The organism is Kribbella sp. CA-294648, from assembly GCF_050943845.1.
In the GTDB taxonomy this organism is placed as follows: Bacteria; Actinomycetota; Actinomycetes; order Propionibacteriales; family Kribbellaceae; genus Kribbella.
Genome location: NZ_CP191981.1, coordinates 6,114,578 through 6,169,851, shown reverse-complemented (window position 1 = coordinate 6,169,851; position 55,274 = coordinate 6,114,578). Strand labels below are relative to the sequence as shown.

55 protein-coding genes and 2 tRNA genes (2 of these 57 running past the window's edge) are annotated in these 55,274 nt (G+C 67.9%); 29 read left to right on the top strand and 28 right to left on the bottom strand.

Annotated features, from left to right (window positions below):
- The 3 genes in view from ACQPYM_RS29150 to ACQPYM_RS29140 are tightly spaced (each overlapping or abutting the next) and all read right to left on the bottom strand, a layout consistent with a single transcriptional unit that may run on beyond the window.
- Window positions 1-447, bottom strand: partial view of an MGH1-like glycoside hydrolase domain-containing protein gene (locus ACQPYM_RS29150; RefSeq protein ID WP_433006726.1) — the beginning only. It extends 804 nt beyond the left edge of the window; the window shows 447 of its 1,251 coding nt (coding positions 1-447); its start codon is at window positions 445-447; the stop codon falls past the left edge of the window.
- Complete coding sequence (locus ACQPYM_RS29145) at window positions 444-1,247, bottom strand: sugar phosphate isomerase/epimerase family protein (protein ID WP_433006723.1); 804 nt, start codon at window positions 1,245-1,247, stop codon at window positions 444-446. Before ACQPYM_RS29145 ends, ACQPYM_RS29150 begins: the two co-directional genes overlap by 4 nt.
- On the bottom strand, window positions 1,247-2,299 hold the full coding sequence (locus tag ACQPYM_RS29140; protein ID WP_433006720.1) for a zinc-dependent alcohol dehydrogenase: 1,053 nt from the start codon (window positions 2,297-2,299) through the stop codon (window positions 1,247-1,249). The genes ACQPYM_RS29145 and ACQPYM_RS29140 overlap by 1 nt, the downstream gene beginning before the upstream one ends.
- 86 nt (window positions 2,300-2,385) lie before the next feature.
- On the opposite strand from ACQPYM_RS29140, the gene ACQPYM_RS29135 reads away from it, so the two are divergent.
- The 4 genes from ACQPYM_RS29135 to ACQPYM_RS29120 are packed head-to-tail and all read left to right on the top strand — an operon-like array spanning window position 2,386 to window position 6,784.
- Window positions 2,386-3,777 carry an ABC transporter substrate-binding protein gene (locus ACQPYM_RS29135; RefSeq protein WP_433006717.1) on the top strand — a complete coding sequence of 464 codons (1,392 nt, stop codon included), beginning with the start codon at window positions 2,386-2,388 and terminating at the stop codon, window positions 3,775-3,777.
- A gap of 7 nt (window positions 3,778-3,784) precedes the next feature.
- Window positions 3,785-4,777 carry a carbohydrate ABC transporter permease gene (locus ACQPYM_RS29130; protein WP_433006714.1) on the top strand — a complete coding sequence of 331 codons (993 nt, stop codon included), beginning with the start codon at window positions 3,785-3,787 and terminating at the stop codon, window positions 4,775-4,777.
- On the top strand, window positions 4,774-5,640 hold the full coding sequence (locus ACQPYM_RS29125; RefSeq protein WP_433006711.1) for a carbohydrate ABC transporter permease: 867 nt from the start codon (window positions 4,774-4,776) through the stop codon (window positions 5,638-5,640). The genes ACQPYM_RS29130 and ACQPYM_RS29125 overlap by 4 nt, the downstream gene beginning before the upstream one ends.
- Window positions 5,621-6,784: an ROK family protein gene (locus ACQPYM_RS29120; protein ID WP_433006709.1), complete on the top strand. Its 1,164-nt coding sequence runs from the start codon at window positions 5,621-5,623 to the stop codon at window positions 6,782-6,784. Before ACQPYM_RS29125 ends, ACQPYM_RS29120 begins: the two co-directional genes overlap by 20 nt.
- Here ACQPYM_RS29120 and ACQPYM_RS29115 read toward each other — a convergent pair.
- The 4 genes from ACQPYM_RS29115 to ACQPYM_RS29100 all read right to left on the bottom strand — a co-directional run bounded on the left by ACQPYM_RS29115 (window position 6,781) and on the right by ACQPYM_RS29100 (window position 13,434).
- Window positions 6,781-7,866, bottom strand: a complete 1,086-nt coding sequence (locus ACQPYM_RS29115; protein ID WP_433006706.1) for an epoxide hydrolase family protein — start codon at window positions 7,864-7,866, stop codon at window positions 6,781-6,783. The genes ACQPYM_RS29120 and ACQPYM_RS29115 overlap by 4 nt on opposite strands.
- A gap of 187 nt (window positions 7,867-8,053) precedes the next feature.
- Window positions 8,054-9,433 carry a hypothetical protein gene (locus tag ACQPYM_RS29110; protein ID WP_433006703.1) on the bottom strand — a complete coding sequence of 460 codons (1,380 nt, stop codon included), beginning with the start codon at window positions 9,431-9,433 and terminating at the stop codon, window positions 8,054-8,056.
- A 93-nt stretch (window positions 9,434-9,526) separates the two neighbouring features.
- Window positions 9,527-10,582, bottom strand: a complete 1,056-nt coding sequence (locus ACQPYM_RS29105; protein ID WP_433006700.1) for a ribonucleotide-diphosphate reductase subunit beta — start codon at window positions 10,580-10,582, stop codon at window positions 9,527-9,529.
- On the bottom strand, window positions 10,579-13,434 hold the full coding sequence (locus tag ACQPYM_RS29100) for a ribonucleoside-diphosphate reductase subunit alpha (RefSeq protein WP_433006698.1): 2,856 nt from the start codon (window positions 13,432-13,434) through the stop codon (window positions 10,579-10,581). The genes ACQPYM_RS29105 and ACQPYM_RS29100 overlap by 4 nt, the downstream gene beginning before the upstream one ends.
- Window positions 13,435-13,547: 113 nt before the next feature.
- Between ACQPYM_RS29100 and ACQPYM_RS29095 the strand changes: the two genes are divergently transcribed.
- Entirely contained in the window at window positions 13,548-14,435 is an 888-nt protein-coding gene (locus ACQPYM_RS29095; RefSeq protein ID WP_433006695.1) for a DUF899 family protein, read from the top strand.
- Between the two features lie 38 nt (window positions 14,436-14,473).
- Window positions 14,474-14,968, top strand: a complete 495-nt coding sequence (locus ACQPYM_RS29090; protein WP_433006692.1) for a multidrug transporter — start codon at window positions 14,474-14,476, stop codon at window positions 14,966-14,968.
- A 158-nt stretch (window positions 14,969-15,126) separates the two neighbouring features.
- On the opposite strand, the gene ACQPYM_RS29085 is transcribed toward ACQPYM_RS29090, so the two are convergent.
- From ACQPYM_RS29085 to ACQPYM_RS29045, 9 genes are all read right to left on the bottom strand, one after another.
- A complete protein-coding gene (locus ACQPYM_RS29085) occupies window positions 15,127-15,708 on the bottom strand; it encodes a DinB family protein (protein WP_433006689.1) in 582 nt (193 codons plus the stop codon).
- 86 nt (window positions 15,709-15,794) lie between these two features.
- Window positions 15,795-17,066 (bottom strand): Fic family protein, encoded by a 1,272-nt coding sequence (locus ACQPYM_RS29080; protein ID WP_433006686.1) that lies wholly within the window; start codon window positions 17,064-17,066, stop codon window positions 15,795-15,797.
- 58 nt (window positions 17,067-17,124) lie between these two features.
- Entirely contained in the window at window positions 17,125-18,270 is a 1,146-nt protein-coding gene (locus ACQPYM_RS29075; RefSeq protein ID WP_433006683.1) for a Wadjet anti-phage system protein JetD domain-containing protein, read from the bottom strand.
- On the bottom strand, window positions 18,267-21,038 hold the full coding sequence (locus ACQPYM_RS29070) for an ATP-binding protein (protein WP_433006680.1): 2,772 nt from the start codon (window positions 21,036-21,038) through the stop codon (window positions 18,267-18,269). The genes ACQPYM_RS29075 and ACQPYM_RS29070 overlap by 4 nt, the downstream gene beginning before the upstream one ends.
- On the bottom strand, window positions 21,008-21,664 hold the full coding sequence (locus ACQPYM_RS29065; RefSeq protein ID WP_433006677.1) for an ATP-binding protein: 657 nt from the start codon (window positions 21,662-21,664) through the stop codon (window positions 21,008-21,010). The genes ACQPYM_RS29070 and ACQPYM_RS29065 overlap by 31 nt, the downstream gene beginning before the upstream one ends.
- Window positions 21,657-22,247: a DUF4194 domain-containing protein gene (locus ACQPYM_RS29060; protein WP_433006674.1), complete on the bottom strand. Its 591-nt coding sequence runs from the start codon at window positions 22,245-22,247 to the stop codon at window positions 21,657-21,659. The genes ACQPYM_RS29065 and ACQPYM_RS29060 overlap by 8 nt, the downstream gene beginning before the upstream one ends.
- On the bottom strand, window positions 22,244-23,671 hold the full coding sequence (locus ACQPYM_RS29055) for a DUF3375 domain-containing protein (protein WP_433006671.1): 1,428 nt from the start codon (window positions 23,669-23,671) through the stop codon (window positions 22,244-22,246). Before ACQPYM_RS29055 ends, ACQPYM_RS29060 begins: the two co-directional genes overlap by 4 nt.
- Window positions 23,672-23,734: 63 nt before the next feature.
- Window positions 23,735-24,598: a 3-methyladenine DNA glycosylase gene (locus tag ACQPYM_RS29050; RefSeq protein ID WP_433006668.1), complete on the bottom strand. Its 864-nt coding sequence runs from the start codon at window positions 24,596-24,598 to the stop codon at window positions 23,735-23,737.
- Entirely contained in the window at window positions 24,595-25,083 is a 489-nt protein-coding gene (locus ACQPYM_RS29045; protein WP_433006665.1) for a GNAT family N-acetyltransferase, read from the bottom strand. Before ACQPYM_RS29045 ends, ACQPYM_RS29050 begins: the two co-directional genes overlap by 4 nt.
- A gap of 117 nt (window positions 25,084-25,200) precedes the next feature.
- Between ACQPYM_RS29045 and ACQPYM_RS29040 the strand changes: the two genes are divergently transcribed.
- From ACQPYM_RS29040 to ACQPYM_RS29020, 5 genes are all read left to right on the top strand, one after another.
- Window positions 25,201-25,989, top strand: coding sequence for a fumarylacetoacetate hydrolase family protein (locus ACQPYM_RS29040; RefSeq protein WP_360286815.1), 789 nt, complete (start codon window positions 25,201-25,203; stop codon window positions 25,987-25,989).
- Window positions 25,982-27,520 carry a glutamate--tRNA ligase gene (gltX, locus tag ACQPYM_RS29035; RefSeq protein ID WP_433006662.1) on the top strand — a complete coding sequence of 513 codons (1,539 nt, stop codon included), beginning with the start codon at window positions 25,982-25,984 and terminating at the stop codon, window positions 27,518-27,520. The genes ACQPYM_RS29040 and gltX overlap by 8 nt, the downstream gene beginning before the upstream one ends.
- The gene (locus tag ACQPYM_RS29030; protein ID WP_433006659.1) at window positions 27,520-28,479 is read left to right on the top strand and encodes a lysostaphin resistance A-like protein; all 960 of its coding nucleotides are present in this window, start codon (window positions 27,520-27,522) and stop codon (window positions 28,477-28,479) included. The genes gltX and ACQPYM_RS29030 overlap by 1 nt, the downstream gene beginning before the upstream one ends.
- A 116-nt stretch (window positions 28,480-28,595) precedes the next feature.
- A tRNA-Gln gene (locus tag ACQPYM_RS29025) sits at window positions 28,596-28,667 on the top strand.
- Window positions 28,668-28,748: 81 nt separating this feature from the next.
- Window positions 28,749-28,824 (top strand) — tRNA-Glu (locus ACQPYM_RS29020).
- A 127-nt stretch (window positions 28,825-28,951) separates the two neighbouring features.
- Here the strand turns inward: ACQPYM_RS29020 and ACQPYM_RS29015 are convergent.
- A complete protein-coding gene (locus tag ACQPYM_RS29015; RefSeq protein WP_360286824.1) occupies window positions 28,952-29,671 on the bottom strand; it encodes an IclR family transcriptional regulator in 720 nt (239 codons plus the stop codon).
- A 132-nt stretch (window positions 29,672-29,803) separates the two neighbouring features.
- On the opposite strand from ACQPYM_RS29015, the gene leuC reads away from it, so the two are divergent.
- The 5 genes from leuC (at window position 29,804) to ACQPYM_RS28990 (ending at window position 34,391) form a co-directional block, all read left to right on the top strand.
- Window positions 29,804-31,234 carry a 3-isopropylmalate dehydratase large subunit gene (leuC, locus tag ACQPYM_RS29010; protein WP_433006655.1) on the top strand — a complete coding sequence of 477 codons (1,431 nt, stop codon included), beginning with the start codon at window positions 29,804-29,806 and terminating at the stop codon, window positions 31,232-31,234.
- Between the two features lie 13 nt (window positions 31,235-31,247).
- Window positions 31,248-31,847, top strand: coding sequence for a 3-isopropylmalate dehydratase small subunit (gene leuD / locus ACQPYM_RS29005; RefSeq protein ID WP_433006652.1), 600 nt, complete (start codon window positions 31,248-31,250; stop codon window positions 31,845-31,847).
- Window positions 31,848-32,118: 271 nt separating this feature from the next.
- Window positions 32,119-33,285, top strand: a complete 1,167-nt coding sequence (gene corA / locus ACQPYM_RS29000; protein WP_433006649.1) for a magnesium/cobalt transporter CorA — start codon at window positions 32,119-32,121, stop codon at window positions 33,283-33,285.
- Window positions 33,286-33,365: 80 nt separating this feature from the next.
- Window positions 33,366-33,551, top strand: coding sequence for a hypothetical protein (locus ACQPYM_RS28995; RefSeq protein WP_433006646.1), 186 nt, complete (start codon window positions 33,366-33,368; stop codon window positions 33,549-33,551).
- A 258-nt stretch (window positions 33,552-33,809) separates the two neighbouring features.
- On the top strand, window positions 33,810-34,391 hold the full coding sequence (locus ACQPYM_RS28990) for an HU family DNA-binding protein (protein WP_433006643.1): 582 nt from the start codon (window positions 33,810-33,812) through the stop codon (window positions 34,389-34,391).
- 117 nt (window positions 34,392-34,508) lie between these two features.
- Here ACQPYM_RS28990 and ACQPYM_RS28985 read toward each other — a convergent pair whose 3' ends face one another.
- Both ACQPYM_RS28985 and cofC read right to left on the bottom strand, forming a co-directional pair.
- Window positions 34,509-34,715 carry a hypothetical protein gene (locus tag ACQPYM_RS28985; RefSeq protein ID WP_433006640.1) on the bottom strand — a complete coding sequence of 69 codons (207 nt, stop codon included), beginning with the start codon at window positions 34,713-34,715 and terminating at the stop codon, window positions 34,509-34,511.
- Between the two features lie 20 nt (window positions 34,716-34,735).
- The gene (gene cofC, locus ACQPYM_RS28980; RefSeq protein ID WP_433006637.1) at window positions 34,736-35,407 is read right to left on the bottom strand and encodes a 2-phospho-L-lactate guanylyltransferase; all 672 of its coding nucleotides are present in this window, start codon (window positions 35,405-35,407) and stop codon (window positions 34,736-34,738) included.
- Window positions 35,408-35,423: 16 nt separating this feature from the next.
- Here cofC and ACQPYM_RS28975 point away from each other — a divergent pair, with 16 nt between their 5' ends.
- Together ACQPYM_RS28975 and ACQPYM_RS28970 are read left to right on the top strand one after the other, a co-directional pair.
- A complete protein-coding gene (locus tag ACQPYM_RS28975; protein ID WP_433006634.1) occupies window positions 35,424-36,230 on the top strand; it encodes a lysophospholipid acyltransferase family protein in 807 nt (268 codons plus the stop codon).
- Window positions 36,227-37,231 carry an NAD(P)H-dependent glycerol-3-phosphate dehydrogenase gene (locus ACQPYM_RS28970; RefSeq protein ID WP_433006631.1) on the top strand — a complete coding sequence of 335 codons (1,005 nt, stop codon included), beginning with the start codon at window positions 36,227-36,229 and terminating at the stop codon, window positions 37,229-37,231. Before ACQPYM_RS28975 ends, ACQPYM_RS28970 begins: the two co-directional genes overlap by 4 nt.
- On the opposite strand, the gene ACQPYM_RS28965 is transcribed toward ACQPYM_RS28970, so the two are convergent.
- Complete coding sequence (locus ACQPYM_RS28965) at window positions 37,232-38,365, bottom strand: ROK family protein (protein ID WP_433006628.1); 1,134 nt, start codon at window positions 38,363-38,365, stop codon at window positions 37,232-37,234. It abuts the gene before it with no gap.
- 73 nt (window positions 38,366-38,438) lie between these two features.
- Between ACQPYM_RS28965 and ACQPYM_RS28960 the strand changes: the two genes are divergently transcribed.
- On the top strand, window positions 38,439-39,533 hold the full coding sequence (locus ACQPYM_RS28960; protein WP_433006625.1) for a Gfo/Idh/MocA family protein: 1,095 nt from the start codon (window positions 38,439-38,441) through the stop codon (window positions 39,531-39,533).
- 11 nt (window positions 39,534-39,544) lie between these two features.
- Window positions 39,545-40,552 (top strand): sugar phosphate isomerase/epimerase family protein, encoded by a 1,008-nt coding sequence (locus tag ACQPYM_RS28955; protein WP_433006622.1) that lies wholly within the window; start codon window positions 39,545-39,547, stop codon window positions 40,550-40,552.
- Between the two features lie 62 nt (window positions 40,553-40,614).
- Here the strand turns inward: ACQPYM_RS28955 and ACQPYM_RS28950 are convergent, their stop codons facing one another.
- A complete protein-coding gene (locus tag ACQPYM_RS28950) occupies window positions 40,615-41,412 on the bottom strand; it encodes a MerR family transcriptional regulator (RefSeq protein WP_433006619.1) in 798 nt (265 codons plus the stop codon).
- Window positions 41,413-41,516: 104 nt separating this feature from the next.
- Here ACQPYM_RS28950 and ACQPYM_RS28945 point away from each other — a divergent pair, with 104 nt between their 5' ends.
- Window positions 41,517-42,317: a class I SAM-dependent methyltransferase gene (locus tag ACQPYM_RS28945; protein WP_433006616.1), complete on the top strand. Its 801-nt coding sequence runs from the start codon at window positions 41,517-41,519 to the stop codon at window positions 42,315-42,317.
- A gap of 3 nt (window positions 42,318-42,320) precedes the next feature.
- On the opposite strand, the gene ACQPYM_RS28940 is transcribed toward ACQPYM_RS28945, so the two are convergent.
- Entirely contained in the window at window positions 42,321-43,466 is a 1,146-nt protein-coding gene (locus ACQPYM_RS28940) for an MFS transporter (protein ID WP_433006613.1), read from the bottom strand.
- 86 nt (window positions 43,467-43,552) lie between these two features.
- Here ACQPYM_RS28940 and ACQPYM_RS28935 point away from each other — a divergent pair, with 86 nt between their 5' ends.
- Window positions 43,553-44,335 (top strand): DeoR/GlpR family DNA-binding transcription regulator, encoded by a 783-nt coding sequence (locus tag ACQPYM_RS28935; protein ID WP_433006610.1) that lies wholly within the window; start codon window positions 43,553-43,555, stop codon window positions 44,333-44,335.
- A complete protein-coding gene (locus tag ACQPYM_RS28930) occupies window positions 44,332-45,492 on the top strand; it encodes an MFS transporter (RefSeq protein ID WP_433006607.1) in 1,161 nt (386 codons plus the stop codon). The genes ACQPYM_RS28935 and ACQPYM_RS28930 overlap by 4 nt, the downstream gene beginning before the upstream one ends.
- On the opposite strand, the gene ACQPYM_RS28925 is transcribed toward ACQPYM_RS28930, so the two are convergent.
- The 3 genes from ACQPYM_RS28925 to ACQPYM_RS28915 are packed head-to-tail and all read right to left on the bottom strand — an operon-like array spanning window position 45,489 to window position 47,787.
- Window positions 45,489-46,085 (bottom strand): nucleoside deaminase, encoded by a 597-nt coding sequence (locus tag ACQPYM_RS28925; protein WP_433006604.1) that lies wholly within the window; start codon window positions 46,083-46,085, stop codon window positions 45,489-45,491. The genes ACQPYM_RS28930 and ACQPYM_RS28925 overlap by 4 nt on opposite strands.
- Window positions 46,085-47,191 (bottom strand): trans-sulfuration enzyme family protein, encoded by a 1,107-nt coding sequence (locus ACQPYM_RS28920; protein WP_433006601.1) that lies wholly within the window; start codon window positions 47,189-47,191, stop codon window positions 46,085-46,087. Before ACQPYM_RS28920 ends, ACQPYM_RS28925 begins: the two co-directional genes overlap by 1 nt.
- Window positions 47,188-47,787, bottom strand: coding sequence for a TetR/AcrR family transcriptional regulator (locus ACQPYM_RS28915; protein WP_433006597.1), 600 nt, complete (start codon window positions 47,785-47,787; stop codon window positions 47,188-47,190). The genes ACQPYM_RS28920 and ACQPYM_RS28915 overlap by 4 nt, the downstream gene beginning before the upstream one ends.
- A 160-nt stretch (window positions 47,788-47,947) precedes the next feature.
- Between ACQPYM_RS28915 and ACQPYM_RS28910 the strand changes: the two genes are divergently transcribed.
- Both ACQPYM_RS28910 and ACQPYM_RS28905 read left to right on the top strand, forming a co-directional pair.
- Window positions 47,948-49,201 (top strand): cytochrome P450, encoded by a 1,254-nt coding sequence (locus ACQPYM_RS28910; protein ID WP_433006594.1) that lies wholly within the window; start codon window positions 47,948-47,950, stop codon window positions 49,199-49,201.
- Between the two features lie 47 nt (window positions 49,202-49,248).
- The gene (locus ACQPYM_RS28905) at window positions 49,249-50,382 is read left to right on the top strand and encodes a D-alanine--D-alanine ligase family protein (RefSeq protein ID WP_433006591.1); all 1,134 of its coding nucleotides are present in this window, start codon (window positions 49,249-49,251) and stop codon (window positions 50,380-50,382) included.
- A gap of 259 nt (window positions 50,383-50,641) precedes the next feature.
- Here ACQPYM_RS28905 and ACQPYM_RS28900 read toward each other — a convergent pair whose 3' ends face one another.
- A complete protein-coding gene (locus tag ACQPYM_RS28900; RefSeq protein ID WP_433006588.1) occupies window positions 50,642-51,163 on the bottom strand; it encodes a DUF3515 domain-containing protein in 522 nt (173 codons plus the stop codon).
- Window positions 51,142-51,378, bottom strand: a complete 237-nt coding sequence (locus ACQPYM_RS28895) for an Lrp/AsnC family transcriptional regulator (protein WP_433023411.1) — start codon at window positions 51,376-51,378, stop codon at window positions 51,142-51,144. Before ACQPYM_RS28895 ends, ACQPYM_RS28900 begins: the two co-directional genes overlap by 22 nt.
- Before the next feature lie 127 nt (window positions 51,379-51,505).
- On the opposite strand from ACQPYM_RS28895, the gene ACQPYM_RS28890 reads away from it, so the two are divergent.
- The 3 genes from ACQPYM_RS28890 to ACQPYM_RS28880 all read left to right on the top strand — a co-directional run bounded on the left by ACQPYM_RS28890 (window position 51,506) and on the right by ACQPYM_RS28880 (window position 54,000).
- Window positions 51,506-52,468, top strand: coding sequence for a thiamine-phosphate kinase (locus ACQPYM_RS28890; protein WP_433006585.1), 963 nt, complete (start codon window positions 51,506-51,508; stop codon window positions 52,466-52,468).
- 72 nt (window positions 52,469-52,540) lie between these two features.
- The gene (gene thiD, locus ACQPYM_RS28885) at window positions 52,541-53,356 is read left to right on the top strand and encodes a bifunctional hydroxymethylpyrimidine kinase/phosphomethylpyrimidine kinase (RefSeq protein WP_433006582.1); all 816 of its coding nucleotides are present in this window, start codon (window positions 52,541-52,543) and stop codon (window positions 53,354-53,356) included.
- Entirely contained in the window at window positions 53,353-54,000 is a 648-nt protein-coding gene (locus tag ACQPYM_RS28880; RefSeq protein WP_433006579.1) for a DinB family protein, read from the top strand. The genes thiD and ACQPYM_RS28880 overlap by 4 nt, the downstream gene beginning before the upstream one ends.
- On the opposite strand, the gene ACQPYM_RS28875 is transcribed toward ACQPYM_RS28880, so the two are convergent.
- Entirely contained in the window at window positions 53,976-55,160 is a 1,185-nt protein-coding gene (locus ACQPYM_RS28875; protein ID WP_433006576.1) for an ROK family transcriptional regulator, read from the bottom strand. The two genes, ACQPYM_RS28880 and ACQPYM_RS28875, sit on opposite strands and share 25 nt — an antisense overlap.
- A 65-nt stretch (window positions 55,161-55,225) precedes the next feature.
- Here ACQPYM_RS28875 and ACQPYM_RS28870 point away from each other — a divergent pair, with 65 nt between their 5' ends.
- Window positions 55,226-55,274, top strand: the 5' end (the start) of a protein-coding gene (locus tag ACQPYM_RS28870) for an HAD-IA family hydrolase (protein WP_433006573.1). 569 nt of this gene lie beyond the right edge of the window; only the first 49 of its 618 coding nucleotides appear in the window; it begins with the start codon at window positions 55,226-55,228; the stop codon falls past the right edge of the window.

Below are 55,274 nucleotides of genomic sequence, written 5' to 3'. Positions count from 1 at the left end.
ACCGCCGAGATCCCGGCGGGTGCGGAGGTAGGCGTGCCAGGCGACCAGCTTGGGGTAGACGCGCGGCAGGAAGTTCCGGCGTACGGACTCTTCGGGGGCGGCCTCGTGGGTGAGCCAGGCGGCGAGGGCGTGTACCGGGGGCTGGATGATGCCTGAGGTTTCGACGCCGCCGGAGGTCGTTGCCTGCCAGAAGTCGGGGCCGGGGAAGTAGGCGTCGCGGGCAACGGACGGCGAGAAGCTGATGTGCGGGATGCGGCCGTCGGACCATTGGGAGCCGAGCAGCGACTCGAGTTCGATCTGGGCTCGGCGGGGGGAGAGGTGGCGCAGGCCGATCGCGATGAAGGCCGAGTCCCAGCTCCACTGATGCGGGTACAGCGAATGCGAGGGCACGGTCGAGTGGCCGGTCCAGTTGCCGAACAGGACTCGCGCGGCGGCGGATCTGATCACAGGTACCGCCGGACGACGGAGGGGATGGAGCGGACGGCGTCGCTGGCGTCCCCGCTGAGGCGGCACTCGACGGCGAGGTAGCGGTGGTAGCCGATGGCATCGAGTGCGCCGAGGAACGCGGGCCAGTCGAGGTGGCCGGCGCCGGGTTGCAGGCGGTTGGAGTCGCTCAGCTGGACGTGACCGATGTAGGGGGCGGCGGCAACGATCGCGGCGGAGGGATCGGTCTCCTCGATGTTCATGTGGTAGCTGTCGATGCCGATCCGGACGGAATCCAGGCCGACTTCCTGGATCAGTTCGACGGCCTGCTCGAGGCGGTTGACCATGTGGTCCTCGTAGCGGTTCAACGGCTCGAGGAACAGCTCGACACCTTCCGCGGCCGCGTGCTCGCCGAGTTGCCGGAGGCCGTCCAGCAGGACCTCGCGATCACCGGCCTCGTCGCGCGGCGGCTCGAAGGGTGGCAGCCGGCGGGAGAACATCCCGTACGACGCCGGCGTCTGCGCGCCGAGGCCGCCGAGCTCGGCGATCACCGAGAGCTGCGACTTCATCTGGACCAGCGCATCCGCGCGCTGATCGTTGTCGAAGGCACCGAAGAAGTGCAGCATGTCGACGCAGACGGTCGGCATCACGACCCCGTCGGCCAGCGCTTTGCGGAGTTCCGGCAGGCGGTCGCGGAACGACAGGTCGCCCTTGCCGCGCAACTCGATCGCGTCGTACCCGGCGGCGACGGCGAAGTCCCACTTCTCCTGGAGGGTGTCTCCGGGCAGGAGTTGTTCCTGGCAGGCGAGCTTCATTTCGGTCATCAGAACTCCAGCAGTACTTGCAGGGCGTCACCGGGACGCGTGTCGAGCAGGGTGTAGGCGTCGGCCGCGTTGTCGATCGGAACGCGGTGACTGATCAGCGGCTCGACGTCGACGGCGCCTTGGCCGACCAAGCCGAGGAAGGTCTGCTGCAGCCGGTCAACAGACCACCGCCCACTCAGTTCCACCGGCACCCCACCAATCTGCGAGCTGATCAACTCAACCCGATTGTGATGAAACTCCTCCCCTAGCCGCAGCCCGTTCCCGTCCCCTTGATAGAAGCCCGAGGCAACAACTCGCCCGCCCACGCCGACAGCCCGGATCGCCTCGTGGAGAGCCGCATACACCCCGCTCAGCTCAATAACAGCATCAGCTCCGACGCCTTCGGCGCCGGAGCTGGAAGGGGAAGGGGTGAAAGCGCGGATGTGTTCGGCGGCTGTTCCGGGGGTGAACGAGGTGAGGGCGCCGTAGGTCAGCGACATGGCGCGGCGGGATTCGACTGCGTCGACTGTGACTACTTGGGCGCCGCTGAGGGTTGCCAGGCGGGTGGCTAGGAGGCCGATGACGCCCTGGCCGAAGATGGCGATGAGTTCGCCGAGGTTGATGCGGGCGGACAGGATGGCGTTGAAGGCGATGGCGCCTACTCGGGCGAAGGCGGCTGAGGAGAGGGTGACGCCGGGCGGGAGTTGGTGGCCTAGGAGCTTCTCGGCCGGGAGGACTGCTTCGCTGCGGTGGCCCCAGATGCCCCAGACCTCGTCGCCTTCGGCCAGGCCGGTGACGCCCTCGCCGACCTCGCTCACCACGCCTGTCTCGGAGTAGCCCCAGCCGACGACTGGGAAGGCCACGCCCGCCTCGGCGTCGCGGAAGATCCGGGCCTCCGGGTCCCAGGTGCGGGTCAGGTACGGGTTCGTGCCGCGGTACGCCGTCAGTTCGGTGCCGGCCGAGATTCCGGAGAAGGCGGTCCGGACGCGGACGTGGCCCGGCGGCAGCGCCTCGGGCTGGAACTCCACCACCTCCGCCTGACGGGGAGCGGTGAACTGGACAACACGAGCCACGGGAAACCTCCAGAACGAGACTTAGGTCTTGTCAAAATACAATAGTCCTGATGTTATGCGTGATGTCAGCCCCCTGAGGAGGATGCATGTCACGTTTGGTCAGGGCACTCTCCGCCGCGAGCGCGCTCCTGCTGACCGCTGGACTCCTGGTGTCCTGCGGTAACGATTCCCAAGCCGGCGACCAGCGCAGCATCACCGTGTGGTCGCTCGAGAATGTCTCCGGGCGGCTGGAGACCACCCGCGACATCGTCAAGAAGTTCACCGCCGCCACCGGGATCGAAGTGAAACTGGTCGGCATCGACGAACCCCAGCTGCCCCAACTGGTGATGGCCGCAGCTGCCGCCGGCAAGCTGCCCGACGTGATCGGCTCCGTCCCGCTCGCCGCCGTGCAGCAGTTGTCCAGCAACGGCCTGCTCAACCCCGATGCCGCCAAGCAGGTGGTCCAGCGGCTCGGCGACAAGACGTTCAACCCCCGCGCGCTCGACCTGACGCGCGCCCGCGACCAGCAACTCGCAGTACCGTCGGATGGCTGGACGCAGTTGCTCTACTACCGCAAGGACCTGTTCGCCGCGGCCGGGTTGCCCGCGCCCACGACGTACGAGGCGATCGAGAACGCCGCGCGGGCCCTGAACCGCGGAGGCGTCGCCGGTATCTCGCTGGCCACCGATCCCGCCGATCCGTTCACCCAACAGAGTTTCGAGCATCTCGCGCTGGCGAACAACTGCCAGTTGGTCGATGCCGAAGACAAGGTCAGCCTCGGCAGTCCCGCCTGCAAGCGTTCCTTCGGCTTTTACGGTGACCTGGCAACGAAGTACTCCGCGGCCGGTACCCAGACCGTCGACTCCACCCGGGCCGGGTACTTCGCGGGCAAGTCCGCGATGGTGGTCTGGTCCTCGTTCCTGCTGGACGAGCTCGCCGGTCTGCGGGAGGACGCGTTGCCGAGCTGCGAGCAGTGCGCGAAGGACAAGGGCTGGCTGGCTCGCAACACGGGCGTGGTCACCGCAGTACAGGGTCCAGATGGCAAGGCGCCCGCACAGTTCGGAGAGCTGAACAGCTGGGTGGTGACGAAGACGGCGAAGGCCGGTCCCTCCGAGCAGTTCGTCCAGTACCTGTTGGACGAGGGCTACGAACAGTGGTTCGGGATGGCGGCCGAGGGCAAGTTCCCAATCCGCCCGGGGACGGCCACTGACCCGGAGAAGTTCGAGAAGGCCTGGGACAAGGCCGACATCGGTGTCGACACCCGCAAGCCGCTCGCGTCGATCTATCCCGCGCCGTTGATCGAAGAGTTGCGGCAAGGGCTCGGCAAGATGCAGCGCTGGGGTATCGCGGAGGGGCAAGGCGCGCTGGTCGGCGCCACCCTCGGCGAGCTTCCGGTGCCGAAGGCAATCAGCGCAATGGCCAGCGGCCAGGTCGACGCCGACGAGGCCGCCGAACAGGCGGCCGACGACGTGACCTCGATCCAGGGTTCGCTCGGGTGAGGCAGAGATGACAACTGTGACGCAAAGACCCTCGGCGGCCGAGCCGGAGCCCGTGAACCGGGCGCCCAAGCGGCGGAACACCCTGCGGGGGCAGGAGAACAGGGCCGGCCTCACGCTGGTCTCGCCGACCTTCCTGATCGTGCTGGTCGTGGTGGTGCTGCCGATCCTGTGGACGGTCGTGCTCGCCTTCCAGAACGTCCGGCTGGTCGACATCCAGAGCCAGGGCCTGTTCGGCAACTGGACGCTGCGCAACCTGGACCGGGTCTTCAGCTCGCCCGGCTTCTGGTCCTCGCTGTGGACGACCGTCGTCTACACCATCGGCTCGACGCTCGGATCGATCCTGGTCGGCCTGATCGCCGCGCTGGCGCTGCGCAAACCGTTCCGCGGCCGCTTCCTGATCCGTGGCGCCATGCTTCTCCCGTACGTCGCTCCGGTGGTGGCCGTCGCGTTCGTGTGGCAGGTCCTGCTCAGCCCCGATCTCGGGGTGGTGAACCACTGGGGTGTGAACGTGTTCGGCTGGGACCGGCCGATCGCGTTCCTGACCCAGCGCTCGTACGAGGTGGCCGGCGTACCGGTGCCGATGGCGCTGCTGACCGTGATCGGGTTCGAGATCTGGCGGTACTTCCCGTTCGCGTTCCTGTTCCTGCTGGCCCGGTTGCAGGCGGTGCCGGCGGTGCTGGAGGAGGCGGCTGTGGTCGACGGGACGACGCCCTGGCAGCGGTTCCGGTTCATCCTGTTGCCGCAACTGCTGCCGGTGATCGCGCTGCTGTCGGTGTTGCGGTTCATCATGACCTTCAACAAGTTCGATGACGTCTACCTGCTGACCGGGGGAGGAGCGGGCACCGACGTCGTCGCGGTACGGGTCTATCGGTTCCTGACGGCGCGGTTCGATGTCGGGCTGGCGTCGGCGCAGGCCGTAGTACTGGCGGCTGTTCTGATCGTCCTGCTCGGCCTGTACTTCAAGTTCTTCGGTCGCCGGGTGCAGGAGGAGCAGTCATGAGTCGGGCCGCGTTCCAGGACAAGTTCTTCGGCATCATGCGCTGGGTGGTGATCGCCGGCCTGGTGGTGGCGACGCTCTTTCCCTTCTACTACATGCTGCTGCTGTCGGTGAAGCCGATCGACAACCTGCTGCTGGACCCAGGCCGGATCTGGGTGTCGGCCAGTGAGTTCACGGTCGACTCCTACCGGTCGGTGCTGACGTCGGTGGAGAACGGCGGTCAGGGCTTCCTGCTGATGCTGCGGAACTCGGCGCTGGTCTCACTCGGCGCCGTGCTGCTTACCTTGCTGGTCGCGATCCCCGGTGCCTATGCGGTCAGCCGGTTGCGGTTCACCGGGCAGCGCAAGGTCAGCGCGCTCTTCCTCGGTGTGTACCTGTTCCCGGCCACGCTGCTCGCGGTGCCGCTGTTCGTGATGTTCGCCAAGGCCGGGCTGCAGGGCAGTCTGGTCGGGCTGATCATCGTCTACATCGCGCAGACAGTGCCGGTGGCGATCTACATGCTGCGCAGCTACTTCACCACCGTGCCGATCAGTGTCGAGGAGGCGGCCGCGCTGGACGGGCTGTCGCGGCTGCAGATCGTCCGGCGCATCGTGCTGCCGCTCGCAGCGCCGTCGGTGATGGCGACGGGGTTGTACGTCTTCATGATCGCGTGGAACGAATTCCTGTTCGCGCTCCTCTTCCTTGCTGCGGAGCCGTCGCACTGGACGGTCTCGCTCGGCCTGCAGCAGCTCGCGAACGGGGTGGAGGTGCCGAAGACAGTACTGATGGCAGGATCCGTAGTACTGACGTTGCCGGTGGTACTCATGTTCTACGGCGCGGAGCGGATGCTGACGGAGGGTTTGACGAGTGGCGCAGACAAGAGCTGACGGGACTTCGGCAGGGCAACTGCTGCACCTTGTCCGGACCGGCCAGGCCGGGACGCGGGGCGAGTTGCAGCAGCTGTCCGGCCTGTCCCGCTCGACTCTGGGCCTCCGTCTGGAAGGCCTGCTCCGCAATGGCTGGCTGGTCGAAGCGGGCTCGACGGTGTCCACCGGCGGCCGTCCACCGACCGTACTGCGGTTCGACGCGAGCCACGGGGTTGTCCTCGCGGCCGACCTGGACACTCGGCACGCGCGGGCGGCCGTGCTGGACCTTGCCGGTGAGGTGCTCGCGGAGAAGTCTGGCGAGCTGGTGGTTGCGGACGGGCCCGCGGTCGTGCTCGACACGATCGCGGACTGGTTCATCGAGTTGCTGGCGACGGCGGGGCGGTCGGTGGACGAGGTCGCGGGGATCGGGTTGTCGGTGCCCGGTCCGGTCGAGTTCGACACCGGGCTGGTGATCCGGCCGCCGATCATGCCGGGCTGGGACGAGTACTCGATTCGCGAGCACCTCGGGCGAAGGTTCGACGTACCGGTGTTCGTCGACAACGATGCGAACGCGATGGCGCTGGGTGAGCAGGCCGCCGGGTATCCGGACTGTCCCGCGTTCGTGCTGGTCAAGGTGTCGACCGGGATCGGGGCCGGGGTGGTGATCGACGGATCGGTGTTCCGGGGGATCGACGGGGGAGCGGGCGATATCGGGCATATCCGGGTGCGCGACGCGGGCGACGCGAAGTGTCAGTGTGGGTCGCTGGGGTGTCTGGCGGCGGTCGCCAGTGGTGGTGCGCTCGCCGGTGCGCTGTCGGATCTCGGGGTGACGGCTCGGTCGGGTGCTGACGTTCGTGAGCTGATCGCGGCGGGTCAGCCGGACGCGTTGCGGCTGGCGCGCGAGGCGGGGCGGCGAGTCGGCGAAGTGCTGGCGACCGTGATCAGCGTGCTCAATCCTGGGGTGCTGATGATTGCCGGCGACTTGGCTGATCAGCACTTTGTCACTGGCGTGCATGAGGTGCTCTACCAGTCGACGTTGCCGCGGGCGACCCGTCACCTCGAAGTCGTGACAGGCCGGCTCGCGGACCGCGCCGCCTTGCGGGGCATCGGCCGCTTGGTGGTGGACGAGGTCTACTCACCGGCCTCTGTCGACGCGAGGCTCTAGCTCTCGAGTTGCCGGAAGAAGGCGATGATGTCTGCGGCCAGGGCGTCGGGGACCTCGAGGGCGGAGAAGTGACCGCCGTGCTCGAACTCGGTCCACCGGACCACGTTGTGCACATACTCGGTGTGAGCCCGGACAGCCTTCGTGATGTCGTGCGGCAGGACGACGATGCCGAGGGGTGCCGGGCTGACCGGCGAGGCGCCGCCAGTGGTCTCCTTGGTCAGCCGGGCCGCCGATCCCGCGGTAGCGGTCAACCAGTACAGCGACACGGTCGTCAGCAGATGGTCGATGGAGATGTCGGATTCCGGGTCGGTCCACTCGGTGAACTTCTCCGCGATCCAGGCGAGCTGGCCGACGGGGGAGTCGGTCAGCGCGTACGCGATCGTCTGCGGTCGCGTCGCCTGCAGCGCCTGGTACGCCGGCCGGTTCGCGATCAGCTCCTTGATCCGGGCCAGCCGCCGGGTGTCCTCCTCGTCGAGCTCGAACGTGACGCCTGGCGGTGGCGGGCCGGGCAGGTAGGTCACGTGAGCCCCGACCACGCTCTCCGGTGCCGCGACGGCCAGGGCGCGGGAGATCCCCGATCCGAAGTCGCCGCCGTGCGCGCCGTACCGGTCGTAGCCGAGTCGCTCCATCAGCACGGCCCAGGCCCGCGCGACCCGGTCGACGCCCCAACCCGTCTCGTGCGTCGGCCCGGAGAAGCCGAAGCCCGGGATGGACGGGATCACCAGGTGGAACTCGGCCGACAACGGCTCGATCACGTCCAGGAACTCCAAGTACGAGCCCGGCCAGCCGTGGCTCAGGATCAACGGCAGAGCATCTTCCTTGGCCGACCGGATGTGGACGAAATGAACCCGCTGCCCGTCGATCTCGGTCGTGTACTGCGGCAGCTCGTTCAGCCGGGCTTCCTGCTTGCGCCAGTCGTACGTCGTCCGCCAGTACTCGGCCAGCTCCTTCACCCGGCCGAGCGGGATGCCGTAGTCCCATCCGACGCCGGGCAGCTCCTCCGGCCAGCGCGTCCGGGTAAGGCGATCGGTCAGGTCGTCGAGGTCGGCCTGCGGAACGTCGATGGTGAACGGCGAGATCATGACAGCTCCTATCGTTGGTGCAGCCAACAATAGCCGAGAATCGTTGGTCGCGCCAACAATATGTGTCGCGGACCGCCGCCACTCACAAAGCTCAGGTGCCCGGCTCCTGGTGGAGCCGGGCAGGCGTGGGATGAGTGCGCCGGGGGAGGCGGAGCAGGTTTGTGAGTGGGGGCGGTCCGGGGGCTCGCTAGTTCTTGCGGAGGACGGTGATGCGGTCGCCGAGTTGGGCTGCGGGGCCGGCGAATTCGACTCGCTGGTTGGTGTCGGAGGTGGTGAGTTCGCCGCGGCCGGTGCCGTCGGTGATCCAGGTGTAGCGGTTGCTCTTGGCTCCTACTGCGTCGACCACCGTGGTCCGCGCGATCGCCGTGTCGCTCGAGTACCGCGCGATGGTCAGCTCGACCGTCTGGCCGCGTCCCTCGAGGTCCACCAACTTGCCGGTGAGGGTGTCGGCCACTGCCCAGGCCTTGACCTTGTGGTCACGATCGCGCTCCTCGACCGCGACGTAGCGCCCGCCGACCCGGCCGTCGTACCAGTTCACGGACCAGCGGGCGACGAGGGGCACCTCCCGCACCTCGCCGGTCTCGGGATCGAGGTAGACAGCTCTCCTGTCGTACAGCGCCCGCGCTTTGCCGTCGACGACGTCCAGGAGCTCCTGGCTGTTCGAGCGTCCGAACTCGGCCTGCCAGGATCGACCGCCCGCGAGCGGAGTGCCGGTGGCCAGCCGGCGGCCGTTCTTCGCGTAGCCGAAGTCGATGAAGCTCTTGCCCGCGACAACGAAGTCGTTGCCCGTGGCCCGCAGTGTCGCGGCCACCCGGCCGGTCTGTACGTCGAGCACGGTGGCCGGCGCGGTCCGGCCGCTGCCGCGGATGACGACCCAGTCGGACCGGGATACCCAACGCCGTGGGTTGTAGGAGCTTTGCCCGCCCGACCCCGCGCTCACCTCGCCGGCGTGCGTCCACACCTTCCTGCCGGTCGTGACCTCGATGCCCGTCGTCGTCTCGTTGTCGCTGAACACCACGATGTCGCCGTTGGTGGTGAAGGGTTCCTGCTGTCCGACGTCCTGGTTCCAGCGGGTGTTGCCGTCGGCAATCGAGATGACCCCGGCCTGGTTGGTCCGCTGCGAGCTGTCGCTGTCGCTGAAGAGGAGGACGGAATCCTCACCCAACTGTTGCGACCGGACACTGCCCGAGCCGCCGAAACTCTTCTTCCACACCTCGTCACCATCGGCGATCGCGCGGCCTTGCACCGCGTGAGTCTGCCGGTTCAGCGTGACCGCCAGCTTGTCGTCGGCCGCGATCAGCAGGGTGTCCTCCCCTGCTTTCCAGCCGGCCGACGTGACCGGCGGAATGCGGACCACGAGTACGCCGGCCGCGACTATGGCGACGGCGGCAACCACCGCCGCGGTTCGTAGTACGGGCCTGGACCGCAAGGAGGCAACGATCAGCGCGACCGCCGCGATCACCAAGGCGGCGATCCATGCGTACCAGCCCCAGTCGAAGGCGATCGTCAGGGCTGCGGCAACGATTGCGACCGCAAGAACGGCGAATGCCGCAGTTCTCTTGGGCATCTGGATCCTCGCTGGAGGCTGTGAGTGGAACCGCAAGCATGCCAAACCGGAGGTCCGGGGAACGGTGGCGGGCCGGGCCCCGGACGCTCGCGGTCAGTCCCAGGTCAGGCCGCCGCCCGACTGGTACTCGATCACCCGGGTCTCGAAGAAGTTCTTCTCCTTCTTCAGGTCCATCACCTCCGACATCCAGCCGAACGGGTTGCGGGTCTCGCCGAAGATCGTTGCGAGGCCGATCTGCTCGGCCCGCCGGTCGGTGACGAAGTGCATGTACTGCGCGCACAGGTCCGCGGTCAGGCCGAGCATGCCGTTCGGCAGCGTCGCGCGGCCGTAGGCGACCTCCAGCTCACAGGCCTCGGTCAGCATCTGCCGCACCTCGGCCTGGAACCGCTCGGTCCACAGGTGCGGATTCTCCAGCTTGATCTGGTTGATGCAGTCGATGCCGAAGTTCAGGTGGATCGACTCGTCGCGCAGGATGTACTGGTACTGCTCGGCGATCCCGACCATCTTGTTGCGCCGGCCGAGCGACAGGATCTGCGCGAAGCCGGTGTAGAACCACATGCCCTCGAAGACGACGTAGAACGCGATCAGGTCGCGCAGGAAGTCGGTGTCCGTCTGCGGCGTACCGGTGCGGAAGTCCGGGTCCTCGAGATGCTGGGTGTACTTCAGCGCCCAGGCGTCCTTGTCCGAGATCGACGGCACCTCGCGGTACATGTTGAACAGTTCGCCCTCGTCCAGGCCGAGCGACGTACAGATGTACTGGAAGGTGTGCGTGTGGACGGCCTCCTCGAACGCCTGGCGCAGCAGGTACTGGCGGCACTCGGGGTTGGTGAGCTGGCGGTAGACCGCGAGCACGATGTTGTTCGCGACCAGCGACTCGGCGGTGGCGAAGAAGCCGAGATTGCGCTTGAGCATCAGCCGCTCGTCCTTGGTCAGGCCGTCTATACTCTTCCAGAGTGAGATGTCCGCCTGCATGGAGACCTCGGTCGGCATCCAGTGGTTGTTGCAGGCGGCAAGGTACTTGTCCCACGCCCACTGGTACTTCAGTGGTAGCAGCTGGTTCACGTCCGCCCGCGCGTTGATCATCGCCTTGTCGGCGACCTCGACGCGAGCGGCTCCGAGGGCGATCTCGCCCAGTCCCGTGGTCGTCACTGGCAGGCCTCGCAATCCGGATCTTCGATGGAGCAAGCAGCACCAGTGGGTTCGGGCAGAGCGACCGGTACTGCGTTGAGGCGGCCGTCCGTTCCTTGCAGGGTGGACTTCTCGACGTGCGTGGCCGACTGGGATCGCAGGTAGTACGTCGTCTTCAACCCGTGCCGCCAGGCCGACCGGTAGAGCTCGTCGAGCGCCTTGCCCGAGGGAGCCGACATGTAGAGGTTGAGCGACTGGGCCTGGTCGAGCCACTTCTGCCGGCGCGATGCGGCCTTGACCAGCCACCACGGGTCGAGCTCGAAGGCGGTCGCGTACAAGTCGCGGAGGTCGGCCGGGATGCGGTCGATCTGGGAGAGGACGCCGTCGTGGTACTTGAGATCCGACACCATCACCTGGTCCCAGAGGCCGCGCGCCTTGAGGTCGGCGACGAGGTACGGGTTGGCGACGGTGAACTCACCGGACATGTTCGACTTCACGAACAGGTTGCGGTAGATCGGCTCGATCGACTGGCTGACCCCGCAGATGTTGGAGATCGTCGCGGTCGGCGCGATCGCGAGCACGTTGGAGTTGCGCATGCCGTCGCGCAGTACCTTCTGGCGCAGCGCGTCCCAGTCGAGCCGCCTGCTCGTGTCGACGGTGAGGTCGCCGTCGCGTGCCTCGCGGAGCAGCTCGATCGAGTCGATCGGGAGGATGCCCTGGCTCCACAGCGATCCGTCGTACGTCCGGTACCGGCCGCGCTCGGCCGCCAGCTCGCTCGACGCCTCGATCGCGTGGTAGCTGATCTGCTCCATCGAGGTGTCGGCGAACTCGACCGCCGCGTCGGAGGCGTAGGGGATCCGGAGCGCGAAGAGCGCGTCGGCGAAGCCCATCAGGCCGAGGCCGACCGGGCGGTGCCGCTGGTTCGCGCGCTCCGACTCCGGTGTGGTGTAGAGGTTCACGTCGATGACGTTGTCGAGCATCCGGACGGCTGTCTTCACGGTGTCGCGAAGCAGGTCCGCGTCGAGGCCGGTACTGGTGAGGCCGTTGCCGGTGAGCTCGTTGCTGGTGAGATGGGCGACCAGGTTGACCGAGCCGAGGTTGCAGACCGCGGTCTCGTCGACCGTCGTGTTGAGCGTGATCTCGGTGCACAGGTTGGAGGAGTGGACCACGCCGTCATGCTGCTGGGGCGACCTGAGGTTGCACGCGTCCTTGAAGGTGATCCACGGGTGACCGGTCTCGAACAACACGGTCAGCATCCGGCGCCACAGGTCGACGGCCTTGACCCGGCGGAACACCCGGATCTCGCCTCTGTCGGCGGCCTTCTCGTAGTTCTCGTACGCCGTTGCGAAGGCCGCGCCGTACAGGTCATGCAGGTCCGGCACCTCGTCGGGGGAGAACAGCGTCCAGTCGCTTTTGGACTCGACCCGCTGGAGGAAATGGTCGGGTACCCAGTTGGCGGTGTTCATGTCGTGGGTGCGGCGGCGCTCGTCACCGGTGTTCTTGCGCAGGTCGAGGAACTCTTCGATGTCGAGGTGCCAGGTTTCGAGGTACGCGCAAACCGCGCCCTTGCGCTTGCCGCCCTGGTTGACGGCGACGGCGGTGTCGTTGGCGATCTTGAGGAACGGTACGACGCCCTGCGACTCGCCGTTGGTGCCGCGGATCTTCGCGCCGATGCCGCGGACGGGGGTCCAGTCGTTGCCGAGGCCACCGGAGTACTTGGCCAGCAGTGCGTTGTTGCGGATGCCGGTGAAGATGCCGGCCAGGTCGTCGTCGACGGTGGTGAGGAAGCATGACGACAGCTGCGGCCGCGTCGTACCGGAGTTGAAGAGCGTCGGCGTCGAGGACATGAACCGGAACGAGCTGAGCAACTCGTAGAACTCGATCGCGCGTTCCTCGCGGTTCTCCTCCTTGAGCGCGATACCCATCGCGACGCGGAGGAAGAACGCCTGCGGGAGCTCGAATCTCGTCTTGTCGATGTGCAGCAGGTAGCGGTCGTACAACGTCTGCAGGCCGAGGAACGCGAAGTCCAGATCGCGCTCCGGCTTGATCGCCGCGGCCAGCTTGGTGAGGTCGAAGGTGGTCAGCTCGGGATCGAGCAGTCCGGCCTCGATCCCGACTTCGAGATAGCGCGGGAAGTAGTCGACGTACGCCGTGGCCATGTCGGCCTGGCTCGCCTGCCGCGGCTCACCGTGGACACGGCCGAGCGTCTCGCGCCGGATCTGGTCGAGCAGCAAACGACTGGCCGCGAAGCTGTACTGCGGTTCGGTCTCGACGTACCCGCGAGCGGCCATCACCAGGGCGAGCTCGACCTCGTGCTGGGCCATGCCGTCGTAGCAGGAGCCGAGAGTTTCGTTGAGGATCAGTTCGGCATCGACTGCTTCGAGGCCGGCTGCCGCTTCGGCGACGATCAGGCGAAGCCGCTCGACGTCCAGGGGAGCGGTGGTGCCGTCCGGTGCTTGAACGGTGATTGTTTTGCTGGTGCTTTCGCTGAGGCCTGCCGCGTTGTCGGGGGTGCGGGCTTTTGTGCGCTCTTCGCGGTACAGGACGTAGGCGCGGGCGACCTGGTGTTCGCCGGCGCGCATGAGCGCGAGCTCGACTTGGTCTTGGATGTCCTCGACGTGGACGCTGCGGCGGGCGTCACCGCGGCTGGTCAGCGCGTCGAGCACGCGGTGGGTGAGGTCGGCGATGACGTCCCGGACGCGGTGGCCGGCGCCGGCCTCGGCTCCCTCGACGGCGAGGAAGGCTTTGCTGAGCGCGACCGAGATCTTGGTCGCGTCGAAGGGGGTACTGCTGCCGTCGCGCCGCACGACGGTGAGCTGGATCGACCGGGCCGAGTCGGTGGCCCTCGGCTGATCTGACGAAACGATGGTCACAGGCGCTCTCTCTACATGTTGTGGTGCAGCTCGGTCAGAACCACTAGCGGTAGTGACTCTAAAGCGAGCAATCCCATATGTAGTGGCACGACGCGCCGCGTGTCCCACATCTTGTGTCCGGGCGCTGGTGGAGCTCGGCCGCCGACGCGATCAGCATCATCGCCGGCGAACGAGACGGACGACTGGCCCTGTGCGCCTCGCCGACCTGCCAAGCCGCCTTCTTCGACACCAGCCAGAGCCGCACCCGCAAATGGTGTGACATGAACACCTGCGGGAACCGTCAGAAGAAGGCACGCTTCAACGCCAACACCGCAAGAACCCCTGATCTCGGGAGGACTCGGATGAAGTTGCCCGACGTCGTCACGGCGGAGCAGTGGCAGAAAGCCCGCGATGCTCTGCTGGTCAAGGAGAAAGAACTCACCCACGCCTTGGATGCGCTGGCTGCGGAGCGCCGGCGGCTTCCGATGGTGCGCTTCGATACTGGCTACGTGTTCACCGGCCAGGGTGGGAAGGCCCGGCTGGCGGACCTGTTCGAAGGCCGCCGCCAGTTGATCGTCTACCAGATGATGGATCTGGGCCCGGACGACTACTGCAACGGCTGCTCGAGCTTCGTCGACAACATCGGCCACCTGGCGCACCTGAACGCCCGCGACACCACCTTCGTCGTGGTCTCGGACATGCCGCCGGAGCAGCTGTTCGCCTGGCGCAGGCGGATGGAGTGGACGATGCCGTTCTTCTCCTCCCGCGACACAACGTTCGCCACCGACTGCGGCCTGGACGGCGGCTTCGGCCTCAGCGTCTTCCTCCGCGACGGCAACCAGGTCTACCGAACGTACTTCACCCAAGCCCGAGGAGTAGACCGCCTCCGCCCCGACTTCAACCTCCTGGACCTGACCCCCTACGGCCGCCAAGAAACCTGGGAAGACTCCCCGCCGGGTTGGCCCCAAGACGAAACCATGTCCTGGCTACGCCACCACGACGAGTACCCGGACCAGCAGTAACTCCCGCAGCTTTGGATTCCCACCGGCAGACTGGCCCGGTGAGAAATCCGAAGGCTGCCGTGCTGGCGCGGTTGCGCATGCTCGCCGGGCTGGAGCTGTTCAACATCGTCTTGTTCGGCTGGCTCATATTCGTCCTCCGGGACGCCCCGGCGACCGCGGCGAATCTGGCCGGCTTCGCGCTCTTCGCTCTCCACCTCGGCGTTGGCGCGTCGTACTGGCTGGCCAAAGGCTGGCAGCTCCGAGCGGGCCGCCCCGAGCCGCCGGGCATCGGCGTGTTCCGTCGGCTACGGCTCGCCTGCGAAGCTGGCCTGGTCGTCGGTCTGGTGGTGATCGCTCTCGGAGGGATCGCGGCGGTCTCCTGGTCGACCTGGTTGCCGGGGGCGCTCTTGTACGGGTTGGCGGCGGCTGAGTATGTCAACTACTTCCATTGGCAACTGATGTACGACAACCCCGCCGATCTCCGCCGTCTGCGCCGCACCAGGCGCCTGCACCGATCTCACCTGCATGCCGACCTGCGCGCTTCCGGCGGCTGAGTGGCTGGGCCTGGCCGCCGAGGGGTGCTCTCCTGAGCGGTGGATGGAGGCGTGCCTCGACGGCCAGGCGAAGGGGGGAGGATGGCTGAGGGCTGAGGGCCGCGGCCTGCGGCTGGTGGGTGGTGGGTGGTGGGTGGTCAGGGTCTGGGGGTGGTGGGTCAGGCGGCCAGGGCGTGGAGGTCTTGGAGGGTCATGATTTCTGAGCCGTGGTGGATCAGTTCTCGGTTGAGGCGGAGGACTACGTGGCCGAAGGGTTCTGCGGCGTCCAGTTCGGTGGCTTGGCTGAGGCCGACCGTCATCGCCTCCTCTTCGTCCAGTTCGGCGATTGAGTCGCGCCAGGCTTCTACCCAGTGGGCCAGCCAGGCGACGGCGTCCTGGGCGTTGCCGTGCAGGGTGATGTCGGCGCGGCCTTGTTTGCTGGCGCCGAAGGTCCACTCCCAGCGCTCGAAGAACGTCTCGGTGAGATGCGCGATCAGCCAGGCGATCGTCCGTGGCCCACGGTGATCGGGCTCGTCCGGCCACTGCGCCACCCATTCGCCTGAGCCGAGCGATCTGAACCGGCCCGCGTACTGCCGCCTCACCACGGTCAGCGCCTCGCTGCTCGGCCGCCAGAAGTACTGCTCGTCCGTCAGTGTCGCGAGACGCCCCGACAGCACCATCCAGCTGAAGCCGAGCTGCCCCCGCACCATCGCCATCGCGGTCGGCCGCTGCAAGATCTCCCAGTCGAACGGCTGCGGCATCACAAGTCCTCACACTCCCCGATTTGATCCAGCTCTCGAACGTATGTTCGAATTGTTCATCGAGGAAGCGAGGAAAGTCAATCAGCTCAGCGTGTCGGTCCCGGCACTGAAGGAACAGGTCTGCTAGGCGGTGCGATCCGGGTATCCGCCGCCGGGCTGGCGAAGCGGCGTTCGAGGAGGGTGAAGGCATCGATCAGTTCAGGAGCTTCGTAGACGCGGTTGCGGCGACCATCGGTGAGCTCGCGCAGGACGGCGGCCTCGGTCAGGCGGGTGAGGGCCTGGTTGGCGGCCTGCTGTGATCTGCCGATGAGTTCGGCTGCCGCTCCGAGGGTGAGCACCGGCGCAGCGGGCAGGGTCTCGATCAACAGGTCGACCGCGGACCCGGCGCGCACCGGCGCGGCCCGCTCACGCCAGGCGGTCTTGAGGTCCGCGGCGGTCTGCTCGAACCGCGCGGCCTCGGCGGTCGCGTGGCTGCACGCCGTCGCGAACATGAGCAGCCATTCGTTCGCCACACCGCGAGCGCGTGCGTTCGTCGCCTTGCCGGTGTGCCGGAAGGCGGTCAGCGCTTCGACGTACTGCGTTGCGTGGGTGGCCAGCGACAGGGATACCGGCGGCACGCTTCGGGTGACCAGGCCTTCGGCTCGTAGTACGAGGTGGATCAGGGCGCGGCCGGTTCGGCCGTTGCCGTCGGCAAAGGGGTGGATCGTCTCGAACTGGGCGTGCGCGATCCCGGTTTTGGCCAGTACGGGCAGCCGTGATTCCCGCACGAAGGTCATCAGGTCTTCGAGGAGCTCCGGCACCAGTTGGGCCGGCGGCGGCACGTAGTACGCCTCGGCGGGGGAGCGGCCGCCGATCCAGTTCTGCAGATACCGCACCTCGCCGCCGAACTCGGGGTTCGGCGAGTGCGCCATCAATCGCCGGTGCGCCTCCAGCAGGTGCTCGACCTCGAGCTTGTCTCCGGCCTGCACCGACTCGGTCACCCACACCATCGCGTCGACCGCGCCAAGCACCTCCTCGGCCGTCACGTCATGATGACGAGCGTTCTCCCGCAACGCTTCGGCCTTCAGCAATCGCCTGGCCCCCACCACCAATCCCTCGATCTGCGACGACCCAACCGCCTCGGCCCGCAACAACAGCCGAGCCAACGCCTCACTGTTCGTCAGCACTGCGGCGGTCGCGTCCAGTCGCGCAAGATCCCCGGCCGCATCCTCCAGCGCGGCCAACACCTCTTCGCTGAGGTCGAACTCCCGTCCCGCCAGCGGATCCGGGAAGTACATCTCGTACGACCCGCCCAGGCGCTCAGCCCGGGTGAACCCATCCGGATGCCCCGGCCACCGATGCAACTCCACCCGCGCCATGCCTACCACCATCCCTTATTCAAGCTTAAGACACAACCTTGAATAAGCGTCAGTAACCTCAGCGATAGTCGAAACGTTCCTGGGCCCAGGCCCAGTCGATGCGCTCCTGCTCGAGGCGGATGCGCTCGCCGAACCGGGCGGTGACCAGGTCGGAGTACAGCGCCATCTCCTCGGTCGTGAGACGGGCAAGATGTGCCGCGGTCGGTGAGGGCTCGCTGCCCCAGCGTTCACGATGAGCCAGGAAGGTGTTGCGGTCCATAAGAAACGACCGTGTCTGTGGCAGCCACGCCCTCAGTTGGTTGAGGATCGCAAATCCGTGGGTGTCCAGGTCGCCCCAGTAGAGCACCTCGGCGGCCCGCAACCAGGGAAGCGAACCGGGTCGATTCACCTCGAATCCCTTCCCCCACAGCACGATGCCGCCGGCTGGGACAGGCACGCTCAAGAAGGTGATCTCGTTCTCCACGATCACGGCGGTTCGCACGTCGAGGCTCAGCTGAGCCAACTCCGCCAGCCGTACCGACGCTTCGGAGAACGGGGATGCGAGGCCCAGTTCCGGAGCGGGACGCAGCCGCAGCATTTCGGGTTTGGCGCGTAAGCCCAAGCCGGCGAGGAAACCCGACGAGGAGGTGGGGACATCCAGCAACTGGGCCAGGATGGCTCGATGCCGCTCAACGAATTTGGTGTCTACGCCAGGCGCACTGATTTCGCGAAGGTATCTGGCAGAACCCTTCGCCGCGGCGAGCCAGCGATAGGCGGACAGTAAAGTGGGCCAGTCCGGTCCGAGTTCGAGCGCTCGGAGCGGGTGACGGGCGACCCAGGAGTTCACCACCGGTTCTTGCGCGGTCAGCGAGACGATTTCGGCGTATTCCTTGGCCTTGCCGGAGACACCGAGCAGCGACCAGGCCTGCTGGTACGACGTGACCTGTGCGCGCGCAGGCAGTTCGTTGCGCCCGATCAGGCGACCGCCGATCGGGACATACTTGAGGGTGTAGTGGGTGTCACCACGACGACCTGCATCAAGCGCCGCGATCCATGCCTGCACCGAGCCGATGTCGTCGCCGATCTGCGCGGGCCGCGGGCCGCGCAGTGCGATATCGATGACCGGGAACGGCTCGCCCGCCGCCAGGGCTCGCAGCAGGGTGCCGTCGTTCCAGCGGCGCAGGACCCGTGCCCGGATGTCGGAGACCGATGTCCAGCTGGTCACGCCGGGCGGCCCTCTCGCCGCTGCCGGAACTCCTCGATCGTCAGAGTCTGAAGCCGCGAGAAGCTGCCGGTCGGGTTGTCGACGAATCCGATCGCGTGGACATAGGGCTCGATCACATGCACCTTCTGCAGCGGCGTCACGATCAGCAGTTGCAGGCCGAGCTTGGCGAACAGCTCCAGCGCGTAGCGGGTGGACCCATCGGATCCGCGCCCGAAGGCCTCGTCGATGACGGCGAACCGGAAGTCCTTCGACTTTTCCGCACCCCATTCGAGGCCGAACTGGTAAGCGAGCGAGGCGGCCAGGATCGTATAGGCCAGCTTCTCCTTCTGACCGCCCGACTTACCGTCGGAGTCGCGGTAGTGTTCCCATTCCTGGTTTGTCTCCCGGTCGCGCTCGGAGGCCGAGAACGTGAACCAGTTCCGGACGTCGGTCACCCGCCGGGTCCACGCCTTGTCAGCGTCGGCATGCCCGTCCCGGCCGCGGAAGCGATCGATGATCCGCTGCACCTCGAGGAAGCGTTGCTCGGAGTACTGGTCGTCGTCCGGCGTCAGCGTGTCGTCCGTTGCCGTCCGCAGGTCACTCCGGAAGTTCTGGACCTCCTGGTTGATGGTGCGCTCGGCGACCAGGGTGATGTACCGGCCGGGACTGTAGTCGATCGCGCCGAGCGCCTCGTTGATCCGGGCGACCCGGGAATGAATCTCGTCGGACTGCCGCCGGAGCCAGTTGTTGAACTGCGCCAACTCCCGGATCGTGTTGGTGTTGAGTTGTCGCTTGAACTCGTTCTCGAACCGGGGCAGGTCATCAGTGGCCACCCGGTCGTGGAACGCCCGGAACTCGCCCCGGGCATCGATGTCCGCGTCCATCTCGGTCGTCGCCTCGGGCCAGCGGCGGCGGACCTCGCTCATGTACTGAAGCATGCTCTGGGTGTAACCACCCAGTTCGCGACCGATCCGGTCGATGGTCGCCTGAAGTTCGGTGGTCAGCGACTCGGCTGCAGGGGCACACCGGCCGGATTCAGTCGGCAAGTTGCTGCCGAGCAGGACTTCCAGTTCGCTGTACGACGCTCTGGCGCTCGCCGCAGTTGCGGTGGGTGGACTGCCGACCAGTCGCTGATCCGCCTGGCGGAGCTCTTCCGCGCGTTTGATCCGCTCTTCGAGTACCCGGACATCACCGGTGAGCTCGGTGAGCTTGTCCTGCAACGCCGCGGTCTGCTCAGCGTTCTCGGCCAGGCGTCGTTCGATCTCCGCCAGCGCGGACGAGCCGTCGGCCAGCCGCTGCCGCTCCGCCTCTGCCGCCTCGGCCCGGGCGACCGCGTCGTGCCAGTCCAGCTCGCTCCAGGACGTGTAGACCTCCAGGTTCGCCAGCGCGGTCAGCTTGGCGGCCAGCTTCCCGCTCTCTACCTGCAGTGCATCGAAGCGCTGCTCGGATGCCAGCAACTGCTGCTGTTGCTCCAGGAGCTGCTCCGTCAGGGCTTCGACCTTTCGCTCGTTCAGCCAGCCGAGCACCCATCCACGGGGATCGTCGACGCGGGACCGGTCGTCCTTCTCGTGCCGGTCGCCCGAGCGGACCTGGCCCTCGCGGGTCACGGCCCGATGCTCGTCGCGGAACTGTTCGACGGACTCGACGCAGCGATAGTCAGCACGGCGGACGAGCTCGTCCCGCAGGTAGTCCTGGAACGGGCCGTCGGCGATGTCCAGCGTGCCAGCGAGCAGCAACGCGCCCGTAGCCCCGGTTGATCGCAGCGGCACCCGCCGCGCTGCCACGCGCTCGTAGACCAAGCGGCTGCCGGTCACCCGGCCGTCGTTGCGCCGATAGGTCAGGCGGTTCTCGTTGACCCAGCGAGCGACCCGGCTGTAGTGCCGCTGTGGGACGAGCAGTGACAAGGCGAAGCCGCGCAGGACGCGTTCTGCCGCTCCTCGCCATTCGGCGAACTCGTCGGCGACATCGAGCAGTTCACCGGCGAACGGTAGGTCGCTCTCGTCAAGACCGAGTTCCTGGCACAGCTGGGCCCGGACCACGAGCTGGCTACTGGGCAAGTTGCTCGTGCGGCCCGCCAAGCTGGTCAGTTCGGCCCGGGTCTCCTCGCCCTGACGACGGAGTTGAGCGCGTTGCCCGCTGCATTCGGCGAGCTCGTCGGTCAGGCCGGCCTGTCGTGTCTCCAGGCCGGCCCGGCTCTGCTCCAGCCGAACGGTCAAGGCCGCGAAGCCCTCGGCATCGGTCACCGGGTCGAGACCGGCGGTCTGGACCCGCGGGTCGAAGCCGTCGCGGCGTTGCTTTCGATCGGACGCCTGCGACCGGGCCGTCTGGGCTTCCGCCTCCAGGTGGCTCACTCGGTCACCGCCGGCGGAGGAGCGATCGGCGATGAGCTTCTCGCGCTCCTGGCCGGCGACCAGGAGCGCCTGTTTGGTCTCGGCGCCCTCTCCTGCCTGGGCGGCCCGCTGCGCCTCGTTCGCCGCGATCTCCTCGGTGAGCAGCCGGATTCGTAGCTCGGCGAAGAACAGCCGTACCGCGTCACGGTGCCGTTCGTGCATGTTCCGGCGGGCCAGTGCGGCGTCGTACTTGTCACTGGTCGAGACGAGCGGGCGCAGCGCGTCGAGCTGGTCCCGGGCGCGTCTGACCGCGTCGTGCGCCTTGGTCAGGTCCTCGAAGTGGGCGACGATGCCCTTGACCCGCTCGGACGCGTCGACAGGCTCCAGCATGTGGTTGCGGACGAACTCGTTGAGGTTGCCGACCGACTTCATCGACACGGTCTGATGGAACAGTTCCATCGCCTGCTCCGACCGAATGCCCAGCAGGTGCCGGACCTGGCGGGAGTAGTCCGGGAAACGCCGTGGATCTCGGCCCCACCGGCGCGCAGGCGCCGCCGCAGCTCTTTGAGATCGGATCCGAAAGCGGTGAACTCCCGCTCGATCGCAAGTTCCTTCGGCGAGGTGACGAAGAAGCGATCCGGCTGGCCGGCCTTGTCCTTCTGATGGAAGACCTGTGCCAGCGTCACGGTCTCTCCGTAACCCTCGTTGACGAACACCCCGAGCAGGACGGAGTACGACGTGTGGTTGCGCAGGCCGATCGGGCGCGACGTACCGGATGCCTCGATGCGCTCGGACTTGTAGTGGCCCTCGACGTAGCTGCGCAGCGTTCGTTCCTTCGCCTCTGCCCCGGCCGCCTTGTTGTAGGAGATCTTGTGGGCCGGAAGCAGCAGGGTCGTCACCGCGTCGACGAGCGTGGACTTCCCGCTGCCGATATCACCGGTGAGCAGGGCTGTCTCGCCGCCCGGTGTGAGGCGCCAGATCCGCTCGTCGAAGGTGCCCCAGTTGAAGACCTCAAGATGGTGCAGCCGGTAACCGGCCCCGACGCCGGCCTGGAGCTCGACCGCCGAGAACAGTCCGTCAGTCATCGCCGCTCCTTTCCGCCGCGGCGGCGTACTCCTGCAGCTTCCCAGCAAAATCGGAAAGGGTTTGGGCATCGACGTACGCCTTCAGGATGCGGCGGACCTCCCACTGGTCGGTCTGGCCCCGGAGCTGGCGGAGGAAGCCCAGCTCGGCTGCCTTCTTGATCGTTGTCTCAACCTGGTCGATGACCCGGGCCTCGTTGGTCGAGTCGGCCAGGAACAGTCGCACCATCTCGACGAGTTGGTCGCGGCTCATCACCAGCTTGCCTTCGCCGCCGAGGGTCTCGAACTCCACCAGGCGCTTGCGTAACAGGACCAGCAGCAAGCTGAGGTTGTAGGTGAGGCTGCGCCGGTTCACCAGGCGGGGGAGCGCATTCTCACCGTCGTTGTCTTCCTGGCTCCGCAGATAGGCGTAGCCCTCGGTGTCGTCGACGATGACGTCGATACCGATGACGGCGAAGTGGTCGCGGACAGCCGGGCCGTGCCGGTGCAGAGCGGTCCAGGTGTCCTCGTCCGTCTCGCGGTAGGCGACGCCGCGGATCAGCCGAATGATCGCGGTGGCGACCGCGTGCTCCTCAGGTGTTCTCACCGTCGAATCACCGTGACCTTCGGCAACCGCGCACGCCTGACGATATCTCCGTCGGTGTACTCGATCACGGTCTCGTCGCCTTCGTCCATCACTACCTCGATGTCCTCGTCGGTGATGGCCAGGTAGCCGACGATCTCCGCCGCGCCGTGCTCCACGGGATACAGGTCGATGATGTCGCTGAGCAGCGCCGAACTCCGCTCCGGGACCAGGGAACGGATGTTCTCGGCCAGCCGGGCCTGGTCGACGAAGCTCTGGTCGAGAAGGGCGGCGACATCCACGGTCTCGTTCTCGCCCGGCGGCAGCAGGCTGTCGACGCGTGCCGCCGGCCTGGCGTCGTAGAGCGGGCGTTCGAACGGCAGCGCGATCCGCACGCCTGGCTCGTCGATCTCCAGGCCGAGCTGCGGTGGTGTCGCGCGGCACGCCAGCGCCGCGGTCTCCACCTGCCGGACCAGGTCGACCACTCGCCGGTTCTCCAACCACACCTGGTCGTCCAGGAACCGCCGGAGTTGCTCCGAGATCTGCCGCACGGTTCGCTGGGTGCGCTCAGCCGCCTCGGACCAGTCGTGATGGATCGTGAGCAGGTGCCGGTCGGTCTCGAGTTGGTCAAGGGCCTGCACCCGGGTCAGCAGGGCGGACAGCTCGTCCTGGCGTGCTTCGGAGAGCAGGAAGTCGTAGAACGCCTGGAAGCTGCGGCCCTGGTCCGAACCGTTGATGTCGGCACGAGTGCCTACCAGTTCGGCAAGCAGGTCGCCCTTGCTGCCCTCCCACGCCGCGATCTGCTCTCGAGCCGCCCGATCGAGCGTACGGAAGTTCTCTTCCACCTCCCGGAAGTCCGACAGCATTTGCCGGGCGGTGGAAGAGAACTGCTGGTAGCGGTCGCGCAGGGCGACCCGGTCCAGCAGGGTCACGGTGCCGGCTTCGACCTCGGCGATCTCCCGGTCGATCGCCTCGCGTCGTCGCCGGAGCTCGGCCAACCGGATGTCAGGGTCGGTCTCCGTGCCGTGGGTGATCTGGCGCAACAGTTCGACGACGGTGTGCAGGCGGGATTCGGTCCCGACGAACGTCCTGATCTGAAGGCCGGTTGTCCACGAGTAGGCCTTCTCGAAAGCCGGGGTCGCATCGTAGTGGACCTCGTCCGAACCGAGAGGATAGAAGCGTCGTAACCAGCCTGCCTCGACGGCAGCCCAGTCCTCCAGGTAGTCGGTGGCGCGTTTAGGGTAGCGGGGCTGCCCCGGGGTGGCGGAGTTCAGCGCAAAGAGCTCGTCGTCCAGAGCTGCCGCGAGAACGGCCGCGGACGTCGCGCCGTGATTCTCGTCGACGAAGAATCGGCCGAGGAAAGTCAGTACCAGGGGTGCGTTGCCGGCGCGCAGCAGCCGCCAGGCAGGATGCTTGTCCCGCAGGCGTTCTATCGCCTCGTGCTCCACGCCGATCCTCCCGTCGATCTGCAGGGAGCAAGCCTACGGGCGCCCACAGACAGTTTGCGGCAGCTAGCCAGCCTGAAGCTGAAGCAGGTCGTTGCAGAGCTCGACCAGCCCAAGGCGGAGAGGGCGGGCTCGGGCGGCGAAGGTGCGTTGGGATGCCGCGTACTGCGCCTTGCCGGCCGGTGTCTCGATGGGGACCGGGTCGTAGCCGAGGGCGGTGAGTTCGTACGGCGAAGCGCGCATGTCGAGGGTGCGGATGTCGCGGGCCAGCTTGAAACAGTCGAGGAGTAAGGAGCTCGGAGCGAACGGCATGAGTTTGGTGGCCCACTTGTAGAGGTCCATGTTGGCGTGGAGGCAGCCGCCTTGTTCCAGCTGAGGCTGTGCTTCCCGCGTTGGTTGCAGGACGTTGAGCGGACGCGCCGGCTGGGTGAAGAAGCGGAAGGCGTCGAAGTGGGAGCAGGCGATCTTGTGGGATTCGACTACTCGGTCGGTGCCGTCGGAGCCCAGGCGGAGCGGCCAGGCCTCGTGGCGGATTTCGGGAGTCCGGTAGACCATCGCCCACTCGTGCAGGCCGAAACAGCCGAACTGCGGCTGGCGGCCGGCTGTTGCCGATAGCAACTTGCTGATCCAGCCGATGCTGTCGGCACGCCGCGAGATCTCCGCCGGGTCCAGCCGCGCGGCGCCTTCGGAGTACAGGTAGCCGCGCTTTCCCTCATACTGCGTCGCGCCGCGCAGGCTGATGCCCGGTCCGGGGTGCCAGAGCCGGAGTTGCTTGGGGCGAGTCGGGTAGTAGGTGAAGAGGAAGTCCTCGACCGGATGCTTCTCGCCGCGCCGGCGGCGGTCCAGGTGGCCTGCCAGCAGCGCGTCGACCCGCTGGACATGGGCCGCCTGCAACGGCTCCCACTCGGCGGGCTCGAGGGTGACGGTCACAGGTCGAGGGAGAAGGCGTACAGGTCGATGCCGGGGCGGGGAGACCAGTCGCGTTCGGGGAGACGGGTGAAGCCGAGCCGCTCGTAGATGCGGTGGGCTGTGGTCATGTAGGTGGCGCTGGACAGCACCACCCGGTGAAAACCCAACTCACGGCTACGGTCGACGCAGTGCTGGGTCAGCGCAGTACCGATGCCGAGGCCGCGGGCCTTGGCGGAGACCCCGAGCATGCGGAACTCACCTTCGCCGTCGCGGCCGAGCTCGCCGTAGACCGAGCCGGGGACACAGAAGGTCACCGTGCCCAACAGATCCGTCCCGACGGTGGCGATCCACAGCTCTGCCTTGGCGGCGCGGTCCGCGGCGTTGCGCAGCGTCAGCCCGTAGTCGGAGCCCGGGGGGATGAAACCGTCCACGGAATAGGCCTCGGCGGTCAGCTCACCCACCGCGTCGTACTCCGCGGGCAGTGCCAGCCGGATGTCAGTCGTCACCAGATAACTGTCTCACCCCGGTACGACGGTAGGCTCGGGGCCGCTGCACCACCAACACACGCAAGCCGGTGCACCACCAACACACCTAGTCCTCACACACCCTCACGAAGGCCTGACGTGCGCATCGCCAGATTCTCCGTCGACGACGAACCGAAGTACGGGATCGTCGAGACCGATGACCCCGAGGGGCTCGTCGGCACCGTCGCCGTGCTCGACTCGGACCCGCTCTACCGGCCGGTCCAGTTCACCGGCGAGCAGCTGCAACTGGCTGACGTCCGGTTGCTGGCCCCGGTGATCCCGCGCAGCAAGGTGGTCTGCGTCGGGCGCAACTACCGCGCGCACGCCGAGGAGCTGGGCAACGAGGTGCCGGCCGAGCCGATGATCTTCCTCAAGCCGAACACCTCGGTGATCGGCCCGCGGGACGGCATCGTCTACCCCGAGCAGACCAACAACCTGCACTTCGAGGGTGAGCTGGCGATCGTGATCGGCCGGATCTGCCGTGACCTGCCCAAGGAACGCGTCAACGAGGTGATCTTCGGCTACACGATCGCCAACGACGTCACCGCGCGGGACCTGCAGAAGACCGACGGCCAGTGGGCCCGGGCGAAGGGGTACGACACGTTCTGCCCGCTCGGCCCGTGGATCAGCACCGAGCTGGACGTGTCCGACGTACGGGTGACCACCACGCTGAACGGCGAGCCGAAGCAGGACGGCCGGACCTCGCAGTTCATCTTCGACATCCCCGAGGTGCTGGCCTACATCACCTCGTTCACCACGTTGCTGCCCGGCGACGTGGTGCTCACCGGCACCCCCGCGGGTGTCGGCCCGATGCTGCCCGGCGACGAGGTCGCGATCAGCATCGAAGGACTCGGAACTCTGACGAACAAGGTGATCGTGCGTGACTGAAAGGCCTGCCCCGACCGACGACGACGTCCTCGGAGGCTTGGAACCGAACCAGGTACGGGTGCGCTTCCCACCGTCGCCGACCGGTCTGCTGACCGTCGGCAACATCCGCAGCGCGCTGTTCAACTGGGCCTTCGCAAGGCACTACGGCGGCAAGCTGGTACTGCGGATCGAGGACACCGACGCCGCCCGCAACACCCCGGAGGCGTTGCAGTACACGCTGGACTCGCTGCGCTGGCTCGGCCTGAACTGGGACGAGGGCCCCGAGGTGGGCGGCGAGTTCGGGCCGTACCTGCAGTCGGAGCGGATGGACACGTACGCCGATGTCGTGGCGAAGCTGCTGGCCGCGGGCCGGGCGTACCACTGCTACTGCTCGCAGGAGGAGCTCGACCAGCGCCGCGAGGCCGCTCGCTCCGCCGGTCAGCACAGCGGGTACGACGGTCACTGCCGCACGTTGACGACCGAGCAGGTGCAGGCCTATCTCGACGAGGGCCGGCGTCCCGTCGTCCGGCTGCGGATGCCGGACCGGCCGATCACCTTCGACGACCTGGTCCGCGGCGAGATCACCTTCCTGCCGGAGAACCTGGGCGACTACGTCCTGGTCCGGGCCAACGGCTACCCGCTCTACCCGCTGGTGAACCCGGTGGACGACGCGCTGATGGAGATCACCCACGTACTGCGCGGCGAGGACCTGCTGTCCTCGACGCCCCGGCAGATCGCGCTCTACGACGCGCTGGCCGAGATCGGGATCGGCTCCGGCCGGACACCCCGGTTCGGGCATCTGCCGTTCGTGATGGGCGAGGGCAACAAGAAGCTGTCCAAGCGCGACCCGGGGGCCGGCCTCGGTGAGTACATGGAGCGCGGCTTCCTGCCCGAGGGCCTGCTGAACTACCTCGCCCTGCTCGGCTGGTCGATCGCCGACGACCGCGACGTGTTCACCATGGACGAGATGATCAAGGCGTTCGACATCCGCAAGGTGAACGCGAACGCGGCCCGGTTCGACCCGAAGAAGTGCGAGGCGATCAACGCCTCCCACATGCGGATGCTGGACCCGGCGGAGTACACCCGCCGCGTGGCGCCGTTCCTGGCCAAGGCCGGGGTGTTGCCGGCCGAGCCGTCGGCGGAGCAGCTGGAGTTGCTCGGCGCCGCCGTACCGCTGGTCCAGGAGCGGATGAACACGCTGTCGGAGTCGGTCGAGATGCTCGCCTTCCTGTTCGTGCCGGACGAGGCGTTCTCGGTCGACCCGGACTCCGCGGCCAAGGTGCTGACCGGCGACGCCGGCGCAGTACTGGAGGCGACGACCCAGGCGCTGGCCGGGGTCGGTGAGTGGAAGACCGAGGCGATCGAGCAGGCGTTGCGCGCGTCGCTGATCGAGGGACTCGGGCTGAAGCCGAAGAACGCGTTCGGCCCGGTCCGGGTGGCGATCTCCGGCCGCCGGATCTCGCCGCCGCTGTTCGAGTCGCTGGAACTGCTCGGACGGGAGCGCTCGCTGCACCGCATCGAGCAGGCCCGCACGGCCCTCCCGGCAGACTGATGCGGTACGCCGGTACGCCGCGTCCCGGGGTGGTCGTCGATCCCCGGGACGCCGGCCCGCAGCCGTACCACCGGCTGCTCCGCAACGACGTGACGCCGACCGGCTATGTGCTCCTCGGGGTACTGGCCGTGCTGGTCGGCTGGATGTTCCTCAGCCTGCTGATCCTGGGGACGCAGCAGACGATCCGGACCGATCCCAAGGGCACCGTCTCCTGGTTCACGCTGCTGGCGACGAACCTCTCGCTGATCGTGCTGATCCCGCTGACGATGTTCGTCGCGACCAAGCTGAACAAGCAGACGCCGGGGCTGTTGTCGTCCGTGGTCGGCAAGCTGCGCTGGCGTCCGCTCGCGGTGTTCCTGGCGGCAGCCGTCGTGCTCGAGCTCGTGATGCTGGGGATCATCCAATTTGGCGGGGTCGAGGTCCTGGGCGATGGGTCTGGGATCGCGTCGGATGCGGCCGCGGTCATTGCTGTGACGTTGCTGACGTCGACGTTCCAGGCCGCGGGGGAGGAGTACTTCTTCCGTGGCTATCTGTTGCAGGCCGTCGGTGCGCTGGTGCGCAGCGCGCTGATCGCAGTACTGGTGACGACGGTGCTGTTCACGATGGCGCACGGGATCTGGCCTTGGGAGAGCCCGGCGTTGTTCCTGGACCGGTTCGCGTTCGGCCTGGTCGCGGGGTGGCTGGCGATCCGGACGGGTGGGCTGGAGGCGCCGATCGCGGTGCACGCGGCCAACAACGTGATCACCTTCATCTACGCGGCTCTGACGGACACCGTGGGAGACAGCCTGGGAGCTGCTGACGCGCCCTGGTCGCTCGTAGCGGTGGACGTTGTGAAGTTCGCCGCCTTTGGTGTCATCGCGCTTTTGCTGACCCGCAGGCAAGGCCTGGCAACCCAGTGCGAGCTACCGCTGGCAACCCAGCCGATCCTCGGCAACGGCCGCGGCAAGAAACTGGTGTGACGGGTGTGACAACGCCGGGCCGCGACCTCGTTTTGGTGTCTGGCGCCTTGCTGAGATAGGCTCAGCGGGCCAGGTTGTGAGGGCGGAAACAAGCTCACAACCGCAGAGAAATGCCTTGGGGTATGGGGTAATTGGCAGCCCGTCTGATTCTGGTTCAGTTAGTCTAGGTTCGAGTCCTAGTACCCCAGCGAGCGATTGGACCGCGCCGACGAAAGTCGGTACAGTTCATCCTCGTTGCCCGGCCCGCAAGGACCGAGCAACAACCCTCTGGCCCCGTTGTGTAGCGGCCTAGCACGCCGCCCTCTCAAGGCGGTAGCGCGGGTTCGAATCCCGTCGGGGCTACCAGAGAAAGCGCCTCTCACTCACCGAGTGAGAGGCGCTTGTTGTTTGTCTCACAGTGGTCTCGTGGTGAGTAACTGGAACAGCCCGCCGCGAGGGGCGCGGCGGGCTGTTCGTAGTACGGGGTGTGCTGTTACTCCGAGGCGCGGCGAAGAGCTTCTGAGAGGCGCTCGGCGGCAGCCATGACGGCGGGGGCGTGCATGCGGCCGGGTTGCCTGGAGAGGCGTTCGATCGGGCCGGAGACCGAGACGGCGGCGATCACCTTGCCGGAGGGGGAGCGGACCGGGGCCGAGACCGAGGCGACGCCCTGCTCACGTTCGCCGACCGAGTGGGCCCAGCCGCGGCGGCGTACGCCGGCCAGGGCGGCTGCGTTGAAGGTGGCGTTGTGGAGGCCGCGGTGCATCCGCTCCGGGTCCTCCCAGGCAAGCAGTATTTGCGCTGCCGACCCGGCCGACATGGTCAGCTGACTGCCCACGGGAACGGTGTCGCGCAGACCCGACGGACGCTCGGCGGCCGCGACACAGACGCGGTACTCGCCCTGGCGCCGGAACAGCTGGGCGGACTCACCGGTGATGTCGCGCAGTCGCGCCAGCACCGGACCGGCTGTCGCCAGCAGTCGGTCCTCACCCGCAGCGGAGGCCAACTCGCTCAGTCGCGGCCCCAGCACGAAGCGTCCCTGCATGTCGCGCCCCACCAGCCGGTGGTGCTCGAGGGCAACGGCGAGCCGGTGCGCCGTCGGCCGGGCCAGTCCCGTCGCTGCCACGAGTCCGGCCAGGGTCGCCGGTCCGGACTCGAGCGCGGACAGAACGAGAGCTGCTTTGTCGAGAACGCCGACTCCGCTAGAGTTGTCCATGAGACGATATTGCCGTCTCGAATCGTGGAACGCAAGTCGCTTGTGCGGCTCCGTGCGGAGCACTGTAAGTGAAGCAGCCGGAGCACGGTGGGCGATACGGGCCGCACCACACTTCTTGAAGGAGCTTGTCTGATGGGTAGGACGTTGTCGGAAAAGGTCTGGGATGCGCATGTCGTGCGCCATGCCGACGGAGAGCCCGACCTCCTCTACATCGATCTCCATCTCGTCCACGAGGTGACCAGCCCGCAGGCCTTCGACGGACTCCGGCTGGCCGGCCGGAAGGTCCGTCGCCCGGACCTGACCATCGCGACCGAGGACCACAACGTCCCCACCCTCGACGTGGACAAGCCGATCGCCGACCTGACCTCGCGGACGCAGGTCGAGACGCTGCGCAGGAACGCCGCGGAGTTCGGCGTCCGGATCCACACCCTCGGCGACCCCGACCAGGGCGTCGTACACGTGATCGGCCCGCAGCTCGGCCTGACCCAGCCCGGGATGACCGTGGTCTGCGGTGACAGCCACACCTCGACGCACGGCGCGTTCGGCGCGATCGCGTTCGGCATCGGCACCAGCGAGGTCGAGCACGTGCTCGCCACCCAGACGCTGATGCAGGCCCGGCCGAAGACGATGGCGGTCACCGTCGACGGCGTCCTGCCGGACGGTGTCTCGGCCAAGGACCTGGTGCTCGCGCTGATCGCCCAGGTCGGTACCGGCGGCGGCCAGGGCTACATCGTCGAGTACCGCGGTGAGGCGATCCGCGCGCTGACGATGGAAGCCCGGATGACGATCTGCAACATGTCGATCGAGTGGGGCGCCAAGGCCGGCATGATCGCGCCGGACGAGACGACCTTCGCGTACCTGAAGGACAAGCCGCACGCGCCGCAGGGTGTCGACTGGGAAGCCGCGGTCGAGTACTGGAAGAGCCTGGCCACGGACGAGGACGCGACGTTCGACCGCGAGGTCGTACTGCGGGCCGAGGACATCGCCCCGTTCGTGACCTGGGGAACCAACCCTGGCCAGGGCGTCCCGCTGTCGGCCAACGTGCCGTCGCCGGACGACTTCGACAACCCGAACGACAAGATCGCCGCCGAGCGCGCCCTGGAGTACATGGGCCTCACCGCCGGTACGCCGCTGCGCGAGGTCAAGGTGGACACCGTCTTCCTGGGCTCCTGCACCAACGGCCGGATCGAGGACCTGCGGGCCGCGGCCGGCGTACTGGCCGGGCGGAAGGTTGCCGACGGCACCCGGATGCTCGTCGTCCCGGGGTCGGGCCGGGTCCGGCTGCAGGCCGAGTCCGAGGGGCTCGACAAGATCTTCAAGGAGGCCGGGGCCGAGTGGCGTGGCGCCGGTTGCTCGATGTGCCTGGGCATGAACCCGGACCAGTTGACGCCGGGCGAGCGCAGCGCCTCGACGTCGAACCGCAACTTCGAGGGCCGGCAGGGCAAGGGTGGCCGGACGCACCTGGTCTCGCCGCTCGTCGCCGCGGCCACGGCCGTCACCGGCACCCTGGCTGCACCGGCGGATCTGGAGCCGCTGGAAGTCGCCGTACCCGAGAACGTCTGAGGACAAAGGAATCATGGACGCCTTCACCCAGCACATCGGCACCGCGGCCCCGCTGCGGCGCAGCAACGTCGACACCGACCAGATCATCCCCGCCGTCTACCTGAAGCGGGTCACCCGGACCGGCTTCGAGGACGGGCTGTTCGCTGCCTGGCGCAACGATCCCGCGTTCGTCCTGAACCAGCCCGAGTACGAAGGTGTCTCGGTCCTCGTGGCCGGGCCGGACTTCGGTACCGGCTCGTCGCGTGAGCACGCCGTCTGGGCCCTGATGGACTACGGGTTCCGGGTGGTCGTGTCGTCGCGGTTCGGCGACATCTTCCGTGGCAACTCCGGCAAGGCCGGCCTGCTCGCGGCACTCGTCGAGCAGGACGTGGTGGAGAAGCTGTGGACCGCGATCGAGAACGACCCGGGTACCAAGGTCACGGTCGACCTGGAGCACAAGACGCTCTCGGCCGGTGACATCTCGGCGCCGTTCGAGATCGACGACTACACCCGCTACCGGCTGCTCAACGGCCTCGACGACGTCGGCATCACCTTGTCCCACGAGGCCGACATCACGGCGTACGAGGCCGGCCGGCCTGCCTTCAAGCCGGCCACCCTGCCGGCCAAGGCGTAACGCACCACGGCGTTATCCCGATAACTGCGGTGTTATCCTTGCGCAGTTGTCAGTACAAGGCCGAGTAGTCAGCACAGCGAGATCCTGGAGGTGGGGCGCCATGAGCAGCGAACCCTCCAGACATACGGATCTCGCTCGGCCTTGAGGCGCTGAACTCCTTCTCAGGTCAGGTTGTACCCCCGCGCGGTTCGCCGCGCGGGGGTGACCTGCGGCGCGGGGCCGGGCGATTTGTCGCCCGTTGATCCCACACCTCGTACCTGGAGGACCCGCCATGTCCGACCTTCGCCTGCGCACCCTGCGTGCGTTCAGCCGCACCCCCTCCCTCCGCGCCGCCGCCCGCCGGTACGCCGGTACGCCCGCCGCGCCCCTTTCCGCCGAGCCGACGCCGGCTCTCGCCACGGGCCCGAAGCCCAAGGGCCACAGCGTCGTCGACAGCGCCATCTACTGCGACGGCGCACGGGTGGCGTCGCCGCAATCGCTGGCCGAGACCTACCAGGTGCTGCACGAGTCGCCGGAAAGCCTTGCCTGGATCGGCCTGTACCGGCCTGACCGGCGCGAACTGACCTCGCTGGCCCAGGAGTTCGACCTGCACGAGCTGGCGATCGAGGACGCCATCCAGGCCCATCAGCGGCCGAAGCTCGAGCGGTACGGCGACACCTTGTTCGTCGTCCTGAAGGCTGCTCGCTACCGGGACGCGACCGAGGAGGTCGAGTTCGGCGAGGTGCACCTGTTCGTCGGCCCGGACTTCGTGGTGACGGTCCGGCATGCCGAAGCACCCAACCTGGCCGCGGTCCGGCGCCGGGTGGAACGCGATCCCGAGTTGCTGCGCCGCGGCACCGAGGCCGTTCTCTACGCGATCATGGACAAGGTCGTCGACGGTTACGCGCCCGTCGTCGCCGGTCTCGAGAACGACATCGACGAGATCGAGACCGAGGTGTTCCGCGGCGACCCGAAGGTGTCGCGGCGCATCTACGAGTTGTCCCGCGAGGTGATCGAGTTCCAGCGCGCGACCCGGCCGCTGGTCGGCATGCTCGACTCGTTGCGGGCCGGCTTCGACAAGTACGGCGTCGACGAGGAACTCCAGCGATCGCTGCGCGACGTGGCCGACCACGTCACCCAGGTGGTCGAGCGGGTGGACGCCTTCCGCGAACTGCTGCGCGACATCCTGACGGTGAACGCCACGTTGGTGGCCCAGCAGCAGAACGAGGAGATGAAGAGCCTCACCGTCGCCAGCAACCACCAGAACGAAGAGGTGAAGCGGATCTCTGCCTGGGCGGCGATCCTGTTCGCGCCAACCCTGATCGGCACCGTGTACGGGATGAACTTCGACTACATGCCCGAGCTGCACTGGGAGTTCGGCTATCCGTTCGCGGTCGGGCTGATGGCGATGGTGTGTGGTGGTCTGCACCTGATCTTCAAGCGACGCGGCTGGTTGTAGTACCCGGCGCGGGGTACCGGTTCGGGGCTGTCGCAACGGTTTACGCTGCGACTCCGGATGTCTCGAGGAGGTAGTGGGCTATGTGGCTGTTCCTGCGGCGACGACTCATCATGTGGGCGGTGCTGGCGATCGCGGTGCCGTTGCTGGACTGGTTGCTGGGCAAGGTCAGTGAGCAACTGAAGGCACGCAAGGGCGAGAACCCGGTGTCCAGGGGGCTCGACACGGCCCGGTCCGGCGTCCGGACCCTGCGCGGAAGGCGCCGCTGAAAGGGCTACTGAAAGGGCCGCTGAAACCCCTGCCGGGGTGCGATCCTGGTTGTGGCGGACGTCACCGTTGGTCGCCGGTTCGTTGCTCTGAAGGGAATCGAGAGTGCCCTGGACGGCGAATCCGGGACATTTTTGGCCCGAATCGCCTGAAACAAGGGCGAATTGCCGCGTTGGTGTTTGTGAACACGCCGAAGAGTCCATAACGTTCACGGAAGATCGAGCGCTGTGCTCGACGCCATCGTTCACGGAGGGAAGACAGTGAACAAGAGCCAGTTGGTCGAAGCGCTCGCAGTGCACTTCGACGGAAATCGCCGTTCGGCCCAGCACGCCCTGGAGTCGGTGATCGACACCGTCCAGCGCGAGCTGACCAAGAAGGGCGGCAAGGTTGCCATCACCGGGTTCGGTGCCTTCGAGGCCATCGAGCGCGGCGCTCGCATGGTCCGCAACCCGCGGACCGGTGAGACCAAGCGCGCCAAGAAGACCGTGGTTCCGAAGTTCCGCGCGGGTGCGGAGCTGAAGGCCGTTGTCTCCGGTGCGAAGAAGCTGCCGAAGCTGACGACGCCGAAGCCGGCCGCCGCCACCAAGGCAGCCGCTCCGGCCAAGAAGGCCGCGCCGGCCAAGGCCGCCGCGACCAAGACCGCCGCCAAGAAGGCGCCGGCCAAGGCCGCTGCCACCAAGACGGTGGCCAAGAAGGCCCCCGCCAAGAAGGCTCCGGCCAAGACGGTGGCCAAGAAGGCCCCGGCCAAGAAGGCCGCTCCGGCCAAGGCCGTTGCCAAGAAGACGGTGGCCAAGAAGGCTCCCGCCAAGAAGGCACCGGCGAAGCGCGCTGCCGCCCGCTGACCCGTCAGCATCGCAGTAGGCAGTTCTCGCACCATCAGCGAAGGCCGGTCACCCCACACCAGGGGCGACCGGCCTTCGCCGTTGTTGTCTTGAATGCCTTCGGTGGCGCGGGGTTGCTCAGGGCAAAGTGATGAAGTGGACTTCGGAGATCGCCAGGCCGGCGCCCGAGCCGGTGGTGGTGAGGCGGACTCGTTGGCCGAGGCGGAGCAGACGCACCGGAGTACCGGCCAGGGCTTCGACGTCGAAGGGGAGTTCGATGCCCGTGTCGGTCAGGACCGCGCCGGAGGCCGTCGCTGGGTCGTAGCGGCTGACAGTTGCTTGCATGCCCTTACGGTAGCGGCCTTTCAGCAGGCCAGACCCTCGGTGCCTGTCGCGGCTCCCATCACCAGCGACATCACGTCAGCCGTCCGGGGACCGACGCCAAGCTGTACGGCGTGCGCCAGGTCGGCCGCAGTGTCCACGTCGCGCCGCAGCGACTCCAGGACTGCCAGCTCGATCGGTACTGCGCCGGATGCCTGGTGAGCTTGCGCGGAACCCACACCGAAGCGGGGATCCAGCGGAACGCCCGGAGCAGCCGCCAGCATCGTCGTACCGGTCCCTGGCTCGTCGATGACGAAGTTGCGGGCTGCTGTGCAGGCTGCCAAGGCTGCCGTCAGTTCGGTCGGCCGTAGAGCCGGTAGGTCGGCAGAGAGCGCCGCTACTCCCGCCTCTGGGTACTGCGCCGCCGCCACCGCTGCACCGTGCTCCAGAGCCCCGTTGAGCCCTGCACCAGGGAGGTCCGGTACTACCTGCGCCCCGATCGCTGTGACGTCAGCTGCGACCACTGGGTCGTCTGTCACGACCAGCACGGCCAGGACAAGCCGGGACTCGAGTGCTGCGGCAGTAGTGTCAACTGCGAAGGCACGGGCCAGCTCCGGACGGTGCTGTGGGTAGGCGGAAGCGAGCCGGCTCTTTGCGATCGCCGTACGCTTCACCGGGATCACCAGGGTCCAGGGAGCGACCTGTAGGTCTGCCATCAGGCAGGATTCTCCCATGACCGAGGGCAACGACAGCCACCAGGAGGCAGCAGTGAACGGCCAGCGAACCGCCGAGGGGCCTCGGCCACGCCGGGGGTTCTGGTTCGGCCTGGTGGTCGCCATCGTCAAACCGTTCATGCTGATCTGGACCAAACAGGATTTCCGCGGCCGGGAGAATGTGCCGCGAACCGGTGGCATGGTGTTCGTGACCAACCACATCTCGCACTTCGACCCGTTCGTGATCGGGTTCTTCCTCTGGGAGTGCCGGCGGATCCCGCGGTTGCTCGGCAAGGCGTCGCTGTTCAAACTGCCGATCGCGGGCCGGATCCTCACCAGCGCGGGACAGATCCCGGTGTTCCGCGACTCGGCCGAGGCCGCCGACGCATTCCGGGCCGCGGTCGCCGCCGTCGAGAAGGGCGAGTGCGTCGGTGTCTATCCCGAGGGCACGATCACCCGCGACCCGGAGCTGTGGCCGATGACGGGCAAGACCGGGGCCGCGCGGATCGCGCTGATGACCGGCTGCCCGGTGATCCCGATCGCGAACTGGGGCGCGCAGGAGGTGTTCGCGTCGTACGGCAGTCTGCGGGTCCGGTTGCTGCCGCGCAAGACGATGCGGGTGACCGCCGGTGAGCCGGTCGACCTGAGCGCGTTCGAGGGCAAGCCGATCACGAACGAGCTGTTGCACGAGGCAACCGAGGTGATCATGCGGCGGGTGGCCGCGGAGCTCGGCGTACTGCGGGGGGAGACTCCGCCGCCGGAGCTCTTCGATCCGCGCAAGCACAAGGCTGTTGATGACAACGGTGAGGATGGGGAGACTCGATGACCAAGGTTGCGGTGTTCGGTGCGGGGTCCTGGGGGACCGCGTTCGCCATTGTCCTGGCCCAGGCCGGTAATCAGGTCTCCGTCTGGGGGCGCCGCGAGTCGCTGTGCGAAGCGATCAACACGCGGCACGAGAACCCCGACTACCTGCCCGGCCTGCAACTCCCGGACGCCATCACCGCAACCCATGACCCGGCCGCTGCCGCCGATGGTGCCGAGGCGATCGTGCTCGCCGTCCCGTCCCAGTCGCTGCGGGACAACCTGCGCGACTGGGCCGACGTGCTGCCGGCCGCGGTACCGCTGGTTTCGTTGATGAAGGGCGTCGAGGTCGGCACCACCAAGCGGATGAGTGAGGTGATTGCCGAGCTGACTGGTGCCGGACCTGAGCGGATCGCTGTGGTCTCGGGGCCCAACCTTGCGCGGGAGATCGCGGAGGGGCAGCCGGCTGCTGCGGTTGTCGCTTGTGCTGATGAGGGGACCGCGGCACGGCTGCAGAAGCTCTGCCACTCGCCGACCTTCCGGCCTTACACGAACAACGACGTGATCGGGTGCGAGCTCGGTGGCGCGACCAAGAACGTGATCGCGCTGGCCGTGGGGATGGCTGTCGGGTTGGGCTTTGGCGACAACGCGCGGGCGTCCGTGATTACCCGCGGCCTGGTGGAAACAGCACGCCTCGGTACTGCGCTGGGCGCCGATGTCCATACGTTCTCCGGGTTGGCGGGACTGGGCGACCTGGTCGCGACGTGCTCGTCACCGCTGTCCCGCAACCGGACCTTCGGCGAGAAACTCGGCCAGGGAATGACGGTCGCGGAGATCGCGGGTGCGACTCGTCAGGTGGCCGAGGGCGTGAAGTCCTGCGAGTCGATCACCGAACTGGCGCACCACCACGACGTCGAAATGCCCATCGTCGAGCACGTGACGAAGGTGGTCGCGGGCGAGATGACGCCGAAGGACATGCTGTTCAGCCTGGTCTCGCGCTCGGCGAAGTCCGAACGTTGGGGATGACTACAAGCCCAGGGCGTGCTGCAGGACGAGAGCGGCCGCGCCCTGGATGGCGGCTTGGTGGCCGGCCCGGGACGTGACGACCTGGAGTTCGGTGGTGGCCAAGGGCAAGGATCTGGCATAGATCGCTTCCCGGATGCCCGCCAGCAGACTGTCGCCTGCTTGCGAGAGCGATCCGCCGATGACGACGACGGACGGATTGAGGAGACTGACGCACGCCGCCAGGACGGTGCCGATCTCGCGGCCGGCTTGGCGGACTGCTTGGGTGGCGACAGCGTCTCCGGCGCGGACCAGATCGACCACATCCAGGCTGGTCTTGGCGTGCAGGCCGGTGGTGCGCAGGTGGGCGGCGATGGCGGCGGCTGAGGCGATGGCTTCCAGACAGCCGGTGTTGCCGCAGCGGCAGAGTTCGGTGTGGCCTTCCGCGCGGATGTGGCCGATGTCGCCGGCTGCGCCCTGGGCACCACGGTGGAGCCGGCCGCCGCTGATGACTCCGGCGCCGATACCGGTCGCGACCTTCACGTAGAGCAGGTGCTCGACGTCGGCGTACTGCGTGGTGTGTTCGCCGAGCGCCATGATGTTCACGTCGTTGTCGACCAGGACCGGGCCGGGCAATTCCCGGGACAGTCGCGCGACCACGTCGTACGAGTCCCAGCCGGGCATGATCGGTGGGTGGTTCGGTCGGCCGGTGCTGTGCTCGACCGGGCCGGGTAGGCCCACGCCGGTACCGGCAAGGTCGTCGACGGACCGGCCTGCCGCGGCGAGCAAGTCGCGACCGGCGGCGGCTAAGGCGGCAAGGACAGTCTCAGGGCCTTCGGCGATGTTGAGGGCCGAGGTGGTGCTGTCGAGGATCGTCCCACTGAGGTCTGTCAGGGCCACCGAGAGATGGGTCGCGCCGACGTCGGCCGCGAGGATCAGTCGCGCGGACGGGTTGAACCGGAATCGCGCCGGTGGGCGGCCGCCACTCGAAGCAGCCTCGCCGGACGGTACGACGAAACCCGCGGAGACCAGCTCCTCGAGCCGCCCGGTGACGGTGGACCGGCCGAGACCGCTCAGGTCGATCAGCTCCGCACGGGTTCGCGGCCGGCCGTCGAGCAGCAGCCGCAGTACCCCGTGGGCGGGACCGAGCTCGGTCATCGGCAGCACTTTCGTCTCAGGGCGCCAGGCTTTTGCTTGACGGGGAACAAAAGTTCAACATAGCGTCGCCGTCATGTCCACCACAGCGCGAAAGCTCAGGGTCGGGATCGTCGGTGGCGGCTTCATGGGACGGGTGCACGGCCGGTCCGCGATCGTCGCCGGCGCCCAGCTCGTCGGCGCGGTCGGTTCCAGCCCGGAGCGCGCGGAAGCGGCGGCCGAGGCGACCGGAGCCGAGCGAGGTTTCGCCACCCTCGACGAACTGCTTGCCGCCGACATCGATCTCGTCCACGTCTGTACGCCGAACAGCACGCACCTGCCGGTCACCTTGCAGGCGCTCGAGGCGGGCAAGCACGTCATCTGCGAGAAGCCACTGGCCACCTCGGCCAAGGACGCGACCGGGTTGCTCGCGGCGGCGCAGGAGGCCGGCCGCGTCGCGACTGTGCCGTTCGTCTATCGCTATCACCCGATGGTGCGCGAACTGCGGACACGGATCGCCGAGGGTGGGGCCGGTCAGATCACCAGCCTGCACGGGAGCTACCTGCAGGACTGGCTGGCCGGCGAGAACGACCAGAACTGGCGCGTGGACGACGCGGCCGGCGGCCCGTCCCGGGCCTTCGCCGACATCGGATCGCACTGGTGCGACCTGACCGAGTTCGTCACCGGCGACCGGATCGCCGATGTCAGCGCGCAGACCCGCACGATTCGCGCGACCCGCGGCGGGGCCGAAGTACGGACCGAAGATCTGGCGACCGCGCAGTTCCGTACCGCGGCCGGCGTCGTCGGGACCGTCGTGGTCAGCCAGGTCGCGGCCGGTCGCAAGAACCGCTTGTACCTGGAGGTCTCGGGCACTGAGTCGAGCTTCGGCTTCGACCAGGAGGACCCGGATCGCTTGTGGGTCGGGCGACGCGCCGCCAGCCAGTTGCTGACTCGCGACCCCGACACGCTCAGCCCGCCGGCGGCGCGGGTCAACCGGTTGCCTGCCGGGCACGCGCAGGGCTACCAGGACGCGTTCGACTCCTTCGTCGCCGACTCCTACGCGGCTGCCCTGGACGGCGACCAGCCCGACGGCCTGCCGGACTTCGCGGCCGGCGTCCGCTCTGCCCATCTCGTTGACGCCGTACTGCGCTCTGCCGCAGCCGACGGCGCCTGGACCACTGTCGACAACTGAGGAGCCTGCACATGCCACGCCCGATCACCCTGTTCACCGGTCAGTGGGCCGACCTGCCCTTCGAGGAGGTCTGCGGTCTCGCCGCGTCCTGGGGGTACGACGGCGTCGAGATCGCCTGCTCCGGTGACCACTTCGACGTCCAGCAGGCGATCGACGACGAGAACTACATCGCCGGCCGGCACGAGATCCTCAAGCGGCACGGGCTGGAGGTCTACGCGATCTCGAACCACCTGGTCGGCCAGGCGATCTGCGACGACCCGATCGACTTCCGGCACGAGGCGATCCTGCCGTCGCGGGTCTGGGGCGACGGTGATCCCGAAGGCGTCCGGCAGCGGGCGGCCGAGGACATGAAGAACACCGCACGGGCCGCGGCCAAGCTCGGCGTGAAGACGGTGATCGGCTTCACCGGGTCGTCGATCTGGCAGTACGTCGCGATGTTCCCGCCGGTCCCGGCCGAGCGGATCGAGGCGGGGTACCAGGACTTCGCGGATCGGTGGAACCCGATCCTGGACGTGTTCGACGAGGTCGGGGTGCGGTTCGCGCACGAGGTGCACCCGTCGGAGATCGCGTACGACTACTGGACCACCGTGCTGACCCTGGAGGCGATCGGGCACCGTGAGGCGTTCGGGCTGAACTGGGACCCGAGCCACATGGTCTGGCAGGACATCGACCCGGCCGCGTTCCTGTGGGACTTCAAGGACCGGATCTACCACGTCGACTGCAAGGACACCCGGATGCGGACCGGCGGCGGCCGCAACGGCCGGCTCGGCTCGCACCTGCCGTGGGGCGACCCGCGACGCGGCTGGGACTTCTACTCGACCGGCCACGGCGACGTGAACTGGGAGGACTGCTTCCGGGTCCTCAACTCGATCGGCTACGACGGCCCGATCTCGGTGGAGTGGGAAGACGCGGGCATGGAGCGCAAGGTCGGCGCGGCGGAGGCGGTCGACGTCATCCGCAAACTCGCCTTCGACAAGCCAGAAGCCGCCTTCGACGCAGCCTTCGCCACGGACAAGTAGGCAGGTCTAGCAGTCGCGCGCTAAAGGCTGAGGCACGCGCGCGGCTGCTGTGCTGCTGGAGGTTAGGCGAGTTCTAGTTGGACTTCGACCAGCCAGGTGGACTGGGCGTTGTCGGGGGCTTCTAGGTAGTGCTCTCGCCACGTCGGGCTGGTGGGGGTGCGGTTGCTACTGGCCGCCCAGTCGGTCAAGGCTTGGTAGGTGGTGGAGATCGTGCTCATGGGGCCGTGGTGGAGGAGTGACGCCACCTGGGTCGACGGGAGCGTGTGGGGGTCGAGGTCGGGGACCGATCCGGCGGGGACGACGTAGCCGGCGGTCACCTGGACCGTGGGGTCGTTCGCGTTGGGTTGGTAGCGGGCGACCGGTGTCGTGCGATCGGCGCCGGCTGCTTCCATCCGGTCGATGACCTGATCGAAGAGCGCCTGTACTACGGCGCCGGTGCTCTCGCGGCTGGCGTCGGCGGCCGGGACTGAGAGAGCGGCGATGGTCACACCTTCGACGTGCTTGACTTCGACGTTCATCTGGGGCTCCTGTTCGAGTAGTCGGAGTCTCGCTGTGACCCGGTCGAGGGTGTGCCGGTTGTGCCGGACCTGGCGCTCCAACTCCGCTTCCCGGAGCCGGAGCATCCCGTGCAGTTCCGCCGGGCTGATGCCCTCGCGGAGCAACGTGCCGACTTCGTCCAGGGTGAAGCCAAGCCCTTTAAGTGCGAGCAATTGGTTGAGCACCGGCAGTTGGGCAGCGTCGTACGAGCGGCGGGCGGTGAAGGGATCGACGTGAGCCGGGACGAGCAGGCCGAGAGCGTCGTAATGACGCAGCATGCGCGTTGAAATCCCGCCGAGCCGGGCAAATTCTCCGATGTTCATCATGGCCCCTCCACTCTCCGACTTCCCACAGTGTCAACTGCAACCTGGCCTAGTGATTCACTAGGCCCGGTCAGGTGGTGATGGCGGCGCGAGGGGAGTGGGTTGTGGAGTTGGATTGGGGTTTGGGGGAGTACGAGGGGACTGGTGAAGTCTTGTTGCCGGTTTCTGAAGTGGTGGTGGGGATGAGTGAGCCGTTGGCGGGTCGGCGCGTTGTGGATTTGGGGTGTGGAACTGGAAACGCGGCGTTGCTGGCGGCTGGGCGGGGCGCTGTGGTGACTGGGGTTGATCCTGCTAAGCGGTTGGTGGAGGTGGCCCGGAAGCGGGCTGCTGAGCGGGGGTTGCAGGCCGAGTTTCTGGTTGGCGATGCGGGGTCTATTCCGGTGGAGGACCGTGCCGCGGATCTGCTGTTGTCGGTGTTCGCGGTGATTTTCGCGCCGGACGCCCGGGCGGCGATCGCCGAGATGACCCGGGTGACGGCGCCCGACGGAGTGATCCGGCTGACCTCGTGGGTTCCCGGCGGATCGATGATGACGATCACCCAGGTCGCCGGCAAGTTCATGAGCGAGGTGTTCGGCGGTGGAGGTCAGCCGGCTGGGCCCAAGCCGTTCGCCTGGCACGACGAGGCGGACCTGCGCGAAGCCTTTGCCACGCACGGGTTCCAGGTCGAACTGGAGCGCCACTCGATCAGCGTCACGGCGGCGTCGCCGGAGGAGTACCTGGAGAATTCGGCGCGGCACCCGATGGCGGTGAGTTCCGCTCAGGCGCTCGCTTCACGACCTGACGGCGACGAGTTGGGGGCCGAGCTCGCCCGTCAGTTGCTGGTCGCAGTACGGGAAGTGAATGAGGACCCGGCGGCGTTCAAGGTGTCCAACGAGTATGCGGTCGTGACCGCTCGGCGGGGTTGAGGGTCAGCTGCGGACGACGGCGGGCCGTAGTACGGCGGAGAAGGCCGCGATGCCGGTGGCGAGCAGCGTGACGAGGATGAACGAGATCGTCAGGCTGCTGCCCTGGGCGATGCCGCCGATGATCGACGGGGCGATCAGGCCCGAGGTGTAGGTGACGGTGGCGACACCGGCGATCGCCTGGCTCGGGTTGGGGCCGGTGCGGCCTGCTGCGGCGAAGGCGAGCGGGACGACCACCGCAATGCCGAGGCCCAGCAGGCCGAAGCCGGCCATGGCCATCACCGGATGATTCGCCAGGACCACTAGTACTCCGCCCAGAGTGGCGACGGCTCCGCTGACCCGCACGGTCCGTACTGCGCCCCACCGATCAACCACCTTGTCGCCGGCGATCCGGGCCACAGCCATCGTCAGTGCGAAGCCGGTCGTGGCTGCAGCGGCCACACCGGCCGAGGAGTCCAGCACGTCGCGCAGGTAGACCGCGGACCAGTCCAGGCTCGCCCCCTCCGCGAAGACCGCGCAGAAGCCGACAGCACCGATCAGCCACGCCGACTTGGGCGGCAGAGCGAAGCGTGGCGGCGCTATCTCGTCCTCGGCCGGATGCAGGTTCAGCACCCAGTTGCAGACCCACATCCCAGCCAGAGTCAGTACTACGGCCGCTAGCGCATGGTGCAGCTGGGCACTCACCTCGAGGTGGGCGGCGACCGTGCCGATCCCTGAGCCGATCAGCGTTCCGACGCTCCACATCCCGTGCAGCCCGGACATGATCGAGCGGCCGAGCCGGTGCTCGACCTCGACGCCGACCGCGTTCATCACGACGTCGGCCATCCCCGCGGAGGCGCCGTACACGAACAGCGCGGCGCACAGCGTGATCAGGTTGGGTGCGAGCGACGGCAGGACGAGGGAGAGGGTCCAGAGCGCGATCAGCCCACGAAGTGCGGCGCGGCTGCCGAAGCGGTGACTGATCCGCGCGGCCAGCGGCATCGTCAGCGACGCGCCGATCGCCGGGAACGCGAGCGCCAGCCCGAGCTGGCCGGCGCTGACCGAGGCGTGGTCCTGGATCCACGGCACCCGCGTCGCGAACGACCCGGTCACCGCACCGTGCACGCAGAAGACCGCGGCCACGGCGTACCGGGCGCGCCGAATCTCGGTCATCGACCCCACTGCGCCAACCCCTCATCAGAATCCACCATCCGAACAAACGGTTTGTTCGATCGAACAAATGGAAGTAGCTTTACCCAGTGAAGAGTACGGAACGGCAGCGCGTCATCGTCGAGCGTCTCAAGGCGGCACCCCGGGTCGGCGTGGCCGAGCTGGTGACCGCGACGGGCGCCTCCGACATGACGGTCCGGCGCGACCTCGACTACCTGGCGGCCCAGGGCGTGCTGAAGCGCGTCCACGGCGGCGCGATCGCGGCGATGCCGACCGGTGTCGAGCCGCCCTTCGCGGCCCGGGTGATCGCGGATCTCGGCCCGAAACAGGCGATCGCGCGAGCCGCGGTCGAGCACCTGCGCGACGGCGAGACGATCGTGCTCGACAGCGGTACGACGGCGCTCGAGGTCGCCAAGCTGCTCCGCGATCGGGCGGTTACGGTCATGCCGCTGTCTCTTCATGTCGCCCAGGAGCTCATCGACGCGCCGCGAGTCCGGTTGCTGTTGCCGGGTGGCGAGCCGAGGCCGGGGGAGCTGGCGATGGTCGGTCCGCTCGCGCTGGCCTCGCTCCGGGCGGTGAGGTTCGACGTGGCCGTGCTGAGCCTGTGCGCGTTCAGCCTCGACGCGGGGATGACCGCGTTCGACCTGGGTGACGCCGAGGTGAAGCAGCAGGCGATGGCGGTGGCGACGCGAACGATGGTGCTGGCCGACGGCGCCAAGTGGGAGCGCGCCGCGCTCGCCTACATCTGCCCGGCCGAGCGACCCGACCTGATCATCACCGATTCCACCGCGCCCGAAGAGTCCCGCACGCTGCTCGCGCAGCGCGGAGTACTGGTCGAGGTCGCGGACTCCACCCTGGAAGGGCTTTCTTGAGCATCGACATCGCCACCGCCGCGCCCCCTCGCGCGGCCCGGGTGGCTACCTGGACCTACTTCGGCCTGAACGGCTTCGGGGTCGGCATGTGGGTCGTGCACATCCCGAACATCGAACGCGCGACCGGCATCTCGCACAGCACTCTCGGCCTGCTCCTGCTCGTCCTGGGCGCTGCCGCCTTCACCGGGATGCAGGTCGCCGGCCCGCTGGCTGACCGGGTCGGTCAACGCCGGCTGGTGCCCGCGGCCGGTGTGCTGCTCGGGCTCTCCCTCTTCGGGCCTGGCCTGGCGAACAGCTGGTGGACGCTTGGCCTTGCGCTACTCGCGTTCGGCTTCGGCAACGGCTCGATCGACGTCGCGATGAACTCGCAGGCGGTGGTGGTCGAACGCTTGTACCCGCGGCCGATCATGGCCGCGTTCCATGCGATGTGGTCGATCGGCGGTGCGTTCGCGGCGCTGATCGGCGCGGCGGCGCTGAAGGCCGACGTACCGACTGCTGTCTCGCTGAGCGGGGCGGGCGTGGTCTGCATCGTGATCTCGCTGGTCGCGAGCCGCTTCCTGATCGAGGCACCCAAGGAGCCCGAGCCGGCCGAGAATGAGCCGGAGCGAGTCGCGCCGCCGACCAAGCTCGTCTGGCAGTTGGGTGGGCTCGCCTTCGCGCTCATGCTCGCCGAAGGCGTCGCCAACGACTGGGCCGCGCTGCAGTTCCGCGACGTCCTCGAGACCTCGACCAGTACTGCGGCCTACGCGTACGGCGCCTTCGCGGTCGCGATGACCATCGGGCGCTTCGCCACCGACCGGGTCGCGGCAATCGTCGGACCGGCAGCCATCGTCCGGTACGGCGCTCTGCTGGCCGCCATCGGCCTCACCACCGTCATCGTGGTGCCCTGGGTGCCGGTGTCCCTGGTCGGCTGGGCACTGTTCGGTCTCGGCCTCTCCGGCGGCGTACCGCAACTCTTCACCGCCGCGGGCAACCTCGACACCCGAGCATCCGGCGCCCTGATGGCCAAGGTCGTCGGCCTCGGCTACGTCGGCCTACTCGCCGGCCCGGCCTTGATCGGCGCCCTGGCTCACTGGATGCCCCTCAACATCGCCTTCATCCTCCCCGTCGCCCTCTGCGCCATCACGGTCGCCTGCGCCTCGGTGATGAAGCGCTAGAGGAGTGTCGAGGCGAGCTCGTACGCCTTGGCTGCTGACGGAGCGTCGGCGATGCCCGCCGCGACGCACTCGCGGGCCAGCCTGACCGTTGCCCATGGCAATAAGTCGCTCGGTTCCGCCACGATGGCGGGTTTGAAGAGGACGTACCAGAGGGCGGGGAGGAGCGCGCCCCAAACACCGTCCATGCCGTCAGCCGGCCCTGTCGAGACCGGCCAGCGATCCGACAAGAGGTCGGGTAGCAACGCCGGTACCTGAGCGCAGCTGTCCCAGAGCGGGTCAGCGCCCGCGTAGCTGACCTGCCCGACGCAGGCCAGCCGGAGGGCGCTCAGGCAGAGCAGGCATGGCTGGAGCGTCGTGCGCAGAGTCCAGTCGCGGTAGTCGCCGCTGGGGAGTTGGGCCAACACGTTGATTTCGGCGTGAGCGATCGCAGTACCGGAGAGCTGGCCGGGAGGGTTGGACCCTTCCGCCCGGCGGTTGCGTCCCCTCAGGACGACCTGGCCCGCTGGGTCGAGCAGGACGGCGCCTACTGGGAAGCTGCCCGCCTGCAAGGCTTCCCAGGCCAGGTCGAAGGGCTGCTGCCAATCCGGGTCCATCAGGCTTTGAGGGCCTGCGCCAGGTCGGCCCAGAGGTCTTCTGGGTGTTCGATGCCGACGGAGAGGCGGATGAGGTCTTCGGGGATGGTCGGTACTTCGATGGCCCAGCGGCGGCGGCGTTCGAGCATGGACTCGACCCCGCCGAGGCTGGTGGCGTGGACCCAGAGCTGGGTGCTTTCGCAGACGCGCTGGGCGCCGGCCGCGTCGCCGCCGAGCTCGAAGGCGAGGATGGCGCCGAAGCCGGACATCTGGGTGGCGGCCAGGGCGTGCCCGGGGTCGTCGGCCAGGCCCGGGTAACGGACGAGGCTGACGCGGGGGTGCTCGACCAGTCGAGCTGCCAGGAAGGCGGCGTTGGACTGTGCTCGCTCCAGCCGCAGTGCGAGCGTGCGAAGGCCACGGAGCGCCAGCCAGGCTTCCATCGGACCGGGGATGGCGCCTAGGCTTCTCCGGCGCAGTTCCAGCGCTGACCACAGGTCGTCCGAGTTGGTGACGACAGCACCGAGTACTACGTCGGAGTGGCCGGAGATGAACTTGGTCGCCGAGTGGAGCACGATGTCGGCCCCCATGGACAGCGGCTGCTGCAGGAGTGGCGTGGCGAACGTGTTGTCGACGACAACCGTGGCGCCCGCAGTACGGCCTGCTGCTGCCAACGCTGGTAGGTCCGCGACCTCCATGGCCGGGTTGGTCGGCGACTCGATCCACAGCATGTCTGCACCGACTACTGCGGCTGACACGGCTGCAGTGTCGGTAACACTCACTCGCTCCACAGTCAGCCGACCTGCTGCCGCCTGCTGATCCAGCAGCGCCAGTACTCCGCTGTAGGCGTGCTGGGGCGCTACAACGCGGCCACCGACCGGTACGAGGTCGCAGATAGCAGCTGCGGCTCCCATGCCCGAGGCGAAGCTGAGACAGCGTCCGCCTTCCAGGGCGCCGAGGGTCTCCTCGAGTGCCGTCCAGGCGTTGTTGCCGTAGCGGCCGTAGCCCAGGTCGCCACCCGCGACGTAGGTCGAGCTGAAGACAGGTGACTCACCCATCGGCGCATCTGCCACCCGAGCGGGGCGGCCGGCGTGCACGACAACGGTGGAGGGATCCAGATCAGGCGTCATGCCTGCACTGTAGGCAGCGGGATACCGCCGCCGCGGAGCAGGCCCATCGCTTCGAGTGCCAGGTCCTTGACCTCGGTGCCGTCCGGGTTGTCGACCCAGGTCTGGACGACGATCTCGATGATGTTCATCGTGGTGCCGGCCGCCAGCGCGGCGGTGAACTCCACCGAGTCACCTGCCAGCCGCCCGGTCAGCTCCACGGTCAGTTCGTTGCGCCAGCGCCAGATCAACTCGGCCAGATGCGCGCTGACCGACGACGTCTGATCGGCCAGCTCGTAGACCATCCGGACGCGGTCGGGGTTGCGTTCCAGCTGGTCGAGCACTCGCTCGATGACGCTCTGCAGGCCGTCCGGCAGATCCAGGTCCGTGGGCTGTGCGCGGAACCAGCCGAGCGCGTCGAACAGACTGTCCTCGACGAACTCCAGGACCAGCGTCTCCTTGGTCGGGAAGTACCGGTAGAGCGTGCTCGGCCCGACCTCGGCGGCGGCCGCGATCTGCTCGACCGTGGTCCGGCCGAAACCGTGGTCGGTGAACAGCTCGAAGGCCTTGTCCGAGATCAGCCGGCGGGTCCGTTCCCGCTTCAGCTCGCGAAGCCCCATGCCGTGCCCCTTGCTCGTGCGCCCGTACGCCGGTAGGTGCGGGCAGCGTACACGGCGGGCGACCCGCCGACAGCTGGTCCCAAATGGCGTCGTCAGCCATATGGTTGTTACTACCAATTTTGACTCAGTCGCAAACCCCAGTGAAGCGAGGACCTTGCCGATGACCGAGATCAGTCAGAGCACCCAGGCCGCCTTCCCCCTCACCCGGCCGAGCGGCTGCCCCTTCGATCCGGCCACCGGCTACACCGAGCTGCGGGAGCACGATGGTCCCACCAAGGTGTCTACTCCGGTCGGTGTCGACGCCTGGCTGTTCAGCCGGTACGACGAAGTGCGTTCGGTGCTGACCGATCGCCGGCTCAGCTCGCGCGTCGCGCCGTCGATGCACGTCTTACCGGGGGCGAACCTGGAGGAGGAGGTGGAGTCCGGCTCGCTCCTGCAGACCGACGGGGAGCAGCACACGTATCTGCTGCGGTTGTTGACGAGCGAGTTCACGATGAAGCGGATCCGGGCGTTGCAGCCGCGGATCCAGCAGCTGATCGACGAGCACCTCGACGCGATGCTCGCCGTCGAGGAGGGCCCGGTCGATCTGGTCCAGGCGTTCGCGCTGCCGATCCCGTCACTGGTCATCTGCGAACTGCTCGGGGTTCCGTACGCCGATCGCGACGAGTTTCAGCACCGCAGCGCCGTACTGGTCGCGGTCGACCGGCCCGAAGAGGAAGTTGACCGGGTCTACGGGGAACTGCAGCAGTACATGGCCGGTCTGGTGATGGCCAAGCTCGCCCATCGCGAGGACGACCTGTTGTCCCGGCTGATCACCAGAGGCGAGGAGCAGGGGCGGCCGCTGACCGTGCCCGAGCTGGTGACGATCGGGATCACGCTCCTGATCGCCGGCCACGAGACGACGGCCAACATGATCGCCCTGAGCACACTCGCGCTGCTGCGCAACCCTGAACAGTTCGCGGCCTTGCGCGACAGTCCGGAGCTCGCCTCATCCGCCGTGGAGGAAATGCTGCGCTATCTGTCCGTTGTGCAGTTCGGCCTGTTCCGGCACGTAGTGGAGGACCTCCCGGTCGGCGGCACCACGATCAAAGCGGGGGCGTACCTGGTCGCCGCCCTCCCCGCGGCCAACCGCGACGAGTCGGCCTTCCCAGAACCGGACCGGCTCGACGTTTCCCGCCGGCCGTCCGCCCACCTGGCCTTCGGTTTCGGCCCACATCAATGCCTCGGGCAACAACTCGCCCGGGTCGAACTGCGCGAGGTCTTCACCCGCCTGTTCCACCGGATCCCGACCCTGCGCCTGGCCGTCCCGTTCGAGCAGCTCCAGTTCAAGAACAACACCATCGTGTACGGCGTCCAGACGCTGCCGGTCACCTGGGACCGAGAGGTGACGGAGCGAGATCTGAAGAGGTCTTAACTAAACCCTGGTCAAAGCTGCCCGGAACTGGCGCTATCGTCGAGCCGGTGAGTGAGTACTCGAGGGAAGAAAAACGCAAGCCCCGCGTCGCCGTTGTTTTCGGTGGCCGGTCGAGCGAGCACGCCATCTCCTGTGTGACCGCGGCCAACGTGCTGCAGGTGATCGACCGGGACAAGTACGACGTCGTACCGGTCGGCATCACCACCAGCGGGCACTGGGTGCTGGAAAGCGGTGACCTGGAGCGGCTGTCGATCACCGACGGTAAGCTCCCGGAGGTCGACGTGACGGCGCTGCCGGTGCTGTTCGGCGCCGACCGCGAGCTGGTGGTCAGCGAACCGGGTGAGGTGCCCGCCACGCTCGGCGAGGTGGACGTGGTCTTCCCGCTGCTGCACGGCCCGTGGGGTGAGGACGGCACGCTGCAGGGCCTGCTGGAGATGTCGGACATCCGGTACGTCGGCTCCGGCGTACTGGCCAGCGCGGTCGGCATGGACAAGCACTACATGAAGGTCGTCTTCGCGGCCGCCGGGCTCGAGGTCACGCCGTACGTCGTGATCCGGGACCGGGACTGGACCCGCGACCCGCAGGCCTGCCGGGAGGCGGTCGACAAGCTCGGCTACCCGGTGTTCGTGAAGCCCAGCCGGGGCGGTTCGAGCCTCGGGATCAGCAAGGTGAACAGCCTGGACGAGCTCGATCTGGCCGTCGCCGAGGCGCGCGCGCACGACCCGAAGGTGATCGTCGAGGCGTCGGCCAAGAACCCGCGCGAGATCGAGGTCGGCGTCCTGGGCGGCCTCAACGGCGGGGAGCCCGAGGCGAGTGTCTGCGGTGAGATCTCGGTCTCCGGTGGTGGGCACGACTTCTACGACTTCGAGACGAAGTACCTGCCCGAGGGTGAGGAGTACACCGCGCTCTCGGTCCCGGCCGACCTGCCGGAGCCGATCGCCGCGGAGATCCGCGCGAAGGCACTGATCGCGTTCGACGCGATCGAGGGCGAAGGCCTGGCCCGGGTCGACTTCTTCGTCGACGAGGACCAGCAGGTGGTCATCAACGAGATCAACACCATGCCCGGCTTCACCCCCACCAGCATGTTCCCCCGCCTGTGGGCCGCAACCGGCGTCGACTACAAAGAACTGGTCGACCGCCTCCTAACCCTAGCCATGACCCGCCCCACCGGCCTCCGCTAACCCCACCCGCCACGATTCAGGCTCGTGGCGCTACCCGCCACCTCGCCCACCGGAAGCGGGCTCGCGCTCGCCACCACCGGGGACTGGCTCGTGATGCTGCGCATCACCTCGCGAACGAGAGCTGGGCGAGGCACGGGCCCCGGCCGACTGCGGGCTCGTGGCGCTTCGCGCCACCTCGCGGGTGAGGGTGAGTGGGCGCGGCGGCTTGCCCGGCTCGCCGTGGGCTCGTGGCGCTGCGCGCCACCTCGCGCGGTGGTGATCAGGTGCAGGGCGTGATCAGGGTGTTGTGGGTCTTGATGGCGTCCGCGACGTCGGTGAGGGCGTTGGCCTCCGGGGCGTACTTGCTGGGCACGGCGAGTTCTAGGTAGAGCTTTCGGCCGATGGTGGTGAAGATGTGGCCGTTGGTCACCTGTTGGGCGTACCAGCCGACGCCGTTGACCTCGAAGCACTGCGACTGGGCCTCCGCCATGCCGGCCGGAGTGGCGACGCCGCAGGTCACCTCGATCGGTGGATCGCCGTACGCCGTGGTCAGCGGGCTGGCCGGTTTGGTCTCGCGGCGTTTGGCGTCGAGGACCTTGGAGGGCATTGCCTTGATCAGCTCGGCGCAGGCGTCCGCGACCTCGGGTGCGGGTGACGGGACGGCGATTTCGGCCGGGCCGGGGCTGCAGGCGGCCAGCGCCGCCGGGGAGAGCACGGCCAAGGCGATGGCCAGCGCGGCTCGTCGGCGGACGCGCTGGCGTCTGGTGGCGGTGATCGGGCTCAGATGTGGACGACTGGGCACGTCAGGGTGCGGGTGATGCCGGGCACGTTCTGCACGCGCGCCACGACCAGCTTGCCCAGTTCGTCGACGTTGCGCGCCTCGGCGCGCACGATCACGTCGTACGGACCGGTGACGTCCTCGGCCAGGGTGACGCCCTGCACCTCGGCGATCTGCTGTGCGACGTCGGCCGCCTTGCCGACCTCGGTCTGGATCAGGATGTAGGCCTGGACCACCACGTCGTTCTCCACTCAGTCGTCCTCAGCTGACATCGGCCACGGTACTGCAGAGCGGCCGGGCGTACTCTTCGTTGCTCGGTCACCGTACCGCCTAGACTCCGGGGAGCGATATGGGAGGTCTGCTGACGTGACAGAGACGTTGGGAAGCACTGGTGAGTTCGGCTTCATCGAGGCCGCCACCAAGAGCCTTCCCCAAGGTGCGGACGTCCTGGTCGGACCGGGTGACGACGCGGCTGTGGTGGCGGTGCCGGACGGGCGGATGGTGATCACGACCGACCTGCTGGTGGAGGGCCGGCACTTTCGCCAGGACTGGTCCTCGGCGTACGACGTGGGCCGCAAGGCCGCCGCGCAGAATCTGGCCGACATCGTCGCGATGGGCGCCCGGCCGACCTCGCTGGTGGTCGGGTTCGGCGGACCGGCGGATCTGCCGACCGCGTGGGCGATCGAGCTCACCCAGGGCATCGGCGACGAGTGTGAGCTGCTCGGCGTGAGCATCGTCGGCGGCGACACCGTGCAGTCCGACAAGATCGTCGTCTCGGTCACTGCCTTCGGCTCCCTCGACGGTCGTTCGCCCGTACTGCGCTCCGGCGCGCGCCCCGGCGACGAGGTCGCCGTGGTCGGGCGGCTGGGCTGGGCCGAGGCCGGGTTCACCGTGCTCAACCGCGGGTTCCGGTCGCCGCGCTCGGTGGTGGAGGCGCACCGCCGCCCCGCGCCGCCGTACGCCGAAGGGCCGCGCGCCGCGATCGCGGGCGCCTCGTCCATGTGCGACGTGAGCGACGGGCTGATCGCCGACCTGACCCACATCGCGGTCGCCAGTGAGGTGCGGATCGACATCCGCTCGGCTGCGCTGACCATCGCCGAACCACTCCAGGCCGTCGCCTCGGCAACCGGCGCGGACGCCTTGGCGTTCGTCCTGAGCGGTGGCGAGGATCACGCCCTGGTCGGCACCTTCGAGCCGGCCGACGTGCCGGACACCTGGACCGTCATCGGCACCGTTGCCGTCGGCAATGAAGCTCAACCGCCCGGCACGGTGACCGTCGACGGCGAGCTCTACACGGCCGTCACCGGCCACGCGCACTTCCGGAGCTGACGCCATGTCCACCGCCACTCCCACCGCCGCTGCCGCGGCCCTGTCCACCGCTATCGTTTGTCAGGAGCAGTCATGAACGCCGCGCCGCCCCGGGTGCTTACCGTCGCCGGATCCGATTCCGGCGGCGGGGCCGGGATCCAGGCCGATCTGAAGGCGATGCTGGCCAACGGCGTGCACGGGATGAGCGTGCTGACGGCGATCACGGCGCAGAACAGCCTGGGCGTGCAGGGTGCTTGGGAGTTGCCCGAGGAGCAGGTGGTGGCGCAGTTCCGGAGTGTCGTTGACGACATCGGTGTCGACGCGGTGAAGACGGGGATGCTGGCGTCCGCCTCGATGGTCCGGCTGGTGGCCGGGTTGCTGCGGACGCTGCCGGACGGCGTACCGGTGGTGGTCGATCCCGTGTCCGTGTCGAAGCACGGGGACGCGTTGCTCGCTGAGGATGCGATGGTGGCGGTGCGGGAGGAGATCGTGCCGCTGGCGACCGTGCTGACTCCCAACCTGACCGAGCTGGGTCCGGTCGCGGGTGTCGAGTTGCGCAGTGTCGAGGATCGCGAAGTTGCGGCGAAGGTCCTGCTCGACGCCGGTGCCACGTGGGTGCTGGTGAAGGGCGGTCACGACGCGGGTCCGTTGGCTGTGGACGTGTTGCACGGGGACGGCGTACGGCTGGAGTTCAGTGCGCCTCGCGCCGACAACCGGCACACGCACGGCACGGGTTGCACGCTGGCGAGTGCGATCGCGTCGTACCTGGCCCGCGGGTACGACGTACCGGCTGCTGTCGAGGCCGCGAAGGAGTACGTCAGTGGGGCGGTGGCTTCCGGTTTTGCGCTCGGTGGTGGGATCGGGCCGGTGGATCACGCGTGGAAGTTCCGAAACAGGAGTGCTGAGTGAACAAGAGTCGCCCGCCGGTCGACGGACTGTGCGAGGAATGCGGGTTCAACTACGACACCGGTGATCTGCAGGGCACGGTGACGACGCTCGTCCGGCAGTCGGCCGAGTGCAGCATGGCGCTGACCAAGGCGGCGGCCGGACCCGACTCGAATGTCGTCCGGATCCGCCCGGAGCCTGAGGTGTGGTCGGCGATCGAGTACGCGTGCCACGTGCGCGACGTACTGGAAGTGCAGCGACTGCGGATCGCGCAATGCCTTGCCGAGGACCGGCCGGTCTACGCGCCGATGGACCGGACCGGGCGGGTCAAGGAAGCGAAGTACGAGGACCAGGATCCAATGGAGGTCGCAGCGGCGCTCATGCGTTTCGCCCGCGAGTTCGGCGCGGCGGCGCGGGTGCTCACGCCGCCTCAGCTCGGCAAGCTCGGCCTCTACAACTACCCGGTCCGCGCGCCTCGCTCGCTCGGCTGGATCATCCGGCACACCGCACACGAGATCCAGCATCACCGCCACGACATCATCAAGATCCTCGCCGTCCTCGAACCGCCGATCGTGCCGGCCCCCAAGCCGGAGCCGACGGCGGAGGCCGAGACCGAGTTGGCCTCGACGGATGACGCCGAGGATCAGGTCGCGGGGGAGAGGGACTGAGCTGTGCGGTCCGCCCACGCAGCCAGGGTGGCCGGGGTGGTGACGTGGTCGAACCCGAGGGCGGCAGCGCCGCGGAGTGGGCCAGTCTCCTGGTGGGTCGAGTCGAGTACCGGCGGCGGGTTGGCGCGGTGGAAGGTCATCAGGCCTTCGGCGTAGGCAGTGGTGAAGGTGGTAGGCGCGGCAGCTCGCAGCGGGATCGCCAGGCCGCCAAGCGTCACCACCTGGGGGTCATGAGCGTTCACCAGCCCAGCAATCCCACCAGCCAAAGCAGCAACGACCGTGTCGACCGCTCTCTTCACAGCCGGCTCTGTGAGGCGTTGTAGGACCGCTTCGGCGTAGGTGTAGGGATCGTCGGGTTCCGGGGCGCCGAGGTGGCGGGCCAGGGCTCGGCCGTCCACCTCAAGGTCCCAGCAGCCGCGCGCTCCGCAGGGGCACGACAGACTGCGGTCGCCGAAGGGTATGTGCCCGTACTCGCCTCCAGCGCCAGTCGCACCGCTGGCAGGACTCCCGTCGAGTATCAGCGTCCCGCCGACTCCCACCTCGACAATCAGGTGCAGTGCAGTCCCAGCGCCGGCCGCTGCCCCCGTACGCGCCTCAGCGACTCCACTGAGCGTCGCGTCGTTCCCCACCAGCAGCGGCAGCCGAGTGCCCTCCACCACCGGACTCAGGTCGACAGTGCCCCACCCCAGCGTCGTCGCCTGCATGAGATGACCCGCCCTGACCGTGCCAGCCGCAGCCAGACTGACGGCCAGCAGACGTTCCCCGTACTGCGCCCTGGCATCCTCAACAACTGTCCGCAGAGCAGCCAGTACTGCGGCCGGCCGGCGGCGGTGCCCCTTGGACCGCCGGTCGGTCAGTACGCCGTCCAGCGACACCACGGCGCTCTGCCAACCCGCCTGCCGCAACTCCAGTGCGAGCACCACCGGGCCCTGCGGATGCGGGCGCAGTACTGTCGTCGGCCGCCCACGGCCCTGGCTCGGTGCCGGGGTCTCGGTGAGGAGCTGCAGGTCGCGGAGACGAGCGGTGATCTCAGTGGTCGTGCTGGTGCTCAGCCGGAGCTCCTTTGCCACGGCCGCGCGGGTGATCCCCGGCTGGCGGGCGACCCGGCTAAGAACGTCAGCAGCCGTCTGCCACTGCCCTCGCCGCTGCACTGGTTTCACGTCACCTCTTGCTGTCCTGGGGTGCACCGGGTTTATCCTCGGAGAACGAGTTTAATGGAGGATCGATGGAATTGCGGGAACTGCAGGCCGTGTTGTTCGACATGGACGGCACTC

Excerpts from the sequence above, each read along its gene's own strand:
- ACQPYM_RS28950 (WP_433006619.1), bottom strand. The coding sequence starts at position 41,412 with ATGAACATCGGAGAATTTGCCCGGCTCGGCGGGATTTCAACGCGCATG.
- ACQPYM_RS29030 (WP_433006659.1), top strand. The coding sequence starts at position 27,520 with ATGCGGTACGCCGGTACGCCGCGTCCCGGGGTGGTCGTCGATCCCCGG.
- corA (WP_433006649.1), top strand. The coding sequence starts at position 32,119 with ATGTCCGACCTTCGCCTGCGCACCCTGCGTGCGTTCAGCCGCACCCCC.
- ACQPYM_RS29115 (WP_433006706.1), bottom strand. The coding sequence starts at position 7,866 with ATGATCTCGCCGTTCACCATCGACGTTCCGCAGGCCGACCTCGACGAC.
- leuC (WP_433006655.1), top strand. The coding sequence starts at position 29,804 with ATGGGTAGGACGTTGTCGGAAAAGGTCTGGGATGCGCATGTCGTGCGC.
- cofC (WP_433006637.1), bottom strand. The coding sequence starts at position 35,407 with ATGGCAGACCTACAGGTCGCTCCCTGGACCCTGGTGATCCCGGTGAAG.
- ACQPYM_RS28910 (WP_433006594.1), top strand. The coding sequence starts at position 47,948 with ATGACCGAGATCAGTCAGAGCACCCAGGCCGCCTTCCCCCTCACCCGG.
- ACQPYM_RS29070 (WP_433006680.1), bottom strand. The coding sequence starts at position 21,038 with ATGGAACTGTTCCATCAGACCGTGTCGATGAAGTCGGTCGGCAACCTC.
- thiD (WP_433006582.1), top strand. The coding sequence starts at position 52,541 with ATGAACGCCGCGCCGCCCCGGGTGCTTACCGTCGCCGGATCCGATTCC.
- ACQPYM_RS29110 (WP_433006703.1), bottom strand. The coding sequence starts at position 9,433 with ATGCCCAAGAGAACTGCGGCATTCGCCGTTCTTGCGGTCGCAATCGTT.
- ACQPYM_RS28955 (WP_433006622.1), top strand. The coding sequence starts at position 39,545 with ATGCCACGCCCGATCACCCTGTTCACCGGTCAGTGGGCCGACCTGCCC.
- ACQPYM_RS29125 (WP_433006711.1), top strand. The coding sequence starts at position 4,774 with ATGAGTCGGGCCGCGTTCCAGGACAAGTTCTTCGGCATCATGCGCTGG.
- ACQPYM_RS28985 (WP_433006640.1), bottom strand. The coding sequence starts at position 34,715 with ATGCAAGCAACTGTCAGCCGCTACGACCCAGCGACGGCCTCCGGCGCG.
- ACQPYM_RS28970 (WP_433006631.1), top strand. The coding sequence starts at position 36,227 with ATGACCAAGGTTGCGGTGTTCGGTGCGGGGTCCTGGGGGACCGCGTTC.
- ACQPYM_RS28915 (WP_433006597.1), bottom strand. The coding sequence starts at position 47,787 with ATGGGGCTTCGCGAGCTGAAGCGGGAACGGACCCGCCGGCTGATCTCG.
- ACQPYM_RS29135 (WP_433006717.1), top strand. The coding sequence starts at position 2,386 with ATGTCACGTTTGGTCAGGGCACTCTCCGCCGCGAGCGCGCTCCTGCTG.
- ACQPYM_RS29080 (WP_433006686.1), bottom strand. The coding sequence starts at position 17,066 with ATGGCGCGGGTGGAGTTGCATCGGTGGCCGGGGCATCCGGATGGGTTC.
- ACQPYM_RS29085 (WP_433006689.1), bottom strand. The coding sequence starts at position 15,708 with ATGCCGCAGCCGTTCGACTGGGAGATCTTGCAGCGGCCGACCGCGATG.
- leuD (WP_433006652.1), top strand. The coding sequence starts at position 31,248 with ATGGACGCCTTCACCCAGCACATCGGCACCGCGGCCCCGCTGCGGCGC.
- ACQPYM_RS28925 (WP_433006604.1), bottom strand. The coding sequence starts at position 46,085 with ATGGACCCGGATTGGCAGCAGCCCTTCGACCTGGCCTGGGAAGCCTTG.
- ACQPYM_RS29145 (WP_433006723.1), bottom strand. The coding sequence starts at position 1,247 with ATGACCGAAATGAAGCTCGCCTGCCAGGAACAACTCCTGCCCGGAGAC.
- ACQPYM_RS29065 (WP_433006677.1), bottom strand. The coding sequence starts at position 21,664 with ATGACTGACGGACTGTTCTCGGCGGTCGAGCTCCAGGCCGGCGTCGGG.
- ACQPYM_RS28995 (WP_433006646.1), top strand. The coding sequence starts at position 33,366 with ATGTGGCTGTTCCTGCGGCGACGACTCATCATGTGGGCGGTGCTGGCG.
- ACQPYM_RS29130 (WP_433006714.1), top strand. The coding sequence starts at position 3,785 with ATGACAACTGTGACGCAAAGACCCTCGGCGGCCGAGCCGGAGCCCGTG.
- ACQPYM_RS28960 (WP_433006625.1), top strand. The coding sequence starts at position 38,439 with ATGTCCACCACAGCGCGAAAGCTCAGGGTCGGGATCGTCGGTGGCGGC.
- ACQPYM_RS28940 (WP_433006613.1), bottom strand. The coding sequence starts at position 43,466 with ATGACCGAGATTCGGCGCGCCCGGTACGCCGTGGCCGCGGTCTTCTGC.
- ACQPYM_RS29015 (WP_360286824.1), bottom strand. The coding sequence starts at position 29,671 with ATGGACAACTCTAGCGGAGTCGGCGTTCTCGACAAAGCAGCTCTCGTT.
- ACQPYM_RS28975 (WP_433006634.1), top strand. The coding sequence starts at position 35,424 with ATGACCGAGGGCAACGACAGCCACCAGGAGGCAGCAGTGAACGGCCAG.
- ACQPYM_RS28920 (WP_433006601.1), bottom strand. The coding sequence starts at position 47,191 with ATGACGCCTGATCTGGATCCCTCCACCGTTGTCGTGCACGCCGGCCGC.
- ACQPYM_RS28965 (WP_433006628.1), bottom strand. The coding sequence starts at position 38,365 with ATGACCGAGCTCGGTCCCGCCCACGGGGTACTGCGGCTGCTGCTCGAC.